We start from the raw sequence: 56405 nt of genomic DNA on the forward strand, positions 1-56405 counted from the left end.
GCGCAGGGTAGCCAGCAACTGGCGGGTGGCCTGAGCATCAACGCCAAGGCCTGTTCAACGGCGCGCAGTACTGCTGCCGGTAGCCCGGCGCAGCGCAACTGCCAGTATTCACCGGCGCTGGTGAACTGCAGTTGCACCGAGGCGCGTTCACAGCGCGCCTGCAGGGGGGCAAGGGCTTGTTCGAGCACGCGTTGCAGCTGTTGGCGCACAGGCGAGGGCACATGCCAGCGTAGGTAGAGCGCCGCGTATTGGCGGGCCGCAGGGAGCTGATCGCTGATCTTCAGTGCTGGCGGCAGAGGCTGTGCCGTGGCAGCGGGCAGCTCGGCCATCAGCAGTGGGTCGACCGGGGGTAGCTTCCATTGGCCGTGAGGGCTGCATGGCAGGCCTTCCAGCAGGCTGGCAAACGCCTGCAAACCCTGGGTATCCAGCTTGGCGAATGGCAGGCCCGTGCTATCCCGACGGGCCAGTTCCAGTGCGCTGGCATTACGTTCGCGGCTGAGCTGCAGCAGGCCGAATGGGTGATTCAACTGCTCGGGGTCGGCCTGGCGAATGAAGGTGAACCAGCCGTGCAGCAAGGCGGTGGCTTCGTCCGGGGCGGCGTTGGCAGTAAGTTCAAGGTCGAGGTGCCACAGCAGCTGCCCAGCGAATGCATACAGCGTTTCGGCTTTGAAACCTTGTAGCCAGCCACGCTCACGAAGCGCGCCCAGCCAGGTACCCGGGCGGCTGTCGTCGAGGCAGGTGATCAGCAGCTCCAGTGCCTGCTCGGCACCTCTCGGGAGGTGCTCGTGAATAAAGGCGAGGGCAGTATCCGTCACTGACAGGGGCGGCGGCAGCATTTGCAGCACGCGCTCGCCTGCAGTGAGCAGCCCGGCATGCTGTCGGCCAAGGTGTTCCAGTTCATCCAGCGTCTGCGGGCCACACAAACTCAGGGTGATCTGGCCGCCTTGGTAAAAGCGTTGGTGAAAGCTGCCAAGCGCTTGCTGGAAGGCCGGGTCCCGCAGGGCCAGGGTGTATCGGTTGCCAGCGTGAAAAGCGCCCAGCGGATGGCCGGGTGACGCTGACTGCAGCAAGGCGAACTGCTGCTGAGCCTGCGGGTTGCGCGACCAGGCGATGAACTCGGCGTGGATGACTTCGCGTTCGCGGCGTTGGCGCTCGATGCCCAGGTCCGGTTCTGCGAGCATCTGGCACAGGCGCTCCAGGCCCCCGCCCAAGGTGTTGGGCGGGACTTCAAAGAAGAAGTCGGTGGCACGTTCGCGGGTGCTGGCGTTGACTTGGCCACCGAGGGCCTGCACGTAGCGCATCAGGCCGTCGGCCAGCGGAAAGCGCGGGGTGCCGAGGAAGAACAGGTGTTCGAGGAAGTGCGCCAGGCCGGGCCATTTGGCGGGGGCATCGTGGCTGCCCGCGTGCACCCGCAGTGCGGCCGCCGAGCGCTTCAGGCGCGGGGCGTGGCGCAGGGTCAGCTGCAGGCCGTTGGCGAGGGTGAGGTGGCGGGTGGCGTCAGGCATGGGGGCTCCGGTTGCTGCGTTCCATGCTAACCCATTTGGTTGCAGGCCCGGCCTCTTCGCGGGTAAACCCGCTCCTACAGGATTGGCGTAGATCCCCAGACCACGCTGTACCTGTGTAGGAGCGGGTTTACCCGCGAATGGGCCGCAAAGCGGCCCCTGTCAGCCTTTACGCAAGTGCAACTCCTGGCGCAAATCGTCCAGATAAGGGAAGGCCAAGCGCCCCTGCACCACCCGCTCACGCTCAAGCTCCGCCAGCAACTGGCACTCATCCCGCCCGGCCATGGCCAGCAGGCTGCCATCCGGGCCGATGATGCTGCTCTGCCCGCAATACTGTATCTCGTCTTCCGCGCCGCAGTAGTTGGCATACACCAGGTAGCACTGGTTCTCCTGCGCCCGCGCCCGTACCGTCACCTGGCAGATGAAGTCGTAAGGGGTCATGTTCGCCGTCGGCACCAGGATCAGCTCGGCGCCATCCAGCGCCAGGCGCCGTGCATTCTCCGGGAACTCGATGTCGTAGCAGATCAGCAGGCCGACCTTCCAGCCGTCCAGTTCCACCACCGGGAAGTGGTCGAGGCCAGGGCTGAACATCGAACGGTCCAGCTCGCCGAACAAGTGGGTCTTGCGGTAGTTACTGAGGCTGCGGCCATGCGCATCGATCAACTGCACACTGTTGTAGATCGCCCCCTCATCACCGCGCTCCGGGTAGCCATAGACAATGGCAATGCGGTGTTCCTGGGCGATTTCCACCACCGCCATGGCCGAAGGGCCGTCGGCGGCCTCGGCCAGCCGTTCGACCTGGGCCAGGCCGATGTTGTAGCCGGTCAGGAACATTTCCGGGCACACCAGCAACCGGGCGCCGCGTTCAGCCGCCAGTTGCGCCTGCTGGCGCAGCCGTTGCAGGTTGCCGGGCACGTCCAGTGGTTTGGGTTCACCCTGGAACAGAGCAATGCGCATGGCGCCTCCTTGTGTCAGTCAGCCAGGGCGATCGGGCCGATTTCATCGAACACGTCGCCTGGGCCTGGGTTGTCTGCGTGGGTACGGCCACCGAAGTGGTTCATGATACCCCACACCGCATTCAGCGAGGTCTGCACCGCGCCTTCCACCCAGGCCGGGGTCCACGACACGTCGTCACCGGCGATAAAAATACCGCGCTGTTCGGCTGGCATGTCCTGCTGCATGAAATGCGCATACATGCGTTGGTTGTAGCGGTAGTGGCCTGGCAGGGCGCCTTTGAACGCTCCCAGGAAGTAAGGATCGGCTTCCCACGATACGGTGATCGGGTCGCCGATGATGTGCCCGGCAATATCGGTTTTCGGGTAGATCTTCTTCAACGCATCCAGGGCCAGCTGCACGCGCTTTTCCACCGGGTGCGGCAGCATCTTCAGTGCGTCGCTCATCCAGGAATAGGACAAGCAGACCACCCCGGGCTTGTCGTTGCCGTTGTCGAACAGGTAAGTGCCGCGGGTGAGGCGGTCAGTGAGGGTCATGCTCAGCAGGTCACGGCCGGTTTCCGGATCTTTGTCTTTCCAGAACGGGCGGTCGACCATGACGAAAGTCTTCGACGACTGCATGTAGCGGGTGCGGTCCAGTGCCATCCACATCTTCTGCGAGAACAGCGATTCTTCGCAGTCGATCTGGGTGGTCAGCAGCCAGGTCTGGCACGTGGCAAGCACGGCGCTGTAGTGCCGGGTGTCGCCCCAGTTGTCGGTCACTGCCAGGCGGCCGTCGGCAGCCCGGGCGATGCGCTTCACGCCACTGCGCGGCGCGCCGCCATGCATTGCGCTCAGCGATGTGCCTTCAGGCCAGTGTACGCAGCGCTCCGGTACATGGCGCCAGATGCCTTGCGGTACCTGCTCCACACCGCCCACCACCAAGTGCTGGTGATCGTCGCAGTTGGTCATTACCACACGGAAAATTTCCAGCATTGAGTTGGGGAAGTCCGAGTCCCAACCGCCGGTGCCAAAGCCGACCTGGCCGAACACTTCGCGGTGCTGGAAGCTCAGCTTGGCGAACGAGCGCGAGGTGGCGACGAAGTCGTAGAAAGTGCGGTCGTCCCACAGCGGGACCAGCTTGTTCCACAGTTCTTTCAAGCGTGGCACGTCACGGTCGCGGATGGCTTGCTGGATGTCGGCAAACTGGGCGCCACTTTCCAATGCGTCGGCCCAGGCGTCGGCCACTTCGTGGAACAACTGGGGCAGGTCGGTGGCTTTTTCGGCGTAGTAGGTCTGGCCTTCCAGGTCGATCACTGTACTGCCCGAAGCCGGGGTCAGCGGGTTGGGGAAGGGCTTGGTCTCCAGGCCCAGCTTATCCACGTAGTGGTAGAAGGCGGTGGACGACACCGGGAAGCGCATGCCACCCAGTTCGGCGACGATCCCGTCAGTGCCGTTGAAGGCTTGCGAACGCAGTCGGCCACCCAGCTTGGAGGCCTCGTACACCACCGGTTTGAGGCCCAGTTTCATCAACTCGTAGGCCGCCACCAGGCCGGCGATACCGGCACCCACAATGGCCACTTCTTCACCATGGCGCTCAGCAGGGATGCTGCCCAGGCCTGCCGGGTGTTCCAGCCAGTCGTCGAAGGCGAACGGGAAGTCCGGGCCAAAGATGGTGATCGGCTTTTTACCGTCGGCGGGGTGGCGGTTTTTTTTGTTCATGAAGTGACCTTGCCAGAGAGGCTGCGCGGGGAGCGGAGCCTGAGTATAGGAGATGCCTGGGGGACATTTTAGGGAGTGGGGTGTTCGTAATTAAGGTGCAGATTGTTGTCTTAATGTAGTTTTGTTCGTCGAAATTTTATTAGCAGCATACATTGAGACGAATCTGCACTGGCCCGTTGTAGGAGCGGGTTCACCCGCGAATGCGTCGGTAGATTCACAGCAGCATTCGCGGGTAAACCCGCTCCTACAACGGGCTGTGTAGCACTTGCAATCTGGGTGATCAGACAGTTCCTACACCCCTGCCTTGAATTAAAGAATTACCCTACGCCCGCTATAGCCTCGGTCTGGCATCGCGGGAATCATTTCACCTTTAACTTCACCGGGTCGCCGCAAATTCGGCGATCGGGCGTGAGAACCCGCTGATCTTTCTGGAGGCGCACTGCTATGGCAGCTGTGCGCGGGCAGGCTTTGCCTGGCCGGGTACGCGCCTCCAAGTTCGCCGGTTCTCACCTCGCGCATGGCTGCCACCCAATTCCCGTGAGAAGGATGCGATTGGCCGCCAGTCACCCCCTGTGATGTGGAGGCTATACCATGACCGACCGTTTACCCGACCAACCCGAAAAACTCAAACCCACCGCCGAAAAGCCCTTCTGCAACTGCGAGTCCAGCCACCCACCGCTCTTCGCCATCCGCCCCGGCATCGACGCTGCCGACGCCTTGGTCCACGCCTGCCTGCTGGCCCGCGGTCTCAACCAGATTGCCACTGACTACGCTCAACACCACGCCCCCGAGCGCAGCCGTGACATCGTCTGGTCAATGCAGCATTCCGCCGAAAGCCTTTCGGCGATCCTGGAGGGCCTGCTCGACGGCCAGGAAGCCTGACCGCCAGCCCGCTCAGAGTGGCTGCCCGCGGTCCACCTTGTTGCTGAGAATGATCGACGTGGTGGTCTTCTCCACCCCGTCGACACTGCCGATCTGGTCGAGCAGCTGGTCCAGCTGTTCGGGTGAGTCCGTACGCAGCCAGGCCACATAGTCGAACTCGCCGCTCACTGCGCACAATTGCTGCACCTGCCCCATGGCACTCAGGCGACGCACCACGTCTTTGCCGGAGCGCGGCTGCACCTTGATCCCCACATACGCCTGCAGCCCGCCGCCGATTACACTCTGGCCCAGGCGCACGCCATAGCCGGAGATGACCTTGTTCTTCTCCAGCCGCTCCAGGCGCGAGTTGACCGTGGTGCGGGCGATGCCCAGCTGGCGGGCGAGGGTGGCGACGCTTTCGCGGGCGTTGATCTGCAGCAGGGCGATCAGCTGGCGATCGATTTCATCCAGCGTGATGGAGCGGGAATCCGACATGGCGAGTCTCTACGGTTGGCCCGCTAGCCTAGCCAGCTAGTGCCGATCAGGGCAAGGCCAGTCACCCTGGCCCCTGCCGACGCGGTCCCTTGTAGGAGCGGCCTTGTGTCGCGAAAGGGCCGCAAAGCGGCCCCGGCAACCTTTGCGTCAACGCTGAAATCCTGGGGCTGCTCTGCAGCCCTTTCGCGACACAAGGCCGCTCCTACAACGACCGCGCTGGCCCGATGGCTTTGCGTTCGGCATGATAAAACGCTAGTCCAACGAGAACCCCAGTGTGAACCTCGACCACCTGCTCGAATGCTGGCGACTGGAAGTCTCCAACAAGAAAAGGCCCGGACGCAGCATCAGCCTGCTGTTCAACGTGCTGCGCCGTGCACGCAAGGACAACAAACTGCGTTTCCTCCTCACCTACCGCCTGGCCCAGTATCTCGACGCCCGCGGCGGCCTGGCCCGGCGCCACGCTCGGCGCATGCAGCAGCGCCTCAACCTCAAGTACGCCGTAGACATCGACATCGGCGCCCAGATCGCCCCCGGCCTGCGCATCGCCCATCTGCCGGGGGTTGTGATTACCCGGCACGTGAGCATCGGGCGCAATTTCTTCATCCGCCAGAATTGCTCGATCGGCATCAAGACCCTTGGTCTGGAAGATTACGCCCTGCGCATCGGCGACAACGTGAGCATAGGCGCCAACAGCTGCATCGTTGCCGACCGTATCGACATTGGTGATGACGTGGTGATTGGCGCGATGTCGCTGGTTACGCGAGATGTTCCGGCTGGGATGACCTTCTACAACCCGCGGAAGGTCGAGATGCGGCCGAGAGCGGGGTAGGGTCCGCTCACAGTATTCAACGATCTATCGCTGTCTTGATGTCGGTAGGCGAGGAGAGAAGCCTGCCTTGCAACAGAATCCTCATTGCGCAACACTAGCGGCAACAACTAACCCTCACGACCGGCGTGGCATGACCATCTGGTTGGAGGGGGAAAAAGCCGGCGTAAGCCGGTTTTTTTGATTCTGGAATGTGGCGACAGAAGTGAAAGCGTGAACAACTGGCACAAAAAAGCCGCGCAATCGCGCGGCTTTGTCGTATCTGGTGGGCCCACACGGACTCGAACCGTGGACCAAAGGATTATGAGTCCTCTGCTCTAACCAACTGAGCTATAGGCCCTCAGTAAGTGGCCGGATTATAACGAGGGTTTCGCACCTGTGCCATCTGAAAGATCCGATAGTGCTATGCGAAGAAACGTTGCGGCGAATTCCTCTGCCGGCAAGGGCAGGCTGACGATGTAGCCCTGGATCTGCTCACACCCTTCAGCCGCCAGAAAACGCTGCTGGGCCTGGTTTTCCACGCCCTCGGCAATGATGGTCAGTTGCATGCTGCGGCCCAGCGCAATGATCGCGCGGGCGATGGCGGCGTCGTGGGGATCGTCGGGCAGGCCGCGGATGAACGACTTGTCGATCTTGAGGATGTCCAGCGGCAGGCGCTTGAGGTAGCTGAGCGAGGAGTAGCCGGTGCCGAAGTCGTCGATGGCCAGCTGCACGCCCAGTTTTTTCAGCTGGTACAACACAGCCAGGGCTTCTTCGGCCTGGCTCATGATGAAGTTTTCGGTGATTTCCAGCTGCAGGTCGCCGGCCTTGAGTTGGTACTGCTTGAGCAGTTGCTCGATGCGCCGGGCCAGGCTCGGCTGGCGCAGCTGGGCGCCGGCGAGGTTGATCGACAGTGGGCCGAAGGGTTCGTAATGCTGCTTCCAGGTCTGCATCTGCCGGCAGGCCTGCTCCAGTACCCAGTCGCCGAGCTGGAGGATGGTGCCGTTCTCTTCGGCCAGGTGAATGAAGTGTTCGGGCGGTACCTCGCCAAAGGTCGGATGGCTCCAGCGGATCAACGCTTCGGCGCCGACCAGGCTTTGGGTCTTGAGGCTGAGCTTGGGCTGGAAGCACAGGCTCATTTCGTTACGTTCCACGGCGCGGCGCAGTTCATGCTCCAGGGCGATGCGCTCGCTGGCCTGCGCAGTGAGGTCGCGGGTGTAGGCTTCGACGCGGTTGCGGCCCTTGGCCTTGGAGCGGTACATGGCCGCGTCGGCGTTGCGGATCAGCGTGGCAACGTCGGTGCCGTCCTGTGGATAAAGGCTGATGCCAATGCTGGCGCTGGTGAAAAACTCATGTTCGCCTGCCTGGAACGGTGCATTGAAACAGGCCAGCAGCTTGTTGGCGATGCTACTGGCGTCGCTCGGCTTGTGCAGGCCGGGCAGCAAGATGATGAATTCGTCGCCGCCCAGGCGGGCCACGGTGTCGACGTCGCGTACCTGCTCTTTCAGGCGCTGGGCGATGCCTTTGAGCAGCAAATCGCCAACCGGGTGGCCAAGGCTGTCGTTGATGTGCTTGAAGCGGTCGAGGTCGAGGAACAGCACTGCACCCTGGCGGTTGGACACTTGAGCGCAGGTGAGCACCGCCTGCAGGCGGTTTTCGAACAGGGCGCGGTTGGGCAGGCCGGTCAGCGGGTCGTGGTGGGCCTGGTAGTCAAGCTTGGCCTGGGCGTGTTTAAGGCTGGAGATGTCGGCGAATACGGCGACAAAATGGGTGATTTCGCGCTCGCTGTTGCGCACTGCACTGATGGTCAGCCAGCCGGGGTACAACTCGCCGTTTTTGCGCTTGTTGTAGATCTCGCCCTGCCAGTGGCCTTCATCGGTCAGTTGGTGCCACATGGCGGCATAGAAGGCGCTGTCGTGCTGGCCAGAGGCGAGCAGGCGCGGGGTTTGGCCAAGGGCTTCGATTTCGCTGTAGCCGGTGATTTCGCTGAAGGCGCGGTTGACGGCACTGATGCGCTGGTCGATGTCGGTAATCAGCACGCCTTCGGCGGTGTTCTCGAACACGGTGGCGGCCAGCTGCAGTTTTTCCTGCATCAGGTGCCGCTCGGTGATGTCGCGGGCGATGGTCAGCATGCAGTCGACGCCGGTAATTGGCAGAGGACGGGCGGACAGCTCGCACAGGCGGATCTGCCCGTCGCTGCGGCGGATATGGCAAGTGAAGTCGCGCACGAAGCCTTCGCGGTTAAGCTGGTCGATCAGGCGCTTGCGCTCGTTGAGGTCGACCCAGATGCCCAGGTCCAGCGAGGTCTGGTCGATGGACGGGTTGAGGTCGTGGCCGGTGAGGCGGCAGAAGCCTTCGTTCACTTCCAACAGCAGGCCGTCGCTCTGGCGCGACAACAGCAGGCCGTCGGGCGAGGCATGGAAGGCTTTGGCGAATTTCTCTTCCGAGGTTTGCAGTTGCTGCTGGGTTTCCTTGAGCTGGTTGATGTCGCGTACCGCTACCACCAGCGCGGGGATGCCGTCGAGCTCGAAGGTTTCGGCTGAGGTCAGGCCGGTGAACAATTGCCCGTTGCTGCGGCGGAAGCTCATCTCCAGGTTGCGGATACCACCCTGGTGCAAGCGCTCAAGCACCAGCGGCCCGCTGCCTTCGTCGCCCCACAGGTTGAGCTCGGTGGCGGTGCGGCCAATGACTTGCTCCGGGGTCAGGCCGATCTGCTCTTCGAAGGCTTCGTTCACCTCCAGCAGGCAGCCGTCGCGGTGGCGGGCGATCAGCAAGATATCGGGGCACTGTTGGAACACCGAGGCAAACTTCTGCTCTGACAGGCGCAGGGCGTCCTCGGTGCGCTTGGTTTCGCTGATGTCGATCATCAACCCACGCATCACCGGCTGGTGCCCGTGTTCGATCATGCTGACGATGTTGCGTACCCAGAGTGGCTGGCCGTCGGCGCGGATTACCCGGTAATCCAGGCTGTGGTCGCGCCCAGCGGCGGCTTCGCTGTCACAGTAGGCCTGGGCCCAGAGGGCGTCCTCCGGGTGCAGGATGCTGCGCCAGAAGCCGGGCCTGAGCCAGTCGGTCAACGGGTAGCCCAGCAGGTCTTCGGCATGCGGTGACACGTAGCTGTAGGTGTAGTCGTTGGCGTCGGCCTCCCAGGCGATGGCTGACAGGCTTTCGACCAGGCCGCGGTAGTGGTATTCGCTGCTGCGCAGCTCCTGCTCCAGGGCGATGCGCCGGGAAATTTCCGAGCTGAGCCGGCGGTTGATGCGGATGACTGCGGCCAGCACGGCCATCAGCAACAGCACCGCTGGCAGGCCATACACCAGCAGGTCGGACCAGAACAGCCGCTGGTCGACCACATTGCCCACCCAGCGCTGCTGGATCTGGCTGACCTCGCTGCTGCTCATGTCGGCCATGACTTTGTCGAGAATGCCGACCAGTACCTGATTGTTGCGCGGGACGGCCATGGCCAGTTGGTATCGGTAGGGCGTTTCGCCGCTAACGTAGAGGCCGTCGAGCTTGAGCTGGCGCAGGCTCCAAATGCTGGACGCCAGGTCACCGACTACGGCGTCCACCTGGTCGGTAGCCAGCGCCTGCAGCGTTGAGCTGACATTGGGCAGGGCCACCAGGTTGAGGTCGGGATGGTGGGTGCGCAGCAATTCGTGCGGGGCGTAGTTTTCTACCACCGCGATTTTCAGGCCGTACAGGTCATCGAGGTTGCGCGGTTGTGCGCCGCCTTTATGGGCAAGGATAACGATGGGGAAGTCGAGGTATGGGCGAGTGAACGCCAGGTAGGCCTGGCGTTCGGGGGTCGACATGATGCCGGGTAGCAGGTCGATACGGTTTTCCCGCACCTGTGCCAGTACCTCGGTCCAGCTGCTGGGCTCGACCGGTTTCAGCGTTACGCCCAGGCGTTGCTGGATCGTGGCGATGTAATCGGCGGCCAATCCCTGGTAGCGGCCCTCTTGGTCGCGAAACTCGAACGGTGGCCAAGAGGCGTCTATGCCCAGGCTCAGCTGCGGGTGGGCAGCCAGCCAGGCTTTCTCTTCGTCTGTCAGGGTCAGGGCGCCGGCCGTTGCGTTCCACAACATCAGGAGCAGCAACAGGATGGCCGGCTTGAAGGACATGGCGGCCTCGCATTCAGGGGTCTGAAGTCGAGTGTAGACGTGCATTGCTGCAGGTGTGCAGTGGAAGGTGGGGTCTTTTGTCAGATACAACAGGGCCTTGCGCAAATTCGGGGTCGGCGGGGTGGATGGCACCGGCTTTGCCGGTGTTCGCGGCTGAAGCCGCTCCCACAGGGGATCGCGCATGCCGCCAGGCATGGGTGGGGCAGCAGGCAGAAAAGAAAAACCCCGGCCTGGGCCGGGGTTTTGTCATCACTCGTCGAGGAAGCTGCGCAAGTGCTCGCTGCGCGTCGGGTGGCGCAGTTTGCGCAACGCCTTCGCTTCGATCTGACGGATCCGCTCACGCGTTACGTCAAACTGCTTGCCCACCTCTTCGAGGGTATGGTCGGTGTTCATGTCGATACCGAAACGCATGCGCAGCACTTTGGCTTCGCGTGCGGTCAGCCCCGAGAGCACGTCGCGGGTGGCTTCTTTCAGGCTTTCGACCGTGGCCACGTCGATCGGGGACTGCATGGTCGAGTCCTCGATGAAGTCGCCCAGGTGCGAATCTTCGTCGTCACCGATCGGGGTTTCCATGGAGATCGGCTCTTTGGCGATCTTCAGTACCTTGCGGATTTTGTCCTCAGGCATTTCCATGCGCTCGCCCAGCTCTTCCGGGGTCGGTTCGCGACCCATTTCCTGCAGCATCTGCCGGGAAATACGGTTGAGCTTGTTGATCGTTTCGATCATGTGCACCGGAATACGGATGGTGCGTGCCTGGTCGGCGATCGAACGGGTAATCGCCTGACGGATCCACCAGGTGGCGTAGGTCGAGAACTTGTAGCCGCGACGGTATTCGAACTTGTCCACCGCTTTCATCAAGCCGATGTTGCCTTCCTGGATCAGGTCGAGGAACTGCAGGCCACGGTTGGTGTACTTCTTGGCGATGGAGATCACCAGACGCAGGTTCGCCTCGACCATTTCTTTCTTGGCGCGGCGGGCCTTGGCTTCACCAATCGACATGCGACGGTTGATTTCCTTGATCTCGGCAACGGTCAGGCCGGTTTCGGTCTCAAGGTCGATCAGCTTCTGCTGGCAAGCAACAATGGCAGCGTCCTTTTCACCCAGGGCAGCAGCCCACTTGGTGTTGCGCTTGGCCAGGTCACCGCTCCAGGTCTGGTCGGTTTCGTTGCTTGGGAACATGCGCAGGAAGTCGGCACGCGGCATGCGGGCGTCACGGACGCACAGTTGCATGATGGCGCGTTCTTGCTGGCGCAGGCGGCTCAGGGCATCGCGAACACGCTCGACCAGTACCTCGAACTGCTTCGGTACCAGCTTGATCGGCATGAACAGGTCAGCCAGGGCCTGCAGGGCCTCGACGCTTTCCTTATGGCCACGACCGTTCTTCTTCAGGACCTTGTTGGTGGCCTGAAGCTGGTCGTTGACCGCACCGAAACGCTGGGCTGCAACCACAGGGTCGGGACCGCTTTCGGCCTCTTCCTCGTCGTCACTGCCTTCGCTTTCTTCGTCGTCGTCGTCCGATTCTTCCTTGGCCGCAGGGGCCTTGGCACCCGGGACCGGTACTTCTTCGGTCGGTGCAGCGATGTTGTCATCAGGGTCGATGTAACCGCTGAGAACATCGGACAGACGGCCACCTTCGGTGGTGACGCGGTCATATTCGCCGAGAATGTAGTCGACAGTACCCGGGAAGTGGGCGATAGCGCCCATCACTTCACGGATGCCTTCCTCGATACGCTTGGCGATTTCGATCTCGCCTTCGCGGGTCAGCAGCTCGACAGTACCCATTTCGCGCATGTACATGCGCACCGGGTCGGTCGTGCGGCCGATATCGGTTTCAACTGCCGCCAACGCAGCAGCGGCTTCTTCGGCCGCGGCTTCGTCGGTGTCGGCTTCCGCCAACAGAAGGGCATCCGCATCCGGAGCACTCTCGAATACGTTGATCCCCATGTCGTTGATCATGCGGATGATGTCTTCCACCTGTTCCGGATCTGAAATATCCTCAGGCAGGTGGTCGTTGACCTCCGCGTAAGTCAGGTAGCCCTGCTCACGACCGCGGGTGATCAACTCTTTGATACGAGACTGCTGTTGCGCTTTTCCGGACATAACACCCTATCCACTGAAGGTCTTGGCGGGCAAAAAACAAGCCGAGGATTATACCCGAGCATGGGCCTCACGCGCCAGATGAGGTCGGCGTTTGTGCGGGAACATTCCGGCTCAGCAGGGCGAGGAGCTGGGTTTTTTCCTCGCTGGTCAATTCGCTTTGACGTGATTTCCTGAGCAGTTGTTCCAGGCTGCGCTCGCGTTGGCGGGCGGACAAGCTAGTTATAGTGTCGAAAAACTGTTGTTCAAGGTTGTCGGCCACGATCAGCCATTCCTTTTCTGCCAGGGCCCGTAGCAGGCGGCCCTGTTCGGTGCCATGCCAACGTGCGATCAACTGCATTGAGCTTAGCCCAGGATTTTTCTGTGCGGCTTCGATCAATGCCACCAACAGCTGGCTGTACAGGTGTTCTTCGTCGGCGAAGTGGCTGGCGTCTTCCACCTTGCCGGCCAGCAGCGGGTGGTGCAGCAGGGTGCGCAGGGCCGCCAGGGTAGGCGGTTCGACCGGTGCCGGCACCCGTGGCGGCGCTTCGTCGCGTTGCTGCCAGGGCTTGCCGCCCTTGCGGTTCTTGTCCCACGGCTTATCACTCCACGGCTTCTTGCCGCCGCCCTTGTTCGGCTTCCACGCCTGCTCCTGCTGCACCGGCGCAAAGTCGTGCTGCGGCATGTCGCCGTAGTCGGGGGTGTAGCTGGCCATGGCGTCGTAGTCGTAGCCCGGGTCGTAATCCGGCACGCTGCCGGCCGCTGGCGCCTGCTGCGCCAGTTGTTCGACCTGCTGTGGGTCGAGGCCAGTGATTTCTTTCAGGCGGTTGCGCATCAGTTGACGCAGGTTGGCGCCGGGGATCTTTTCGATCAACGGTGCGGCCAGGGTCGCCATGTGCGCCTTGCCTTCCAGCGAGCGCGGGTCGGCTTCGACGCCCAGTTGCTCGAAGAAATAGTCGGCCAGCGGTTGGGCGTGCTGGTTGATGCGGGCCATGAAGGCATCGGTGCCTTCGGCGCGCACCAGGCTGTCCGGGTCTTCGCCTTCGGGCAGGAACAGGAAGCGAGCGCGGCGGCCGTCCTGCAGGTTCGACAAGGTCGACTCCAGGGCACGCCAGGCCGCCTTGCGCCCGGCCTGGTCGCCGTCGAAGCAGAACAGCACGCTGGGCACCACGCGGAACAGGCGCTTGAGGTGCTCTTCGCTCGTGGCGGTGCCAAGCGTGGCCACGGCATTGCGCAGGCCTTGCTGGGCCAGGGCGATGACGTCCATGTAGCCCTCGACGACGATGATTTCGTCGAGGTTGCGGTTGTGCTTGCGCGCCTCGTACAGCCCGTACAGCTCCTGGCCCTTGTGGAACACCGGAGTTTCCGGGGAGTTCAGGTACTTGGGCTTGTCGTCGCCGAGCACTCGGCCACCGAAGGCGATGATGCGCCCGCGGCTGTCGCGGATCGGGAACATCACCCGGTCGCGGAAGCGGTCGTAGCGCTTGCCGCTTTCGGCGTTCTCGATCAGCAGGCCGGCATCGATCATCACCTTCTGCTGCAGGGTGTCGGCGCCCAGGTGCTTGAGCAGGTTGTCCCAGCCAGGCGGAGCAAAGCCCAGGCCGAAGTCACGGGCGATTTCCCCGGACAGGCCGCGGCCCTTGAGGTAGTCCACCGCCGCCTTGCGGGTCGGGTGGCTGCGCAGGGCCTGGCGGTAAAACTCCGAGGCGGCGTCCAGCAGCGGGTACAGCGGCGAGTCGGTAGGCTGGCGCGGCTTGTTGTCGCGGCGGCCTTGCTCGCGGGGCACTTCCATGCCGGCGGCGCGGGCCAGTTCCTCCACGGCCTGGGGGAAGTCCAGGTTGTCGTGGTCCATGACAAAGCCCAGGGCGTTGCCACCGGCGCCGCAGCCGAAGCAGTAGTAGAACTGCTTGTCGGGGCTGACCGTGAAGGAAGGGGTTTTTTCCTTGTGGAACGGGCAGCAGGCGGAGTAGTTCTTGCCGGTCTTTTTCAGCTGGACGCGCGAACTCACCACGTCGACGATGTCGAGGCGGTTGATCAGGTCGTCAATGAAGCTCTGGGGAATCAGCCCGGCCATGGCAGTCTCGTCATCTGGCAACTGGCAAGTCTAATCGCTCGCGTGCCGAATGGGGTGGGTGCCGCTAGAGGTAGTGCGAGGAAGTGTGTGCTCGTCGCCAGCCCCTAAGGGCCCGTCAGTCTGACGTGCACGTCTGGTCATACAGCAAGAAGGACCAGCTCTGACGTTTCAGGCAGGTTGCCCGTGTGCACGTCGCATGAAAGCGGGTGCCGGGCCTTGAGCTAGCTGCTCAAGTTTGAAGCGACCACTGCCATCGCCCGGCGGTTAGCCGGGCAGGGCAGAAGCTTTGCGTTGAACGCCTGTATTAGTACAGACGAACGGCGCGGCGCTGTTCGCGCTGAACTTTCTTGGCGTGACGCTTAACAGCTGCAGCTGCTTTGCGCTTACGCTCTGCGGTCGGCTTCTCGTAAAACTCGCGGCTACGAACTTCAGCCAGTACACCGGCTTTTTCGCAGGAGCGCTTGAAACGACGCAGAGCTACGTCGAAGGGTTCGTTCTCTTTAACTTTGACGGCTGGCATCCAGGGCTACCTTAATTCATTACCGGGGTAGACGTGCTCCTGGCAAAACAAAGGTGTGCTGGAGAACGTCGGTTTTCAAGGGTTGCGGATGTTAACCCTTAGCAAGCCGGAATGCAAAGCCTCTGATCGAAAACCGCTGGTCGGCATCCGACACGGGGACTATCATGCGCGGCTTCGAATTCAGCCCCCACAAGGGACGAACCCATGCTAGTACTGGGATTGGAAACATCCTGCGACGAAACTGGCGTCGCATTATACGACAGTGAACGCGGTCTGTTGGCCGACGCATTGTTCAGCCAGATCGACCTGCACCGCGTGTTTGGTGGCGTGGTGCCCGAGCTTGCCTCGCGTGACCACGTCAAGCGCATGCTGCCGCTCATCCGACAGGTGCTGGACGAGGCTGGCTGTGTTGCCACCGAAATCGACGCCATCGCCTACACCGCGGGCCCTGGGCTGGTCGGGGCATTGCTGGTAGGGGCTTCCTGCGCTCAGGCGCTGGCCTTTGCCTGGGACATTCCGGCGATTGGCGTGCACCACATGGAAGGCCACTTGCTGGCGCCTATGCTGGAAGAAAACCCGCCCGAGTTTCCGTTCGTCGCTTTGTTGGTTTCCGGCGGCCACACCCAGTTGGTTCGGGTTGATGGCATCGGCCAGTACGAGCTGCTGGGCGAGAGCCTGGATGACGCCGCCGGCGAGGCGTTCGACAAGACTGCCAAGCTGATTGGCCTGAATTACCCTGGCGGCCCGGAAATCGCGCGCTTGGCAGAGCAAGGCGTGCCTGGGCGCTTTGTATTCCCGCGGCCGATGACCGATCGCCCAGGCCTGGAATTCAGTTTCAGTGGCCTCAAGACCTTCGCCCTGAACACCTGGCAGCAGTGCAAGAATGCTGGCGACGACGGTGAGCAAACCCGTTGCGACGTGTCCCTGGCATTCCAGCAGGCGGTGGTGGAGACTTTGACCATCAAGTGCAAGCGCGCCCTCAAGCAGACTGGCCTCAAGCGCCTGGTCATTGCCGGCGGCGTGAGTGCCAACAAGGCGTTGCGCGCCTCGCTGGAAGACATGCTGGCTGGCATCAAGGGCAACGTGTACTACGCGCGCCCGCAGTTCTGCACCGACAACGGCGCGATGATCGCTTATGCCGGTTGCCAGCGCCTGTTGGCCGGGCAGCAGCAGGACCTGGCGATCAGCGTGCAGGCGCGCTGGCCGATGGAGCAGTTGCCGCCGCTGTAAGGGCCGCAGCTGCACGGTTTGACGGCAAGGTTCAGAAGTGGCGCTCGCGCCCGGCGAACAGGTCGCGCAGGTTGCTGCGGTGGCTCCACACGATCAATGCGGTAAGCACGGTGATCGGCAGCAGGGCTTCTGGCTCGCGCCAGGCCAGCAGTGGCAGGGTCAGCGGCGTGGCGATCAGTGCGGCCAGCGAGCTGGTGCGGGTGAGGTAGAAGATCAGCAGCCAGGCGCCAATGGCCAGCAGTGCGGCGGGGAAGTACAGGCCCATGAGCATGCCGGCGGCCGTCGCCACGCCCTTGCCGCCCTGGAAGCGGAAGTACAGCGGGAACAGATGGCCCAGCACCGCGCACACGCCAACCCAGGCCTGTTCGTGCAGGTCCAGCCCGGCAAGGCGGGCGAGCAATACTGGCAACAGGCCCTTGCACAGGTCGCCAAGCAGGGTCAGGATCGCCATCTTGCGGCCTGCCAGGCGTAGCATGTTGGTGGCGCCTGCATTGCCTGAACCGCTGGAACGCGGGTCCGGGCTGCCCGAAAGGCGGCTAAGGACAATGGCGAAGGACAGCGAGCCGAGCAGGTAGGCGAGCAACGCCAGTAACCAAAACATGCTAACTATTCCGGGCGAGGACGCCCCGATTCTAACGGCGCCAGTCGCCCTTGTCGTGCTGTGGAGAGAAGTGCTTGGACAGAGTGTTCATCGAAGGCCTGGAAGTCGATACCGTCATCGGTGCCTATGACTGGGAGCGGGATATTCGCCAGTGCTTGCGCCTGGACCTGAGCTTTGCCTGGGACAACCGTCCGGCAGCAGCAGGTGATGACCTGAACCTGGCGCTGGACTACGCCAGCGTGTCGGCGCGCATCCAGGCGTTTGCCGAGCAGGCCCGTTTCGAATTGGTGGAAACCTTTGCCGAGCGCCTGGTGGCAACCTTGATGGAAGAGTTCCATATCCCGTGGGTGCGGTTGAAGCTGACCAAGCCCGGCGCGGTACCGGCGGCCCGTGGCGGTGTAGGCGTGGAGATTGAGCGCGGATGTCTCTGAGCACGGTTTACCTGGGCCTTGGCAGCAACATCGACCGTGAGGCGCACCTGTGCGCCGGGCTTGATGCGTTGGCCGGCATCCTCACCGACATGCGCTGTTCGCCGGTTTTTGAAAGCCAGGCGGTGGGGATCAAGAGCGGGCCGTTCATCAATTTTGTGGTGACCGGGCAAACTGCGTTGCCGTTGATCGAGCTAGACCGCCGGCTGAAGTTCATCGAAGCCGAAAATGGCCGTTATGCGCCCGATCGCAAAGGGTTGCCGCTGGATATCGACGTGCTGATGTATGACGGCTTGCACGGCACCTTCGATGGGCTGGTGCTGCCGCGCGCCGAGATTTTGAAGAACGCCTTTGTACTGTGGCCGCTGTCGCTGCTGGCACCGGAGCTGGTGCATCCGGGGGTGGGCAAGAGCATGGCGCAGCTGTGGCAGGAAGCGCAGATCGACCAGGTGCTGGCCCCGGTGGCCTTTGAGTGGCGTGGGTTGCAGTTGACTCCAGCATAAGCCTGTACCGGCCCTTTCGCGGGTGTAGGAGCGGCCTTGTGTCGCGAAAGGGCTGCGAAGCAGCCCCAGAATATCAGCGCAGGTGCACAAATCGCCGGGGCTGCTTCGCAGCCCTTTCGCGACACAAGGCCGCTCCTACACCCGCAGGCCGGTAGCTCTAACCGCGCCGGTGAGTCTCAAGCGCTTTCAGCCGCTTCCCTTTGAGCGCTTCGCCCAAAGCCTGGCCGGTATGTCCAGCCTGCACCAACGGCTTCACATCCACCGCCCGCGCCGCCGCCGCTGCACCACGCAGATAGTCCGCCTGTGGATAACCCGCTTCACCCCTGCCCAGCGCAGCCATTGCGCAAGCGCTGAGGAAGTCCTCGAAGCGCTGCGGCCGCCGGTACACATCAAACTTTTGCAGCAGCTCCAGCAAGGCCGTAGCAGGCAAAGCCAGCGCTTGGTCAGCCTGCCTCAGGCACTCACCCGTCAGCAACGCCAGTTCCTGGCACTCGCGTGGCGCCTTGAGGCGCTGGTTGGCCGCCTTGATCGAGGCCGGGGGCAGGGTGTGCAGCAGGCAGGCCCAGCGCACGTGCAGGGGCTGTTCGTGCAGTGCGGCCTGCCCCAGCGCCGCCAGGGCCTGGGTGTCGTCATCGAGCTCAGGCAGCAGCTGTTGCAGGGCTCCACATGTACGCAGCACCTGGAAGAACACCTGCGGTTGCGCTTCCATCAACGCTCGTTCGATTTCCTTCCAGCTGCGTTCAGCGGTCAGTGCCTGCAACTCGCCCGAATCACTGATCTGACGCATCAGCTCCAGGGTCTCGGCGGCAACCCGAAAGCCCAGTGCCGCATAGCGGGCAGCAAAGCGCGCAACGCGCAAGACGCGCAGCGGATCTTCGGCGAACGCCGGGGAAACATGGCGTAGCAAGCGTTGATCGAGATCCTGCTTGCCATGGTACGGGTCATGTACCGTGCCGGCTTCGTCCTCGGCCATTGCATTGATGGTGAGGTCGCGGCGAATCAGGTCTTCTTCCAAGGTCACATCGGGGCTGGCGTGAAAGGTGAACCCGCCGTAACCACGCCCGCTCTTGCGCTCGGTACGCGCCAGCGCGTATTCCTCACCGGTTTTCGGGTGCAAAAAAACCGGGAAATCCGCCCCGACCGGGCGATAACCTTGGGCAAGCATTTCTTCGACGCTGGCGCCGACCACCAACCAGTCAATGTCGCTGACCGGGCGGCCGAGCAGGCGGTCGCGCACGGCGCCGCCAACTTTGTAGATGTGCATGTGCAGCTCTCCATAACTGCCGACAGGATAACCCGTCGGCAACCATGGCGTTGCGCTAGAGGTGGTGGATGACCGCCAGGTCCATGCGCCCGTACTCGGCACTTTCGCCGTGTTCGCCGCGGGGTGGCATGTGGTGGGTCTTCATCACTTGCTCGCCCTGGACGGTTTCCAGGTGGATATCGAACCCCCACAGGCGGTGCAGGTGCTTGAGCACTTCTTCGGTCGAGTCGCCCAGCGGTTTGCGGTTGTGCTGCTGGTGGCGCAGGGTCAGCGAGCGGTCGCCACGGCGGTCGACGCTCCAGATCTGCACGTTCGGTTCACGGTTGCCCAGGTTGTACTGGGCCGCCAGTTGCTCACGAATGACCCGGTAGCCGGCTTCGTCATGAATGGCGGGCACCAGCAGGTCATCACGCTGGTCATCATCGAGGATGCTGAACAGTTTGAGGTCGCGCATCACTTTGGGTGAAAGATACTGCAGGATAAAGCTCTCGTCCTTGAAGCTGCTCATGGCAAACTTGATGGTAGAAAGCCAGTCACTGCCGGCAATGTCGGGGAACCAGTGGCGATCCTCCTCGGTCGGGTTTTCGCAGATGCGGCGGATGTCGGTGTACATCGCAAAGCCCAGCGCGTAGGGGTTGATGCCGCTGTAGTACGGGCTGTCGAAGCCGGGCTGGAACACCACGCTGGTGTGCGACTGCAGAAACTCCATCATGAACCCTTCGGTGATCAGCCCCTCGTCGTACAGGTCGTTCATCAGGGTGTAGTGCCAGAAGGTTGCCCAGCCTTCGTTCATCACCTGGGTCTGGCGCTGCGGGTAGAAATACTGGGCGATCTTGCGCACGATGCGCACCACTTCGCGCTGCCAGGGTTCGAGCAGCGGGGCGTTTTTCTCAATGAAATACAGGATGTTTTCCTGCGGTTCGGCGGGGAAGCGCCCCTCATCGCGCTCACCCGCCTTGTCGGCGCTTCTGGGAATGGTCCGCCACAGGTCGTTGATCTGCCGCTGCAGGTGCTCTTCGCGCTCCTGTTGCCGACGCCGCTCCTCTTCGGCAGAAATCGGGTACGGCCGCTTGTAGCGGTCGACCCCGTAGTTCATCAAGGCATGGCAAGAGTCGATCAGGTCTTCTACGGCATCGATGCCGTGGCGCTCTTCGCACTGGGCGATATACTGCTTGGCGAACACCAGGTAGTCGATGATCGAACTGGCATCAGTCCAGGTGCGGAACAGGTAGTTGCCCTTGAAAAAGCTGTTATGCCCGTAGCAGGCATGGGCGATCACCAGTGCCTGCATGCACATGGTGTTTTCTTCCATCAGGTAGGCGATGCACGGGTCGGAATTGATCACGATCTCGTAGGCCAGGCCCATCTGGCCACGGCTGTACGACTTCTCGGTGCTGAGGAACTGCTTGCCGTAGGACCAGTGGTGGTAGCCCAGCGGCATGCCGACCGAGGCGTAGGCATCCATCATCTGCTCGGCGGTGATTACCTCGATCTGGTTGGGGTAGGTGTCCAGGGCGTAACGCTCGGCCAGGCGGCCGATTTCCCGGTCGTAGGTCTGGATCAGTTCGAACGTCCACTCGGACCCGGTGGAAATGGGTTGGCGTCTCTGTGCTCTGGCGGTCATGTGGCTAACCTGCGCTGGAAGAGTTCACGGAAGACCGGGTAGATGTCGCCGGCCGATACCAGCTGCTGTTGGGCGAACGTGTCGGGGTAGGCTTCGCCGATGCGTTCGTATTCATACCACAGCGCCTGGTGCTCACGGGGGGTGATCTCGACGTAAGTGTAGTACTGCACATGCGGCATGATCTGCTTGGACAGAATCTCACGGCAGATCGGCGAGTCATCGTTCCAGTTGTCGCCGTCGGAGGCCTGGGCGGCATAGATGTTCCAGTCGCTGGCCGGGTAGCGTTCAGCCATGATCTCCTGCATCAGCTTCAGTGCGCTGGAGACGATGGTGCCGCCGGTTTCCCGCGAGTAAAAGAACTCTTCTTCGTCAACTTCCCGGGCACTGGTGTGGTGGCGGATGAACACGACTTCGATGCGGTCGTAGTTACGCTTGAGGAACAGGTACAGCAGGATGAAGAAGCGCTTGGCAATGTCCTTGGTCGCCTGGGTCATCGAGCCGGAGACGTCCATCAGGCAGAACATCACCGCTTTCGAGCTTGGGTTGGGTTGCTTGACCAGCAGGTTGTACTTGAGGTCGAAGGTGTCGAGGAAGGGCAGGCGGTTGATGCGCGCCTTCAGGCGCTCTATTTCCTGCTCGACTTCCTGAATGTCGGTGAAGTTATCCGGCTCTTCGACTTTCAGCCGGGCCAGTTCTTTCTGCGCTTCGCGTAGCAGCGCGCGGCTGCTGCCGGTCAGGGCGATACGCCGGGCATGGGCCGAACGCAGGGTACGCACAATGTTGATGCGTGACGGGTTGCCTTCATTGGCGATACCGGCGCGTACTGTCTTGAAGGTGTCGGCACCGGTGAGGTGACGCTTGACCAGGTTGGGCAGTTCGAGGTCCTCGAACATGAATTCGAGGAACTCTTCCTGGGTGATCTGGAAGACGAACTCGTCCATGCCTTCGCCGGAGTTGCCGGCCTTGCCTCGGCCACCGCCACCCCCGCCGCCACCTTGCGGGCGGGGGATGTGTTCACCGGCGGTGAACTCCTTGTTGCCAGGGTGCACGATGGTCTGTTTGCCCCCGCGGCCATGGTGCAGCACCGGTTCGTCGATGTCGCGCCCGGGAATGCTGATCTGTTCGCCGTGTTCCATGTCCATGATGGAACGGCGGCTTACCGCCTCTTCGACGGCCTTCTTGATGTGTTCGCGGTACCGCCGCAGGAAGCGCTGGCGGTTGACCGTGCTCTTGTTCTTGCCGTTCAGGCGGCGGTCGATAACGTAGCTCATGGTCCCTCCGGTAGCTGGGAACAGCTGCAAGCCACAAGCTCTAAGCTCCAAGCGGTAAGCTTCAAGCTGCAAGTAAAAGCAGCCATCGCTGCCGCAGATGCTGGCGCCTGGCTTGGGCTAGGCGCCAAACAGCTTGTGGCTTGCAGCTTGTAGCTTGTCACTAGGCAGCTTGCCGCTTTATTGCGATTTCCTGACCCGCAGGTACCATTCCGAGAGCAGGCGCACCTGCTTGTCGGTATAACCACGCTCCACCATCCGGGTGACGAAGTCGTTGTGCTTCTTCTGGTCCTCTTTGCTGGCCTTGGCGTTGAAGCTGATGACCGGTAGCAGGTCTTCGGTGTTGGAGAACATTTTCTTCTCGATCACCACCCGCAGCTTTTCATAGCTGAGCCAGCTTGGGTTCTTGCCGTTGTTGTTGGCGCGTGCGCGCAGTACGAAGTTGACGATCTCGTTGCGGAAGTCTTTCGGGTTGCTGATGCCGGCCGGCTTCTCGATTTTCTCCAGCTCTTCGTTGAGGGCGATGCGGTTGAGGATCTCGCCGGTTTCCGGGTCGCGGTATTCCTGGTCCTGGATCCAGAAGTCCGCGTACAGCACATAACGGTCGAAGATGTTTTGCCCGTATTCGCTGTAGGACTCCAGGTAGGCTGTCTGGATTTCCTTGCCGATGAACTCGATGTAGCGCGGCGCCAGGTATTCCTTCAGGTAGCGCAGGTAGCGTTCACGCACTTCGGCCGGGAACTGTTCCTGTTCGATCTGCTGCTCCAGCACGTACAGCAGGTGCACCGGGTTGGCGGCGATTTCGTGTGGGTCGAAGTTGAACACCTTGGACAGGATCTTGAAGGCGAAGCGGGTCGACAGGCCATTCATGCCCTCGTCGACGCCGGCCGAGTCGCGGTATTCCTGGATCGACTTGGCCTTCGGATCGGTATCCTTGAGGTTTTCCCCGTCGTACACGCGCATCTTCGAATAGATGTTGGAGTTTTCAGGTTCCTTGAGCCGCGAAAGCACAGTGAACTGTGCCAGCATCTTGAGTGTGTCCGGCGCGCAATGGGCCTTGGACAGCGAACTGTTGACCAGCAGCTTGTCGTAGATCTTGATCTCATCGCTGACGCGCAGGCAGTACGGCACCTTGACGATGTAGATACGGTCGATGAACGCCTCGTTGTTCTTGTTGTTGCGGAAGGTGTGCCACTCCGATTCGTTGGAGTGGGCCAGCAGGATACCGGTATAGGGAATGGCCCCGAGGCCTTCGGTACTGTTGTAGTTGCCTTCCTGGGTGGCGGTGAGCAAGGGGTGCAGCACCTTGATCGGCGCCTTGAACATTTCGACGAATTCCATCAGGCCCTGGTTGGCCCGGCACAGCGCGCCCGAGTAGCTGTAAGCGTCGGCGTCGTTCTGTGGGAATTCTTCAAGTTTGCGGATATCGACTTTACCGACCAGGGCGGAGATGTCCTGGTTGTTCTCATCGCCGGGTTCGGTCTTGGCGATGGCGATCTGGTTGAGAATCGAGGGGTAGAGTTTTACCACCTTGAACTTGGAGATATCGCCGCCAAACTCTTGCAGGCGCTTGGTGGCCCATGGCGACATGATGGTGTTCAGGTAGCGCCGTGAGATCCCATACTCTTCCTCGAGAATGGCCCCATCTTCGGTGGCGTTGAACAAGCCCAAGGGCGATTCGAATACCGGTGAACCCTTGATGGCGTAGAACGGTACCTTTTCCATCAGTTGCTTGAGCTTTTCGGCCAGCGACGATTTACCGCCACCTACCGGACCCAGCAGGTAGAGGATCTGTTTCTTCTCTTCCAGGCCCTGGGCGGCGTGGCGGAAGTACGACACGATCTGGTCAATGCACTCTTCCATGCCATGGAAGTCGGCAAAGGCCGGATAGCGGCGAATAACCTTGTTGGAAAAAATGCGCGACAGCCTGGAGTTGGTAGAGGTGTCGATCAGCTCTGGCTCACCGATAGCCAGCAGCAGCCGCTCAGCCGCCGATGCGTAGGCACTGCGATCCTCTTTGCACAGCTCGAGGTACTCCTGCAGCGAGAGTTCTTCCTGGCGCGTGGACTCGAAACGGTTTTGGAAGTGGCTAAAAATACTCATGACGTCACCTCGCTCGATACGTGGAGACGACGCCGGATCAGTCAGCTGATGCTGGCATGCAACCGGGTTCGCCGATTGCTGTATACCCCCCAGAACACCTTGTAACGCTACCGATGACCCGCACGCCGGTGTACCGGCTCTCCCCTTTTTTGGATGGCCTGAGCTTAAGCGTAGTTGGTTATCCGCAAGGTCAAGGGGCGAGGTAGGCAGAAGTTACGAACGACCGTTCGTCAGATAAGCCGCAAGCCCGCACGGGGCGCGGGCTGCAGTAAAAATGAAAAAATTATTCGGCGCAGCCTTGGGCGGTCTCGGCCGGGTAGGTGGCGCGCCACAGTTCAAAGCCACCGTCGACGCTGTAGACGTCGGAGAAACCCTGGTTCACCAGGTAGGCGGCAGCACTCTGGCTGGAGTTGCCGTGGTAGCACACTACCAGGGTCGGGGCATCGAGGTCGGCATTGCGGATGAACTCGGCCACCGAATGGTTATCCAGATGCTGTGCGCCAGTGATATGGCCGGCCGCGAAGGCCTGCGGGTCGCGAATGTCGACGACTACCGCACCTTGCGCGCGCAGGGCCAGGGCCTGTTCGGGAGGGATGCGCTTGAATTCGCTCATGGCTACGGTTCTCTTCAGGGTTGATCAGCGTGGGTCAGGGTTGGTCGTTCAGTGTAGTGGGTTGAGCCGGCTGGCGAACGGTGCCGTCGTCGGCGCAGTCGCAGCGGTGGTATTCGCCGCTGTCGACGTTGTACAGGGTCATGGCGCCGCCCCACACGCAGCCGGTGTCCAGGGCGATGACGCCAGGTTCATCGGCACGGCCTTCAAGGGCGGCCCAGTGGCCGAAGATGATCTTCACGTGGCGTGAGCGGCGGTCCTTGTGGGCAAACCAGGGCTTGTAGCCTTTAGGGGCGGTGCCAAGGCCTTCCTTGCTCTTGAGGTCGAGCTTGCCCCCGGCAGTGCAGAAGCGCATTCGCGTGAAGTAGTTGGTGATGACCCGCAGGCGCTCAATGCCGGTAAGGTTCTTGCTCCACTTGTTCGGCTCGTTGCCGTACATGCCGTCGAGGTAGAGCTTCAGGCGCCCATCGTCGCGCAGCACTTGCTCCACTTCCTCTGCCAGCTTAAGCGCTTGCCCGAGCGTCCACTGCGGCGGAATGCCGGCGTGTGCCATGGCGATGCCCCTGGCTTCATCGTAATGCAGCAGCTTTTGCTGGCGCAGCCAGTCAAACAGCTGGTCGGCGTCCGGGGCTTCGATGATCTCGCGCAGGGTGTCGCTTTTTTTCAGGCGCTCGACGTTGTGCCAGGCGGCCAGCAGGTGCAGGTCGTGGTTGCCCAGCACACAGACCAGCGACTGGCGGATCGAGTACAGGAAGCGCAGGGTTTCCAGCGACTCGGGGCCGCGGTTGACCAGGTCACCGACCAGCCACAGGCGGTCGACGGCAGGGTTGAAGTTGACGCGTTCGAGCAGGCACTTGAGGGGCTGCAGGCAACCCTGCAGGTCACCGACGGCGTAGGTGGCCATCAGTGCAGTGCCCCGGGCACCGCCAGGCGGAACGGGGCGATCTCGGCATCGAAGCGTTTACCGTCTTCGGCAAACATCTGGTAGCTGCCCTGCATGGTGCCCACTCGGGTGCTGATGACCGCACCGCTGCTGTAGGTATGGCTCTGGCCCGGGTCGATGTTCGGCTGCTGGCCGACCACGCCGGCGCCACGCACTTCTTCGACCTCGCCGTCACCGTTGGTGATCAGCCAGTGGCGCGACAGCAGCTTGGCCTTGAGCGAGCCGTTGTTCTGCACGGTGATGGTATAGGCGAACGCGAAACGACTGTTTTCGGGGTCGGATTGTTCTTTGAGGAAGCGGGTCACGACGCTGACGTCGATCTGATAGCGGGGGTCGGACATGCAAGGGCCTTGGGCGAGCTGACGCAATAATGCAGTCTAGGCCATTGGCAGGGGGGAGGGCCAGCGGTGTAGGGCTTGGGGATATGTGTTGTCTGTGCCGGCCTCTTCGCGGGTAAACCCGCTCCTACAAAGGACCGCACAGGATGTAGGAGCGGGTTTACCCGCGAATAGGCCGGTTCAGGCTATATCAGGCGGACTGCTGATCAGCCAACTGGTCAGCCAGGCGCACAAACGCCGCCAGGTCCAGCTGTTCAGGGCGCAGGCTGCCATCCACGCCAGCGGCTTCGATGGCCGCGCTGTCGAGCAGGCCTTTCAGGGTGTTGCGCAAGGTCTTGCGGCGCTGGTTGAACGCTTCACGTACTACACGTTCCAGCAGCAGGTGGTCCTTGGCCGGGTACGGCAGCACTTCGTGCGGCACCAGGCGAACGATCGCCGAGTCCACTTTCGGCGGCGGGTTGAAAGCACCCGGGCCTACGTTGAACAGGTGTTCCACGCGGCAGTGGTACTGCACCATGATCGACAGACGCCCCCAGTCGCCACCGCCAGGGCCGGCAGCCATGCGCTCGACCACTTCCTTCTGCAGCATGAAGTGCATGTCGCGGATCAGCCCGGCATGGCTGAGGAGGTGGAAGATCAGCGGGGTGGAGATGTTGTAGGGCAGGTTGCCCACCACCTTGAGGCTGCGCGCTGGCACGCCCAGCTGGTTGAAGTCGAACTTCAGGGCGTCGCCTTGGTGCAGGCGGAAATTGCCGCGGTCAGCGAACTTGTGCTGCAGGATCGGCACCAGGTCTTTGTCCAGTTCCACCACGTCCAGCTGTGCACCGCTGCCCAGCAGGCCTTCGGTCAGGGCGCCCTGGCCCGGGCCGATTTCCAGCAGGTGTTCGCCGGCCTTGGCGTTGATGGCACGCAGGATGCGGTCGATGATGCCGGCGTCGTGCAGGAAGTTCTGGCCGAAGCGCTTGCGCGCCCGGTGTTGGTATTGCTCGTTCATGGTCGGTTCTCGGCCATCTGGTAGGCGGTTTCCAGCGCGACGCGCAGGCTGCCGGTGTCGACCTTGCCGCTGCCGGCCAGGTCCAGGGCGGTGCCGTGGTCAACCGAGGTACGGATGATCGGCAGGCCCAGGGTCACGTTCACTGCAGCGCCAAAGCCCTTGTACTTGAGTACGGGCAGGCCCTGGTCGTGGTACATCGCCAGCACTGCGTCGCAGTGCTCCAGATATTTGGGGGTAAACAGGGTATCGGCCGGCAGCGGCCCGCGCAGGTCCATGCCTTCGGTGCGCAGGCGGGCCAGGGTCGGCTCGATGATGTCGATTTCTTCGCGGCCCAGGTGGCCGCCTTCACCCGCGTGCGGGTTGAGGCCGCACACCAGGATGCGCGGTTTGGCAATGCCGAACTTGTCGCGCATGTCGGCATGCAGGATACGGGTAACGCGCTCGATGCGCTCGGCGGTGATGGCGTCGGCAATGTCACGCAGCGGCAGGTGCGTGGTCACCAGGGCCACGCGCAGGCCACGGGTGGCCAGCATCATCACCACTTGCGCGGTGTGGGTCAGTTCGGCAAGGAATTCAGTATGCCCGGAGAAGGCGATACCGCTTTCGTTGATCACGCCCTTGTGGACAGGGGCGGTGATCATCCCGGCGAAATGCCCGTCCAGGCAGCCTTGACCGGCGCGGGTCAGGGTTTCCAGCACGAACGCGGCGTTGGCCTTGTCCAGCTGGCCCGGCGTTACCGGGGCTGCCAAGGGGGTATCCCAGACGTACAGGCTACCCGCTGGCGCCGGCTGCTCGGGCCATTGGCCCGGGGCTACCGGCAACAGGTTGACGGCCAACCCCAGCTGCGTGGCCCGCTCGGCGAGCAGGTCACGGCTGGTGATGGCAATCAGGGGGTGGGGCTGGGCGTCTGCGGCGAGCAGCAGGCACAGGTCGGGGCCTATGCCGGCCGGCTCGCCGGGAGTAACGGCGAAGCGCAGGGGCTTCACTGGGCGGCCTGGTCAGCGCCAGGCAGCTTGATTTCAACGTAGGCTTCGTCGCGAATCTGGCGCAGCCAGGTTTGCAGCTCTTCGTCGTACTTGCGGTTACGCAGCACGCTCAGGGCCTGCTGTTCGCGCGCCTGCTCAGTGCTGTCGGTGGCACGGCGGCCCAGCACTTCCAATACGTGCCAGCCGTACTGGGTCTTGAACGGCTTGGTCACTTCGCCTTGCTGGGCGTTGGCCATCTGCTCGCGGAACTCCGGTACCAGGCTGTTTGGGTCTACCCAGTTGAGGTCGCCGCCGTTAAGCGCCGAACCCGGGTCTTCCGAGAAGCTCTTCGCCAGCTCGCCGAAGTCTTCGCCGTTCTTGATGCGGTCGTACAGGCGCTCGGCCAATTGCTCGGTGGCCGCTTCGCTGCGGATTTCGCTTGGCTTGATCAGGATGTGGCGCACGTGTACTTCGTCACGCAGCACGTTCTCGCTGCCACCGCGCTTCTCCTCAAGCTTGAGGATGATGAAGCCGTTGGGGATGCGGATCGGCTGGGTGATTTCACCAATCGGCATGCTGCTGAGCATCTTGGCGAAGTCGGGTGGCAGCTGGGCGGCTTTACGCCAGCCCATCTCGCCGCCTTCCAGGGCGTTCTCGCTGGCCGAGTTGGCAATCGCCATCTGGCCGAAGTCGGCACCTTGCTTGAGCTGCTGGTAGATATCGCCGACCTTGCGCGCAGCCTTCTGGATGTCGTCCGAGTTGGCCGCTTCCGGGGTCGGGATCAGGATGTTGGCCAGGCGGTACTCTTCCGACATCTGCATCTTGCCCATGTCGGAGTTGAGGAAGTTCTTCACTTCCTGCTCCGACACCTGGATGCGCTCGGCCACGCGTCGCTGGCGCACGCGGCTGATGATCATCTCGCGCTTGACCTGTTCGCGGGCGTCGTCGAACGACAGGCCGTCATGGGCCAGGGCGGCGCGGAACTGCTCCAGCGACATGCCATTGCGCTGGGCAATGGTGCCGATGGCCTGGTTCAGCTCTTCGTCGGTAATGCGGATGCCCGAGCGTTCGCCAATCTGCAGCTGCAGGTTCTCGACGATCAGGCGTTCCAGTACCTGCTGTTCCAGAGCGCCGGCAGGCGGCACGCCGCCGCCACGCTTGGCGATGGTTTGCTGCACTTCATGGACGCGCTGGTCCAGCTGGCTTTGCATGACCACGTCGTTATCGACGATGGCCACCACGCGATCAAGCGGTTGTACCGCGGCATGTACCGCGCCACTCAGCAAAGCAACGCCCAGCAGCACTGGGCGCAGTCGATCAATAAGCTTGGTCTTCACGTTCACGATAACCTTGAATGCCTTGGTCGAGGAAAGATTCGACCTTGTTGCCCACTACACCACCGAGACCTTTCAGGACGATCTGAAGGAAGACACCGTGGTCGCCTTTTTCGTTCTGTGGAAGGGCCTGGCTGAAATCGTCGTAGTCGATCCAGTAACGGTTGACCAGACGCAGCTTCCAGCAGCAGTTGTCGTATTCGAAACCACCCATGGCTTCCAGGGTGCGGTTGCGGTTGTAGTCATGCTGCCAACGGGCAATCACGCTCCACTGCGGCACGATCGGCCAGATGACCGAGAAGTCGTGCTGCTGGATCTTGTAGTAATCCTTGATGAAGTTCGGCTGCCCTTCAACGCCATAGTCGCCGCCGCCCACTTTCCAGGTACCGGTCGTGGAGTCGTACGAAATGGTGTCGTTGCGGTAGCGATAACCAAGGTTGACGATCTTGTTCGGGTTGTCTTCAGGCTGGTAGTGGAACATCGCGCTGCCCGAGCGGGTGCTGCGGCTGTCCGGGTCCCAGTTGAAGTCCGAATTGAAGCGCCAGTCGCGGTTGAAGAAGTAGGCGTACTTGAGTGCATACGGGGACACATCGGACTGCGCATCTTTGCGGTCACGATAGTCGATACCTGGCAGCTGAACCTTGCGGTCCTTGAAGTAGTAAGCCTGGCCGATGCTGAAGTTCTGGCGTTCGAAGCCGTTATCTTCGATCCAGCGGGTGGTCACGCCCAGCGACAGCTTGTTCTCGTCGCCGATGCGGTCGGTGCCGCTGAAGCGGTTGTCGTAGAACAGCGAGTCATAGTTGAACAGTGTCTCGCTCGAGTCGAACAGCGGGATGTCCTTCTGGTCCTTGTACGGGACATACAGGTAGAACAGGCGCGGCTCGAGGGTCTGCCGGTAATTGGTACCGAACATCGAGGTGTTGCGGTCGAAGTACAGGCCGCTGTCGACACTGAAGATCGGGACATCGCGGTCCAGCGTGCTGTTGTAGCTGCCATAGCCAGGCAGCGACGACTGCGCAATCGCTTCGGCCTTGCCCTTGCTGTCCAGATCCAGGTCGTAATGGGTGTAGGCGTACTTCAGCTTCGGCGTGACGTAGCCGTAGCTGGCCTGCATTGGCAGGCTGATCGACGGCGCCACATTCAGGCGTGTACCGTTGGCGCGGGCAATGCCGCTGACGTTCTCATCCAGGCGGCGACCTGCTGCCCCGGCCGAGAAGTCCGGGTTGCCGTCTTTGTCGCGGACAAAATCGTTTTTCAGGTCACGATCAAAACGAACCGCTTCGGTTTCGTAACCGAGGGTCAGGCCACCGGGCTGGAATGGCAGCGTACCATTGAGGGTCAACTGCGGCAGGCGGTCATACGGGGTGATCTGCGAGATGGTCGCCATCTCGTAGGCATGCACGTTCAGTCGGGCAGTGTAGCCTTCGCCACGATAGGTCAGCGCACCCTGCTGGTTCAGCAGGTCGCGGCTTTCCACGCCGATCTGGTCCGACTCCAGGTCCTGGAAGTAGAACGGGTCGCTGATGTCGGTGTAGTCCACCTCGGTCATCAGGCGCTCGTCCAGGCCACCCTTGTGCTGCCAGTTGACCATCCAGCGCTGTTCTTTGTAGTCAGTCTGGTCTTTGCGGTCGTCGTCCTTGTCGTTCAGGTACGCGCCGCCGAACTGGCCTTCGCTGGACTTGGTCAGGTAGCGGAATTCGCCTTCCATCAGCAAGCCGCGTTTGGTCATGTAGCGCGGGTACAACGTGGCATCGTAGTTCGGCGCCAGGTTGAAGTAGTACGGCGTGACCAGCATGAAGCCGGTGTCGCTGCTGGTGCTGAATGAAGGCGGCAGGAAGCCGGACTGGCGACGGTCGTCGATCGGGAAGTAGATGTACGGTGTGTAGAACACCGGGAAATCCTTGACCCGCAGGGTGACGTTGGTCGCCGTACCGAAGCCGGTGGCCGGGTTCAGGGTGATGTTGTTGCCCTTCAGCTGCCAGGCGTTGCTGCCCGGTTCGCAGGTGGTGTACGTACCGTCCTTGAGGCGGATGATGGCGTTTTCGCTACGCTTGGCGTACAGGGCGTTGCCGCGGATGTGCGACTTGTGCATCACGTATTCGGCGTTGTCGACCTGGGCTTCGCCCGTGTCGAGCTGGATTTCTGCCTGGTCACCAACCACCAGCGAGCCGTTGTCCCGGATCTTGACGTTGCCCTTGAGCTCGCCCCGGTTCTCGGCCTGGTACAGGTTGGCCTCGTCGGCTTCGGCCTGCATGCTGCCCTGGCGCATGACCACGTCACCGGCGAGGGTAGCGATCTGCTGCTCCTGCTGGTACTTGGACACCTTGGCGTTGATGTAGGTCGGCGACTCGTCTTTCGGCGTGGTGTCGGCCATGCCCGGGCGGGTCGGCTCGATGTAGGCGCCACCGCAATACGGGCCGGTTTCGGCCAGCTGCGCGGCCGTGAGCTTTTCACGCGGCACCCAGTCCAGGTGGCTGTAGTCTTCGCTGCGCGACTTCAGGCCGCGGCCCTTGGCCTCGGTGACCAGCATTGGCTTGTCCGCGGTTTCGCCTTCGCTGGCGGCCTCGGTGCCAGTGCTGGCAGCAGCACCCTCGTGTACCGGGCGTGGCGGCAGGTTGCCGACTGGGGCTTTGGGCTTGCAGTCCCAGCCACCGGCGGCGGACACTTGGCAGTCGAACTGCTCGGCTGCCACCACGTACGAGGTGGCCAGAGGTTGCAGGGCCAGCAGACCGCCGGTTACCAGCAACGGAAACTTTCTACGAAACGCGGGGGATTTCAATGCCATCTTATTAGTCCGGGCTTCCTGCGTGCCATCTGCCCGCGTGTGGGGCCGCACGCCTCTCGATGGTCTGAAAAAGATGCTGGATAATAAAGCATGACCCGCTTGACGGCTAGGGCCGTCGGAGACCCTTGTAATGCCTGAACACGATGTACGCCTGCAACAACTGACGGTCTGGCTCGCTGAGCAGCTCAAAGATCTTTTCCACAGCAACGCCTGGGGCGAAGTGCCCGAAGGCAGCCTGACCGCCGCCAGCAGTGATGCCAGCTTCCGCCGGTACTTCCGCTGGCAGGGTGCTGGCCACAGCTTCGTGGTCATGGATGCACCCCCGCCGCAGGAGAACTGCCGACCGTTCGTCGCCATTGATCAGCTGCTGGCCAGTGCCGGCGTGCATGTACCGTTGATTCACGCCCAGGACCTGGAACGCGGCTTCCTGCTGCTGGGCGACCTGGGTCACCAGACATACCTTGATATCATTGATGCCGACAACGCCGACGCGCTGTTTGCCGACGCCATCGAAGCGCTGCTGAACTTCCAGCGCCTGCCAATGGACGCCCAGTTGCCCAGCTATGACGACGCCCTGCTGCGGCGCGAGGTCGAGCTGTTCCCCGAGTGGTATGTGGGGCGTGAGCTTGGCCTGGCCCTCAACGACAGCCAGAAAGCCACCTGGCAGCGTGCCAGCCAACTGCTGATCGACAGCGCCCTGGCCCAGCCCAAGGTGCTGGTGCACCGCGACTACATGCCGCGCAACCTGATGCAGAGCAGCCCCAACCCCGGCGTACTGGACTTCCAGGATGCGGTGTACGGCCCTGTCACCTATGACATCACTTGCCTGTTCAAGGACGCCTTCGTCAGTTGGCCGCAGGCGCAGGTAGAAGGCTGGCTGCGCGACTACTGGCAGCAGGCGCAGGCTGCCGGCATCCCGGTGCACGCCGATTTCGAGGCCTTCCAGCGCGCCAGCGACCTGATGGGCGTGCAGCGCCACCTGAAGGTGATCGGCATCTTTGCCCGCATCTGCCACCGCGACGGCAAGCCGCGCTACCTGGGCGACGTGCCGCGTTTCTTCGCCTATATAGATGAAGTGATCGGTCGCCGGCCCGAATTGGCGGAGCTGGGTGCGCTGATTGCCGAGTTGCAGGCCGGAGCGCGTGCATGAAGGCAATGATCCTGGCTGCAGGTAAAGGCGAGCGCATGCGCCCGCTGACCCTGCACACCCCTAAACCGTTAGTCCCGGTCGCCGGCCAGCCGCTGATCGAATATCACCTGCGCGCGCTGGCGGCAGCGGGCATTACCGAGGTGGTAATCAACCATGCCTGGCTCGGCCAGCAGATCGAAGACTACCTGGGGGATGGCAGCCGCTTTGGCCTGAGCATCCGCTACTCGCCGGAGGGCGAGCCGCTGGAAACCGGCGGCGGTATCTTCAAGGCCCTGCCACTGCTGGGCGATGAGCCCTTCCTGCTGGTGAACGGCGATGTCTGGACCGACTACGATTTCGCGCGCCTGAAGGCCCCCCGGCAAGTCCTTGCCCACCTGGTGCTGGTCGATAACCCTGGCCATCATGGCCGAGGCGATTTCCGCTTGGACAGCGAGCAGGTAGTCGATGGCGATGATGCGCCCGGCACACTGACCTTCAGTGGTATTTCGGTGCTGCACCCGGCGCTGTTCGAAGGTTGCCAGGCCGGTGCCTTCAAGCTGGCACCTCTGTTGCGACAGGCCATGGCGGCCGGCAAGGTCTCTGGCGAGCACTACCGTGGGCACTGGGTAGATGTCGGCACGCTCGAGCGCCTGGCCGAGGCCGAGCGCCTGATTGGCGAGCGCGCCTGACATGTGGTGGCCAGGCACACTGATTGGCGCCGGCGCCGGCTTTGCCGTGGCCAGCATTCCGGGCGCCTTGCTAGGTGTGTTGCTCGGGCAGGCCCTTGACCGCCGTTTGCGCCTGGAAGGCTGGGAAGACATGCGCGAACGCCTGGGCGGGCGCCCGGCCATGCGCGATGACGAATTGCTGTTCGTGATGCTCGGGCGCCTGGCCAAGTGCGATGGCCGGGTGGCCGAGCAGCATATCCAGCAGGCGCGCCAGGAAATGGTACGCCTGGACCTGGCCGAGCCGGCACGGTTGCGCGCGATCAATGCGTTCAACCGCGGCAAGGCCGGCAAGGACCGGCTTGGCGGCCACCTGCGGCGTATCCGCCAGCAACCGCATGCGGCCGAAGGCACCTTGCGCGCCTGTTGGCGCATGGTTTGGGCTGACGGCAAGATGGGCAACAAGGAACGTGAACTGCTGCTGGACTGGGGTAGCAAGCTGGGCATGAGCCGGCGCCAGGTGCAGGCCATGTCACTGGAGTACGAGCCGCGCAAGGTCGTAAGGCCGGAAGGGGCGGCCATGACCTATGCGGCGGCGTTGCGCTTGCTGGCGGTCGAGGCGGACACCGAGGTCGACAAGGTCAAGCAGGCCTATCGCCGGTTGGTCAGCCGGCATCACCCGGACAAACTGGCGGGTACCGGCGCCACGGAGGCACAGGTGCGTGAGGCAACCGAGCGTACGCGTGAGTTGCACCAGGCCTATGCCATGATCCGCAAGCGGCGGGGCCTTTGATGGCCTCATCCTCGGGGGATCTTCGCAGTCCTTGAAGTCTGCGCGGTACCTGTAGGAGCGGCCTTGTGTCGCGATGGGCCGCAAAGCGGCCCCGGCAATTGGTGCATCCGTGCTGAAGTCCAGGGGCTGCTTTGCAGCCCATCGCGACACAAGGCCGCCCTACAGGTACGGCGTATCCCTCAGCCTTTGCGCGAACCTGTGGGATCAGCTCTGCGGGCTCATCCACCCCCGCACCCGGCGGAACAACTGCTCCTGCTCGGCCGCCTTGTTGCCTGGCATGGCAATCAACGACAACTGCCGATACTGGCTGTCCTTCTGCCGCTTGCTGGCCTGCAGGCGCAACCCGGCCGCACTGCGGTCAGCACTGCGGGTGGCGTAGTAGATGTCGGCTGTCGGCACCTTCAAGGTCGGCGCCAGGCTTTCCAGGTCATGCTCCACCCGTGCCGGCGTCTGCGCCGCCACCATCACCAGTTTGTGCACTTGCGGCGGTTGCCTTTCGCTCAGGTAGCGGGCTGCCCAGTACGCGCCGCTGCCGTGGCCAATCAGCACGATGCTGCGGGCGTTGTGCTGCTGGGCAAACGCCACGGCGGCATCCAGGCGGGCGAAAATGCGCTCGGCATCGGCAGCGTCGCTCTGTTCGCTGGCCAGTTCGGCGTCGGTGCTCTCAGCCGTGTCGGCATCGGCCGCAGTGGCCTGGGCGACGTTGGCATTGGCGTCGGCGGGTACATCCTTGACCGGCGCGCTTTCACCCTTGGGCTTTTCCGGCTCGGCAGCGGGCTTGGCCTCGACCCGTGCCTGCGGGCTGTCGGCAAGCAGGTCGGGCAAGCTGATGCTCAGGCTGTGCCAGCCTGCATCGGGGAATTTCTGCCGCAGCGGGCCGACGGCGTTCGGCCAGTCGGCCGTTTCACCGGCACCGGGGACGATGATCACCGCCCCTTGCGGATCACTGTCGTTGGCAGGTTTCCACAGCGCCAGGAAGCTGTCGGCACCCGCCTGCAGGGTTTGCTGCTCGGCCTTGGGGACCAGCCGTTCAAGTGCCTGGGCATCTTCCTGGCTGCGTTCCAGTAGCGGCGGCCGCGGCGCTTCGGCAGCAGGCGCCACGGTGGCAGCAGGTGGTTTTTCGGCATCGGCGGCCACGGCACCGAGTGGAAGAATCGAGGCCAGGCAGCACATTGCCAGCGTCGTGCGATAAAGTGTGGACATGAGTCAATCCAAGGCCAGAATGATACCGGCAGCCTAATAGTATTTGCCCGTGACGGCCATGCTGCATGGCCGCCCTTGCCAAGACGAGCGTGTAAATGAAGCGAGTGCGTCGCCTGTTGGTTATCGGCTGCTTGTGGCTGCCCTTGATGGCAATTGCCCGGCCTGAGACGCCGCCCGCCGTTGCGCTGGAGCCTGCCCAGCAGCAATGGCTGGACACGCACCGTAGCCTGCGCGTCGGCCTGGTATTGCAGGCACCGTATGCCCAGTTCGACCGGCGCCTGCAGCAACTGTACGGGGCCAACGTGGAGTTGGTGAGCAGCTTGGCCCAGGTGCTGCGCCTGGACCTTACCTGGCGCAACTTCAATGACCAGGCCAGCCTTGAACATGCCCTGCAGAGCGGTGAAGTCGACTTTGCTCCAGGCCTTACCCAGACCCCGGCCAGCCTGCGCCTGTGGCTGTTCAGTGACCCGTACATGCGCGTGCCGCAACTGGTGGTGGGGCCGCGTACCGGGGCCATGGCCGTGGAGCTGGAAGGGCTGGATGCCGAGCAGCGGGTAGCCGTACGCATGCCCAGCCAACTGGCAGACTACCTGCGCGGCAACTATGGCAGCCTCAACCTGCAGGGCGTGCCCAACGAACGCGAGGCCTTGCAGTTGGTGGTAGGTGGCCAGGCCAGTTTCGCGGTGCTGGATGAAGCGCAGCTCAGTCGCCTGTCGCGAGAGAGCGAGTTCGGCGAGCTGGCCGTGGTGGGTGATATCGGCCTGCCGCAGCTGCTGCGCATCGGTTCGCGGCGCGACTGGCCGCTGCTGGCCGACGTACTTGAGCGAGGCTTGCAGGCGTTGCCCGCCAAAGAGCTGGAGCAACTGCACCAGCGTTGGTTGCAGCCCAAGTACCCGCGTTTGAGCGAGTCGCCTGGCTTCTGGCAGAACCTGGCCTTGCTGTTGGGCATGCTGCTGTTGTGCGCGCTGGCCACCCTGGTGTGGCAACGCCGGCAACAGCGTCAGCTGGAGCGCAGCCTGCTGGCCACGCGGGAAAGCCTGGTGGAGCGCCAGGTGGGTGAAGAGGCGCTGCGCCTGAGCCAGTTCGCGATCGACCAGAGCACGGTGGGTATCCTTTGGGTCAACTGGGACAGCCATGTGCGTTACGCCAACCACGCTGCCGAACGCATGCTCGGTTATGCCGAGGGCGAGCTGCTGGAACGGCCGTTCAGCGACTTCGAGCCAAGCCTGAACATGGACCGCTGGCTTGAACTGTGGAAGGGCGCACGTACCGGGACGGGGGGTGTCGGCCAGTTCGAAACCCAGTGCCGGCGCGCCGACCGCAGCCTGCTGCCGGTGGAGCTGTCGCTGAGCTTTCTGCGCTTTCGCGACTCCGAGTACCTGGTGGTCTACCTGGCCGATGTGACTGAGCGCCACCGCGCCCTGGCAGCGCTGCGCGAAAGCGAGGCACGGCTCAAGGGCATTGCCGGAAACGTGCCGGGGCTGGTGTTTCGCCTGGAGCGCGACCCGGCCGAGGGCGACCTGGAGTTTCCCTACATCAGCGAGGGTAGCGAAGCCTTGGTGGGTTATGCGCCCAGTGAGATCCAGCACCCAGAGATGGGCCTGCGCAACCTGGTGCACCCCGAAGACCGCGCCGACTACCACCGGGTGCAGGACCTGGCCCTGGCCAGCGATCAGGACTGGTCATGGCAGGGGCGCATCCTCACCCGCCAGGGCGAACAGCGCTGGGCCGACATCAAGGCCAGTACCCGGCGCCTGGGCAACGGCCAGGTGGTGTGGGACGGCGTAGTGTGGGACATCACCCAGGGCAAGCGGGCCGAGTTGGCGTTGGCCAGGTCCCAGGAGCAGCTGCGTGAGCTGTCGGCCCACCTGGAGAGCGTGCGCGAGGAAGAAAAAGCCCGTATCGCCCGGGAAGTGCATGATGAACTGGGGCAGATGCTGACCGTGCTCAAGCTGGAAGTGTCGATGTGCGAGCTGGCCTTCGCCGAGCTGGACCCGGGCCTGAACGAGCGCCTGACCAGCATGAAGCGCCTGATCGCCCAGCTGTTCCAGTTGGTGCGCGACGTGGCGACTGCCCTGCGCCCACCCATTCTTGATGCCGGGATTGCCTCGGCCATCGAGTGGCAGGCGCGACGCTTTGAAGCGCGCACGCAAATCCCCTGCCTGGTGCAAGTACCGGATAATCTGCCAGCATTGAGCGACGCCAAGGCTACCGGCTTGTTCCGCATCCTGCAGGAAGCGCTGACCAACGTGATGCGCCACGCCCAGGCGCACAGCGTGGAAATCGAGTTGTTGCATGAAGGCGGGCGTTTGCGCATGACGGTCAGCGATGATGGCCAGGGTTTCTGCCGCGAGCAGACCCGGCCCACCTCGTTTGGCCTGGTGGGGGTGCGCGAGCGGGTGTTGATGCTGGGCGGCAGCATGGCGCTGGACAGTCAACCGGGCGAAGGCACCAGCCTGAGCGTGGCCATTCCGTTGGAGTAGGAGAGCAAGCGTGATTCGAGTGCTGGTGGCCGAAGACCACACCATTGTCCGTGAAGGCATCAAGCAGTTGATCGGCCTGGCCAAGGACATGCAGGTGGCAGGGGAGGCCGGTAATGGCGAGCAGTTGCTCGAAACCCTGCGCCATACGCCGTGCGAGGTGGTCCTGCTGGATATCTCGATGCCGGGCGTGAGCGGGCTGGAAGCGATCCCGCGGATTCGCGCGCTGCACGATGCGCCGGCGATCCTGATGCTGTCGATGCACGATGAGGCGCAGATGGCGGCGCGGGCACTGAAGGCTGGCGCGGCGGGCTACGCGACCAAGGACAGTGACCCGGCGTTGCTGCTGACGGCGATTCGCCGGGTGGCCGGCGGTGGGCGCTATATCGACCCGGCGCTGGCCGACCGCATGGTGTTCGAAGTGGGCCTGACCGAGTCACGGCCATTGCATACGCTGTTGTCAGAGCGGGAATTCTCGGTGTTCGAGCGCCTGGCCCAGGGCGCCAATGTCAACGACATCGCCCAGCAGCTGGCGCTGTCGAGCAAGACCATCAGCACCCACAAGGCGCGCCTGATGCAGAAGCTGAAAGTGAACTCGTTGGCGGAACTGGTGAAGTACGCGATGGAGCACAAGTTGGTCTGATTGCGACATACCCACCCGCGGCCACACCGCCCGTTGTAGGAGCGGGTTTACCCGCGAAAGGGCCTGGCCTGCCATGTGCAGTGCCTGAACCGGCCCTTTCGCGGGTGAACCCGCTCCTACAACGGGCGGTGCAGGGCAGAGGAGTAGCATCCCAATCCCGCCATCCTTGTAGGGCAATCCCTACAGCAAATCTTCCATCCGGATGATGGCATTCTCTCAGCACCCCCGATTTTCGGGCGCTTGCGGCTCTTCTACTCTTTTGCCTACGCAGTCATCCAACAAGAAGGTGCAGGCATGAGCGAGGCGAAGTCGAACGCTGCAACCAGCGAAACGCTGGTCAGCTTCCGTGGTGTGCAGAAGAGCTACGACGGCGAGTCGCTGATCGTCAAAGACCTCAACCTGGACATCCGCAAGGGCGAATTCCTCACCCTGCTTGGCCCGTCCGGCTCGGGCAAGACCACCAGCCTGATGATGCTGGCCGGTTTCGAAACCCCCACCGCAGGGGAGATCCAGCTGGCCGGGCGCTCGATCAACAACGTGCCGCCGCACAAGCGCGACATCGGCATGGTGTTCCAGAATTACGCGCTGTTCCCGCACATGACCGTGGCCGAAAACCTGGCCTTCCCGCTGAGCGTGCGTAACCTGAGCAAGACCGACATCAGCGAGCGGGTCAAGCGCGTACTGAACATGGTGCAGCTCGATGCCTTCGCCAAGCGCTACCCGGGCCAGCTGTCGGGTGGCCAGCAACAGCGGGTAGCGCTGGCCCGGGCATTGGTGTTCGAGCCGCAGCTGGTGCTGATGGACGAACCGCTGGGCGCACTGGACAAGCAGTTGCGTGAACACATGCAGATGGAAATCAAGCACATCCACCAGCGCCTGGGCGTGACCGTGGTGTACGTGACCCACGACCAGGGCGAAGCGCTGACCATGTCCGACCGCGTGGCGGTGTTCCACCAGGGCGAAATCCAGCAGATCGCCGACCCGCGCACGCTGTACGAAGAGCCCTGCAATACCTTCGTCGCCAACTTCATCGGCGAGAACAACCGCATCAACGGCACCCTGCTGGCCAGCGATGGCAAGCGCTGCCAAGTGCAGTTGCCGCGCGGCGAGCGGGTCGAGGCGCTGGCCGTGAATGTCGGCCAGGCCGGCGAGCCGGTCACCCTGTCGATCCGCCCCGAGCGTGTGCGCCTGAACGGCCACAGCGAAAGCTGCGTCAACCGCTTCTCGGGCCGGGTGGCCGAATTCATTTACCTGGGCGACCACGTGCGGGTGCGCCTGGAGGTTTGCGGCAAGGGCGACTTCTTCGTGAAACAGCCGATTGCCGAGCTCGACCCGGCCCTGGCCGTGGGCGATGTGGTACCGCTGGGCTGGGAGGTGGAGCACGCCCGCGCGCTCGATCCGATTGCCGAAGCCCATTGATGGATTGCTTCACCAACCCTGTACTGTGGAGAGAATAATAATGCGCAAGCAGTTGAAACTGACCGCCCTGGCCCTGGGGCTGTTCGCCGCCGGCCAGGCCATGGCCGCAGACCTCACCGTGATTTCGTTCGGCGGCGCCAACAAGGCTGCTCAGGTCAAGGCGTTCTACGAGCCATGGGAGAAGGCGGGTAATGGCAAGATTGTCGCCGGTGAGTACAACGGCGAAATGGCCAAGGTCAAGGCAATGGTCGACACCAAGAGCGTGTCGTGGAACCTGGTCGAGGTTGAGTCCCCAGAGCTGGCGCGCGGTTGCGATGAGGGCATGTTCGAAGAGCTCGACCCGGCTCTGTTTGGCAACGAGGCCGACTACGTGCCGGGTGCCATTCAGCCTTGCGGCGTAGGCTTCTTCGTCTGGTCCACGGTCATGGCCTACAACGCCGACAAGCTCAAGACCGCACCTACCAGCTGGGCCGATTTCTGGGACACCAAGCAGTTCCCAGGCAAGCGTGGCCTGCGCAAAGGCGCCAAGTACACCATGGAATTCGCACTGATGGCCGATGGCGTTGCGCCCAAGGACGTCTACAAAGTGCTGGCGACCAAGGACGGCCAGGACCGTGCCTTCAAGAAGCTCGATGAACTCAAGCCCAGCATCCAGTGGTGGGAAGCCGGCGCACAGCCGCCGCAGTTCCTGGCTTCGGGTGACGTGGTCATGAGCTCTGCCTACAACGGCCGTATTGCCGCAGTGCAGAAAGAGAGCAACCTCAAGGTGGTGTGGAACGGCGGCATCTACGACTTTGATGCCTGGGCGATCCCTAAAGGCGCCAAGAACGTCGAAGAGGCGAAGAAGTTCATCGCCTACAGCGTCAAACCCGAGCAGCAGAAGATCTACTCCGAGAACATCGCCTACGGTCCGGCCAACGCCAAGGCCGTGAGCCTGCTGTCGGATGAAGTGAAAAAGGACATGCCGACCACGCCTGAGAACATCGCCAACCAGGTGCAGATCGACGTGGCCTTCTGGGCCGACAACAGCGAGCAGCTGGAGCAACGCTTCAACGCCTGGGCGGCGAAGAAGTAAACGACCAGCGCAAGGGGCCGTTTTGCGGCCCCCATTTCAGTTCGTATCGCGGAGTTCGCCATGGCCATTGCAGTGCCCCTCAACGAAGGCGCCGGTCCAAGTCTCAAGCAGCGCCTCAAGCATGCCGAGCGGGTCAACCGCTGGAAGGCCCAGGCGTTGATCGCGCCGCTGGCGCTGTTCCTGTTGCTGGTGTTCCTGGTGCCGATCGCGGCCCTGTTGTACAAGAGCGTCGGCAACCCGGAAGTGGTCGGCGGCCTGCCGCGTACGGTCGAGGTCATCACCCAGTGGGATGGCAAGAGCCTGCCGGGCGAGGATGTGTACAAGGCGCTGAGCCAGGACCTGGCCGAATCGCGCAAGAACCAGACCCTCGGCGACCTTTCCAAACGCTTGAACATGGAACTGGCCGGCTACCGCAGCTTGTTGACCAAGACAGCTCGGGCCCTGCCGTTCAAGGCTGAACCTGCCTCCTATAAAGACGCCTTGCAGGCCGTCGACGAGCGCTGGGGCGACCCGGCCTACTGGCAGGCGATTCGCCGCAATACCAGTACGGTGACTTCGTTCTACCTGCTGGCCTCTGTAGACCACCGTATCGATGACCTTGGCGAGCTGGCCAAGGCCACCCCGGACCAGGCCATTTACCTGGACATCTTTGCCCGTACCCTGTGGATGGGGGTGGTGATTACCGCCATCTGCCTGGTGCTGGCCTACCCGCTGGCCTACCTGCTGGCCAACTTGCCGACCCGGCAGAGCAACCTGTTGATGATCCTGGTACTGCTGCCGTTCTGGACCTCGATTCTGGTGCGGGTGGCGGCGTGGATCGTATTGCTGCAGTCGGGCGGGCTGATCAACAGCGCATTGATGGCCATGGGCATCATCGACCAACCGCTGGAACTGGTGTTCAACCGCACCGGCGTGTACATCTCGATGGTGCACATTCTGCTGCCGTTCATGATCCTGCCGCTGTACAGCGTGATGAAGGGCATTTCGCCCAGCTACATGCGTGCGGCGATCTCGCTGGGCTGCCACCCGTTCGCCAGCTTCTGGCGGGTGTACTTCCCGCAGACCTACGCCGGGGTTGGCGCCGGTTGCCTGCTGGTGTTCATCCTGGCCATCGGCTACTACATCACCCCGGCACTGCTGGGCAGCCCGAACGACCAGATGGTCAGCTACTTCGTGGCCTTCTATACCAACACCAGCATCAACTGGGGCATGGCCACCGCGCTGGGCGGGCTGTTGCTGCTGGCGACCGTGCTGCTGTACCTGATCTATAGCTGGCTGGTCGGCGCCAGCCGCCTGCGCCTGAGCTGAGGAGCCTTGTCATGCTGAGCCCTTACATGTCACCCGTGGAGCGGGTCTGGTTCTACAGCCTGCGCATTCTTTGCGGCTTGATCCTGCTGTTCCTCATCTTGCCGGTGCTGGTGATCGTGCCGCTGTCGTTCAACAGTGGCAGTTTCCTGGTGTACCCGCTGCAGGGCTTTTCCCTGCAGTGGTACCAGGACTTCTTCGGCTCGGCCGAGTGGATGCGGGCGCTGAAGAACAGCATCATCGTCGCCCCGGCGGCCACGGTGCTGGCCATGGTGTTTGGCACCCTGGCGGCCATCGGCCTGACCCGTGGCGATTTCCCTGGCAAGTCGCTGGTGATGGCGCTGGTGATCTCGCCGATGGTGGTACCGGTGGTGATCATCGGCGTGGCCAGTTACCTGTTCTTTGCCCCGCTGGGCATGGGCAACAGCTTCACCTCGCTGATACTGGTGCATGCGGTGCTGGGCGTGCCGTTTGTCATCATTACCGTGTCGGCAACGCTGCAGGGCTTCAACTACAACCTGGTGCGTGCAGCAGCCAGCCTGGGCGCCTCACCGCTGCTGACCTTCCGCCGGGTGACCCTGCCGCTGATTGCCCCTGGGGTGATTTCCGGGGCGCTGTTCGCCTTTGCCACCTCGTTCGACGAGGTGGTGGTGACACTGTTCCTCGCCGGGCCGGAGCAGGCGACCCTGCCACGGCAGATGTTCAGCGGTATTCGCGAGAACCTGAGCCCGACCATTGCGGCGGCGGCGACCTTGCTGATTGCCTTCTCGGTGATCTTGCTGCTGACCCTGGAGTGGTTGCGGGGGCGTAGCGAGAAGTTGAGAACCCAGCAGCCGGCCTGAGGGTGGGTTGGCTGTGCTGGCCACTTCGCGGCTAAAGCCGCTCCTACATTGACCGCGCAGTATTCATGCCGTGCGCAAATCGTTGTAGGAGCGGCTTTAGCCGCGAAAGGGTCGGCACAGGTAATAACAACTGGTCGACACCCTTTGATACCAATCAGCCCTCATCCCATTCCCTGAGTTACAATGCGCGCCACCGTGATTCTGCCAACAGGTGCGCCATGCAGCCCTACGCTATTGCCCCCTCCATTCTCTCTGCCGATTTCGCCCGCCTGGGCGAGGATGTCGACAAGGTATTGGCCGCGGGTGCCGACATCGTCCACTTCGATGTCATGGATAACCACTACGTCCCCAACCTGACCATCGGCCCGATGGTGTGCACCGCCCTGCGCAAGTACGGCGTCACCGCGCCAATCGACGTTCACCTGATGGTAAGCCCGGTCGACCGCATCATCGGCGACTTCATCGAAGCGGGCGCGACCTACATCACCTTCCACCCGGAAGCCTCGCAGCACGTCGACCGTTCACTGCAACTGATCAAGGACGGCGGCTGCAAGGCCGGCCTGGTGTTCAACCCGGCCACCAGCCTGGACGCGCTGAAGTACGTGATGGACAAGGTCGACATGGTGCTGCTGATGAGCGTCAACCCAGGCTTCGGCGGGCAAAAGTTCATCCCCGGCACCCTCGACAAGCTGCGCGAAGCGCGCGCGCTGATCGACGCCAGCGGCCGTGATATCCGCCTGGAAATCGACGGTGGCGTCAACGTCAACAACATCCGCGAAATCGCTGCCGCTGGCGCCGACACCTTCGTGGCCGGCTCGGCGATCTTCAACGCCCCGGACTACCAGGAAGTGATCGCCAAGATGCGCGCTGAACTGGCCCAGGCCCGCCCATGAGTGGCTTCGAGCAGCTGTTCCCGGGGACGCTGCCCAGGCTGGTGATGTTCGATCTGGACGGTACCCTGATCGATTCCGTGCCAGACCTGGCCGCCGCCGTGGACCGCATGCTGCTCGAACTGGGGCGCCCGCCTGCTGGCCTGGAGGCGGTGCGCGACTGGGTTGGCAACGGCGCCCAGGTGCTGGTGCGCCGTGCCCTGGCCGGCGGCATCGAGCATGAAGCCGTGGATGATGCGCTGGCCGAACAGGGCCTGGCGCTGTTCATGGACGCCTATGCCGAAAGCCATGAGCTCACCGTGGTCTACCCCGGTGTGAAAGACACCCTGCGCTGGCTGCAGAAGCAGGGCGTGGAAATGGCGCTGATCACCAACAAGCCCGAGCGTTTCGTCGCCCCCTTGCTGGACCAGATGAAGATTGGCCGCTACTTCCGCTGGATCATCGGCGGTGACACGCTGCCGCAGAAAAAGCCTGACCCTGCAGCCCTGCTGTTTGTCATGCAAATGGCCGGCGTTACCCCGCAGCAGTCGCTGTTCGTCGGCGACTCGCGCAGTGATGTGCTGGCGGCCAAGGCGGCCGGCGTGCAGTGCGTAGGTCTTACCTACGGCTACAACCATGGTCGGCCGATCAACGACGAATCCCCCAGCCTGGTGATCGACGACCTGCGCGCATTGCTGCCCGGTTGCGCAGACCCGGCCACTGGGATAACGTTGGCGGACCTTCAAGCCTCACAAGACAGAGAGTCCACCGTGGCGGTTACTGGCAAATTCTGGATGAAAGTCATCAAGGCCCTGGCCCGTTGGCGTTGGCGCGCCTGACTTCAGCCTGCCGGCGCGTGCCGGCCCGTCCGTTTGCCTGACCTATTGCTGCTTGCCACGAGGCTACTCATGAACCGCGAAGAATTCCTGCGCCTGGCTGCTGCCGGCTATAACCGCATTCCCCTGGCCTGTGAAACCCTGGCCGACTTCGATACGCCGCTGTCGATCTACCTGAAACTGGCTGACCAACCCAACTCGTACTTGCTCGAATCGGTGCAGGGCGGCGAGAAGTGGGGCCGTTACTCGATGATCGGCCTGCCGTCGCGCACCGTGATGCGTGTGCACGGCTACCACGTCAGCATTTTGCAGGATGGCGTCGAGGTGGAAAGCCATGATGTCGAAGACCCGCTGGCGTTCGTCGAAACCTTCAAGGACCGCTACAAGGTCGCCGATATCCCCGGTTTGCCGCGCTTCAACGGCGGCTTGGTCGGTTACTTCGGCTACGACTGCGTGCGTTATGTGGAAAAGCGCCTGGGGGCCTGCCCCAACCCGGACCCGCTGGGCGTGCCGGATATTCTGCTGATGGTGTCCGATGCGGTGGTGGTGTTCGACAACCTGGCGGGCAAGATGCACGCTATCGTGTTGGTCGACCCGGCTGAAGAGCAGGCGTTCGAACAGGGCCAGGCACGGCTGCAAGGCCTGCTGGAAACCCTGCGTCAGCCGATCACACCGCGCCGTGGCCTGGACCTGAGCGGCCCGATGGCTGCAGAGCCGGCATTCCGCTCAAGCTTTACCCAGGAAGATTACGAGCGCGCAGTCGATACCGTGAAGGAATACATCCTGGCGGGCGACTGCATGCAGGTGGTGCCTTCGCAGCGCATGTCGATCGACTTCAAGGCCGCGCCCATCGACCTGTACCGTGCACTGCGTTGCTTCAACCCGACACCGTACATGTACTTCTTCAACTTTGGCGACTTCCACGTGGTCGGCAGCTCGCCCGAGGTGCTGGTACGTGTCGAGGACAACCTGGTCACCGTGCGCCCGATTGCCGGTACTCGCCCACGCGGTGCGACCGAAGAGGCCGACCGCGCGCTGGAAGACGACCTGCTGTCGGATGATAAAGAGATCGCTGAGCACCTGATGCTGATCGACTTGGGGCGCAACGATGTGGGCCGGGTGTCCTCGACCGGCAGCGTGCGCCTGACCGAGAAGATGGTGATCGAGCGTTATTCAAACGTCATGCACATTGTCTCCAACGTCACCGGCCAACTGCGTGAAGGGCTGACGGCGATGGATGCACTGCGGGCGATCTTGCCGGCCGGTACGCTTTCGGGTGCGCCGAAGATTCGCGCGATGGAGATCATCGACGAGCTGGAGCCGGTCAAGCGTGGGGTATACGGCGGTGCCGTGGGTTACTTTGCCTGGAACGGCAACATGGATACCGCGATTGCCATCCGCACTGCAGTGATCAAGGATGGCGAGCTGCATGTGCAGGCGGGGGGCGGCATTGTCGCCGACTCGGTGCCGGCGCTGGAGTGGGAAGAAACCATCAACAAGCGTCGGGCGATGTTCCGTGCGGTGGCGTTGGCTGAGCAGACTTTCGCCAAATAGACCGTTTGGGGCTGCTGCGCAGCCCATTCGCGGCGGTTCGGCGCCCCGATGAACCCGCTCCTACACTTATTGCGCAAGCCTCGGCCTTACGCGGTCTATGTAGGAGCGGGTTTACCCGCGAAGGGCCGCAAAGCGGCCCCAACAACTTAGAAGTCCACACTAACCCCCAGGCTAACCCCCTGCTGCGTCAGCTCATCACTCTTGCGCCAGTTGTAGTTCCCACGCAAATGCACCCCCGCCACCACCTCATGGCTAACCCCCAGGCTGGCTCGGGTCAGGTCGCTATGCGGCGTATAGCCAGTCAAGGTGAAGTCATTCGCCGCCAAGCTGGTCAGGTGCATCGTCACATCCTGCTGGTCATCCTCGAACTCATGCTCCTGCGCCACCTCGGCAAACAGCCGGGTACTCGGCAGCACCTGTACGCTGCCCAGCAGCCCCACGCCCAAGCGTCGTGACGTGCGCTGCTGGTCATCGAAGCCCAGCGCTGTCGAGCGCCCGCTCTTTTCGTCATAGCCGTCCACCTTCACCCGCGCATAGTCGGCGCTGATGAACGGCGCCAACTGCCAATTACTGCTGTCCGCCGCCAGGTTGTAGCCCAACCGCGCGGACATCGCCCAGGCCTCACCATTGGTGTCACCCTTTTCGCTGCGGTCGTTCACGCCAAGGGCGAAGGTACGTTTGAGGTCGTTGTAGTCCAAGTGGCCGGCAGTCAGTGCCGCATCGGCCCACCAGCGATCCTGGCGGTACTGGGCGAAGCCGCTGGCCAGGTAGCTGTCGAGCTTGTAGTCCGAGTCCTGTGCGCCGGCTTCCAGCTTCTGCCGGTACACCCCGCCGGCCAGGCCCAGGCGCCAGGCGTCGTTCAGGCGGTAGCTGCCACCCACGGTCAGGTTGTAGCCGCGGCCATCGCCGCTGGCCGCGCTGCGCTGGCCGTCGAAGTCCAGGTCCTGGGCGCCGCTGGCGACAAAGGCTTGCCACTGGCCAACTGCCTGCCAGGGTGTCTGCCACTGGTTGCGCAATTCATCCTGGTGGGCGCGCAGGCTGGCGTGGGCCATTTCTGGCAGCAGGGTCAGCTCCCACGGGGCGGAAAGGATCGAGTAGCCGTAATCGGCGATCAGTTGCTGGCCCGCGATGGTCGGGTGCACCGAGTCGTTGAACAGCAGCTTGGTCGGGTCGGGCGTGGCGCCGTTGATGCCGTACACCGGGTTTTCCACGCAGCCTTCGCCGCTGTAGCAAGTGCCGACCAGGTTTTGCCCGGTGGCCAGGCCGAACTGGCTGGGGCTGGCCAATGCCTCGCTCAGCAGCACCGGGATGTTCAGCGGGATGATCTCGGCATCTATCTGCCCCAACTGGCTGAGCAGCGACTGGTTGAAGGCCGCTGATAGCAATGAGAGCGGGTTTTGTTGTGGTGTGCCGCTGAAGTTTGGTGTCTGGCCGAGATCGGGCAACAGCCAGACCATGATGTAGCGTGCGCCACCTTGTTGCAGGGCCTGGGCGCTGGCGGCCAGGCGGGCACCGGCAGCCACCGCGTCGGCCGGGCTGTTGACCAGGCCTTGCAGGAAGTCGTTGCCGCCGCCGGTGAGGTAGTACAGTGCATTGGGATCGGCGCGCAGGCCGTTGGCCAGGTAGCCGGGCTTTTCTCGCAGTACCAGCCCGGCACCTTCGCGCCCAGGCGGGATCACGGTTTTGGACGTGCTGGTGATCGAATCGAGGATCTGCTGGGTGGTGTAGCCGCCGACTGCCCAGTTGTCGCCGTCGGGGATCCCCAGCGCCGGGTTTATGGGGGAGGTGGAAGGGCCAAGGGCTGTCGGGTCTACCCCCAGCCGCCCGCCGAGGATCATCGGCGACACTGGGGCATAGTTGCCATCGGCATCACGGTTGGTGAAGCGTGCGCCTCCAAACTGCCCGGCATCGCTGAGGCTGTCGCCAAACACGATCATGCTGGAGTAGGGCGAAGGTGCAGCGAAAGCCTGGCTGCAGGCGAATGCCAAGGAGGCTAGGGTAAAGCGCAATAACGGGGCTTTTCGCATCGGGGAACATCCTTTTCTTTGTTTTTATCAAGACAACCCGATCGACCTTAGCAAATCGAGGGGCATCGCTCCCAAGTCCATTCGTTTCCCCGTGTTTACGGGCATATTGCGCCCGCCGCCCCGGTAGGCTACTGTGCCGGGACGTATGAGCGAGACCTATCCTGTGTTGATCGTCAGTAAACTCTTGATGCGCGTAATCAAGGCCCACGCCCGTTGGCGTTGGCGCGCCTGACTTTATCCCCTGCCGGCCCGTCCGGCCCGCCCCCGTTTGCCTTCCTGTCTACCGCCCTTTATAGGCCAAGCTGCGCCTGCGGCCGGAGCAAGAAGGTTCGAATCCTGAAGTCAGTAGATTCAAGAGGTTTAATACGATGTTACTGATGATCGACAATTACGACTCATTCACTTACAACGTCGTGCAGTACCTCGGCGAGCTGGGTGCCGAGGTCAAGGTCATTCGCAATGACGAAATGACCATCGCCCAGATCGAAGCCCTCAACCCCGAGCGCATCGTCGTATCTCCAGGCCCATGCACGCCGAGCGAGGCGGGCGTATCCATCGAGGCCATCCTGCATTTCGCCGGCAAGCTGCCGATTCTTGGCGTTTGCCTGGGGCATCAGTCCATCGGCCAGGCCTTTGGCGGTGACGTGGTGCGTGCCCGCCAGGTGATGCACGGCAAGACCAGCCCGGTCCACCACCGTGACCTGGGCGTGTTCGCCGGCCTCAACAACCCGCTTACGGTAACCCGCTACCACTCGCTGGTGGTCAAGCGCGAAACCTTGCCTGAGTGCCTGGAAGTGACTGCCTGGACCGCTCATGCTGACGGTTCGGTCGACGAGATCATGGGCCTGCGCCACAAGACACTGAATATCGAGGGGGTGCAGTTCCACCCCGAATCGATCCTGACCGAGCAGGGCCACGAGCTGTTCGCCAATTTCCTCAAGCAGACCGGCGGCCGCCGCTAAGGATCGCACATGGATATCAAGAGCGCGTTGAGCCGTATCGTCGGCCAGCTGGACCTTTCCACCGAAGAAATGCGGGATGTCATGCGCCAGATCATGACTGGCCAGTGCAGCGAGGCGCAGATCGGCGCCTTCCTCATGGGCATGCGCATGAAAAGCGAGAGCATCGATGAAATTGTCGGTGCGGTGTCGGTGATGCGCGAGCTGGCCGACAAGGTTGAGCTGCAGAGCCTCGATGGCGTGGTCGATATCGTCGGTACCGGCGGTGATGGCGCCAACATCTTCAACGTTTCCACGGCGTCGTCGTTCGTCCTCGCGGCAGCGGGGTGCACCGTGGCCAAGCACGGCAACCGCGCCGTGTCGGGCAAGAGCGGCAGTGCCGATTTGCTGGAAGCTGCCGGCATCTACTTGAACCTGACGCCGGTCCAGGTTGCCCGTTGCATCGACAGCCTGGGTATCGGCTTCATGTTCGCGCAAAGCCACCATTCGGCCATGAAGCATGCCGCCGGCCCGCGTCGCGACCTGGGCCTGCGTACCTTGTTCAACATGCTCGGCCCGCTTACGAATCCGGCCGGAGTGAAGCACCAGGTGGTCGGCGTGTTCGCCCAGGCCCTGTGCCGCCCGCTGGCCGAGGTACTGCAGCGCCTGGGCAGCAAGCATGTGCTGGTGGTGCACTCGAAGGACGGCCTGGACGAGTTCAGCCTGGCCGCGCCCACCTTTGTTGCCGAGCTGAAGAACGACGAAATCACTGAATACTGGGTAGAGCCGGAAGACCTCGGCATGAAAAGCCAGAGCCTGCATGGCCTGGCCGTCGAGAATCCGCAGGCGTCGCTGGAGCTGATCCGCGATGCGCTGGGCCGGCGCAAGACCGAAAACGGCCAGAAGGCTGCGGAAATGATCGTGCTCAACGCGGGCGCGGCACTGTATGCCGCCGACCATGCTATGACCCTGGCCCAAGGTGTGGAGCTGGCACACGACGTGTTGCACACCGGGCTGGCCTGGGAGAAGTTGCAGGAACTGGGTGCCTTTACTGCAGTATTCAAGGTGGAGAACGAAGCATGAGTGTGCCGACGGTGCTGGAAAGGATCATTGCCCGCAAGTTCCAGGAAGTGGCCGAGCGCAGTGCGCGGGTCAGCCTTGCTGAGCTGGAGCGTCTGGCCAAGGCCGCTGATGCGCCGCGAGGCTTCGCCAATGCCTTGATCGAGCAGGCCAAGCGCAAGCAGCCTGCGGTGATTGCCGAAATCAAGAAGGCTTCGCCAAGCAAGGGCGTGATCCGTGAAGACTTCGTGCCGGCGGAAATCGCCGTCAGCTACGAGAAGGGCGGTGCTACCTGCCTGTCGGTGCTGACCGATGTGGATTACTTCCAAGGGGCCGATGAGTACTTGCAACAGGCTCGCGCGGCGGTTTCGCTGCCGGTGATCCGCAAGGACTTCATGGTCGACCCGTACCAGATCGTCGAGGCCCGGGCCTTGGGTGCGGACTGCGTGTTGTTGATTGTGTCAGCGCTGGATGACGTGAAGATGGCCGAACTGGCCGCCACTGCCAAGGACGTCGGTCTCGATGTACTGGTAGAAGTGCACGATGGCGATGAGCTGGAGCGCGCACTGAAAACCCTGGATACGCCGCTGGTGGGCGTGAACAACCGCAACCTGCACACCTTTGAAGTCAGCCTGGAAACCACCCTTGACCTGCTGCCGCGCATACCGCGTGATCGCTTGGCGATTACCGAGAGTGGCATCTTGAACCGGGCCGATGTTGAGTTGATGGCGATCAACGAGGTTTACTCGTTCTTGGTCGGTGAGGCGTTCATGCGCGCCGAGCAACCTGGGCTGGAGCTGCAGCGGCTGTTCTTCCCGGATCAGGTGAAGAAGACTGTTCAGCAACTGGACTGAGCAAAACCAAGCCGGCGTTGTTGCCGGCTTTTTTGTATGCCTGGAATGGCCTATTCGCGGGTGAACCCGCTCCTACATGGGTATGCGTACCGTTGTAGGAGCGGGCTCACCGATGCGTCGGACCGCCGCGAATAGGCCCTTTAGAACAACATCAAAGGTGGATCAATGACCGATCAACCCCTGGCCCTGACCGTCGAACAAGGCCTGCACGCCGAACAGGAACTGCTGGCTGCCGTCTGCCGCGGCGAACGCGAAAGTGGCGTGCTGTTCTGGCGCCCCACCGACCATGCCTTGGTCATGCCCCGGCGCATGAGCCGGCTGGACAACTTTGAAGCCGCCTGTGCAGAGCTGGCCATTGCCGGTTGGCCAGTGCTGCTGCGTGAAACCGGCGGTGAGCCGGTGCCGCAATCGCATGCCACTGTAAATGTTGCGCTGGTCTACGCCGCACCTCGCAGCGAAGGTGACCACGGCCGTATCGAGAACGCCTACGAACGCCTGTGCCTGCCGTTGTGCGATGTACTGCGCGAGTGGGGCGGGGTGGCGTCGGTGGGGGAAATCGACGGTGCCTTCTGCGATGGCCGCTACAACGTCAACCTTAACGGTCGCAAGCTGGTCGGTACTGCCCAGCGCTGGCGTCAAGGCCTGGGTAGCAAGCGCCCGGTGGTTCTGGTGCACGGTGCACTGCTGCTGGATAACGAGCGAGATTCAATGGTGGCAGCAGTCAATCGTTTCAACGAGTGCTGCGAGCTTGAGCAACGTTGCCGCGCCGATGCGCACATTGCCTTGCACGAAGTGGCGCCTGCGGCGCCCTGGTTCGAGCGCCTGTCCCAGGCCTATGCCAAGGTATTGGCTGAGCTGCCCAAGGACTAGCGGGTACCGTAGACCACCATGGTCTTGCCCTTGACCTGTACCAGGCTGCGCTCTTCAAGATCCTTGAGGACGCGGCCGACCATTTCCCGCGAGCAACCGACGATACGGCCGATTTCCTGACGGGTAATCTTGATCTGCATGCCATCGGGATGGGTCATGGCGTCGGGCTGTTTGCACAACTCCAGCAGGCACCGGGCAACCCGCCCGGTTACGTCGAAGAAGGCCAGGTCACCGACCTTGCGCGTGGTGTTGCGCAGGCGCTGGGCCATCTGGCTGCCCAGTGCGTAAAGAATGTCAGGGTCCTGGCGCGCCAGTTCGCGAAATTTCTCATAGCTGATTTCAGCTACTTCGCACTCCGTCTTGGCGCGCACCCAGGCACTGCGCTGCTGTTCCCCGTCGATCGGCTCGAACAGGCCCAGCTCGCCGAAGAAATCGCCATTGTTGAGATAGGCAATGATCATTTCACGGCCATCGTCGTCTTCGATGAGGATGGTTACCGAACCCTTGATGATGAACGACAGTGTCTCGGCCCGGTCGCCGGCGCAGATGATGTTGCTTTTGGCGGTGTAGCGGCGGCGCTGGCAATGCACCAGCAGCTTGTCGATGTTCTTGATCTTGGCGGGTAGGGCGGAGGCAACCATCACGAAATCCTGTTCGATACGAGGCATAGGCTTTTTTTAGAGGTTGGCTGGCGGCAAGCGCCAGTCATTTGGCGCCAGCTTATCAGACGTCACCGGATGTTTCGGCACTAAACCAACACCTCTCGTACTTTTCCCACAGCCGCACAAGGTCTAAGCTGACACCCTTTTCCGAAAATCAGGAGTCCAGGTAGATGAAGGCACGAATCCAGTGGGCCGGTGAGGCAATGTTCCTCGGCGAATCGGGGAGCGGCCATGTCGTCGTGATGGACGGCCCGCCCGAGGCCGGCGGCCGCAACCTGGGTGTGCGCCCGATGGAAATGCTGCTGCTGGGCCTGGGTGGCTGCAGCAGCTTTGACGTGGTCAGCATCCTGAAGAAGTCGCGCCAGGCGGTGGAGAGCTGTGAGGCGTTCCTGGAAGCCGAGCGCGCCAGCGAAGACCCGAAGGTGTTTACCAAGATCCACATGAACTTCGTGGTGAAGGGGCGTGGGCTGAAAGAAGCGCAGGTCAAGCGTGCGGTGGAGCTGTCGGCGGAAAAGTATTGCTCGGCGTCGATCATGCTTGAGCGTGCCGGGGTTGAGATTACCCACGGCTATGAAATTGTAGAGCTGGGTTAAAGCCTGGTTTTTTTGGGGCCGCAAAGCGGCCCCGGCGATCTTCAGTCACGCAGTGCTGGAAGAGCCTCCCTCAACCATTGCGGCATTGCGCTTCTAAGCGCCTCACTCAACCGCTCCCGCCGCTTCTGGTAAACCAACCCCAACCAGATAACCCCCAACCCGATCAAGGTCACCACCATCGGGAACAACAGCGACTCGGCAAACACGTCGTACGACAGGTACCCCAGGTAAGCCGCCACCCCCAGCGCCCCGAACACCATGAACACCGGCCGGCGCAGCAGCACCGCCATGCCCATCAGCGCAATGTTGATCAGGCAATACAGGGCCTTGCCCAACTCGCTGCCGTTGTCCACAAGCGTCAAGCCGCCCCAGAACGCCGCCAGCCCGGCCAGGTACCCCCAATGGGCGTAGTCCTCGCGCGTGCGGCCGTCCACCACCAGGAATACCACCAACATCCCCAGCCCGAACCACAGCGATACTTCACGGCGCTGTTCCCAGCTGAACGGCGAACCGAAGAACCATTCGCTCAGGTCCATCGACATGAACCACAGCGCCACGGCGATGGGCATGACGATGAACGGGTAGGGGATAAGCCGCAGCATCAGCAAACCGGCCAGTACTGTCGCCAGTTCCATCACCAGCCAGCCGCTCTGCACGTAGGTGTAGTAATGGTGGTATTTTGCCTGCGTGTCGTGCACAGGCCACCAGCCAACCAGCCGTTCGATGGCGAATACGGCCAGTGCCACGATGCTGACCGCGACCGCTGCCAGCACCCCGGCAGCGACGGGCTGGCCGCGGCGCTGCAGTTTCAGGGCAAACAAGGTGATCAGCAGGATGTACAGGCTGGCAATGACCAGCAGTGCGCCGTCGCCGATGCTCATCCAGGCCTCGGTGAGCAACCAGCCCATGGCCGCCATGATCAGCATGGCGCCAAAGTAGAAGGCAACATGGGCCAGCTGGAAGCTGCTGCGTGCTGCCGGTTGCTGGCGCAGGAAGGCCAGCAGGGCCTGGTCCTGGCCCTGCTGGAGAACGCCGGCTTGCACGGCGCGCGCCAGGTCCTTGGCGTCGAATCGATCCGTCATGGGGGTGCCTTCAGATACGGTAGGTGCTCTTGGTCATGACCTTGGCCAGCAAGCTCATGCCAAACCGGACAGGGGCAGGGAAGCGGTAGCCACCGGCCTCCAGGGCAGACTCGGCGTGTTGCTCTTCGTCGATGCGCATCTGCTCGAGAATGGCCCGGGACTTTTCGTCTTCGTGCGGGATCTGCTCCAGGTGTTCGTCGAGGTGTTTGCACACCTGGTGCTCGGTGGCGGCGACGAAGCCTAGGCTGACCTTGTCGCTGACCAGCCCGGCGAGTGCACCGATGCCGAACGACATGCCATAGAACAGCGGGTTGAGCACACTCGGGTGGCTGTTCAGCTGGCGAATGCGCTGCTCGCACCAGGCCAAGTGGTCGATTTCTTCCTCGGCGGCATGCTCCATGGCCTTGCGCACTGCGGGCAGCTTGGCGGTCAGGGCCTGGCCCTGGTACAGCGCCTGGGCGCAGACTTCACCGGTATGGTTGATGCGCATAAGCCCGGCAATATGGCGGGACTGCTCTTCGTCCAGGTCGGCGTCTGGCTGGATAATGGCCGGCGATGGCCGGGCGGGTTGGCCGCTGAAGGGCAGCAAGGTGCGCATGGCGGTATCGGCCTGCAGCAACAAGCGGTCGAGCGGCGAGTAGTGACGTTCGGTAGCCATCGGGCACCTCCGCAAGAATGTGCCCGACAGTTTACCGCAATAGCGGCGGGGTCGCTTGCCGTGGATCAGCCCGGTGGCCAGTTCATCTGGCGCTGGCCAAGCACGTGCATATGGATGTGGTAGACGGTCTGGCCGCCTTTCGGGTTGCAGTTCATGACCACGCGGAAGCCTTCCTCGCAGCCTTGCTCGACAGCCAGGCGCTGGGCGGTGAACAGGATGTGGCCAGCCAGGGCCTTGTCCTCTTCGGTCAGGTCATTGAGCGTACGGATGTGCTTTTTCGGGATGACCAGAAAATGTACCGGCGCTGCGGGTGCAATGTCCTTGAAGGCCAGGATCTGGTCGTCTTCGTAGATGATATCCGCCGGGATTTCCCGGTTGATGATTTTGAGGAATAGATCGTCCACAGCACTTGCTCCATGGTGAGGGTCGGGCCGAGTGTACTCAGCCGAGCGTTGCTCGCCCAGTGGCTATTCCATGCCGACCGGGCAATAGCGGCGGTGAATGGCCCCGGCCAGCTTGCGCAGCAGCCAGCGCGGCAGCAGGCGCGGCGCAAATGCCAGCCAGCGGTTGCGCCGGCCGGGCATGATCAGTGCGCGGTTCTTGTTCAGCGCGCGTACGGTGTACAGCGCCACTTCCTCTGGGCTGAGGCAGCGCGGCTTGCCCTCCAGGCGGGCAATGCGCCGGCGTGCAGAGCGCACCGGGCCCGGGCACAGTACCGAGACCTTGATGCCGGCGGGCTTGAGCTCTTCGC

49 protein-coding genes and 1 tRNA gene (2 of these 50 cut by a window edge) are annotated in these 56405 nt (G+C 62.6%); 22 read left to right on the forward strand and 28 right to left on the reverse strand.

The genetic code is table 11. The features are described 5' to 3' along the window. The 3 genes from pqqF to ACIP02_RS12890 all read right to left on the reverse strand — a co-directional run. Positions 1–1505: the 5' portion of a pyrroloquinoline quinone biosynthesis protein PqqF gene (gene pqqF, locus ACIP02_RS12880; RefSeq protein WP_400616995.1), read on the reverse strand. Its footprint begins 796 nt before the window's first position; only the first 1505 of its 2301 coding nucleotides appear in the window; its start codon is at positions 1503–1505; its stop codon lies beyond the left edge, outside the window. A gap of 159 nt (positions 1506–1664) precedes the next feature. After that, entirely contained in the window at positions 1665–2459 is a 795-nt protein-coding gene (locus ACIP02_RS12885) for a carbon-nitrogen hydrolase family protein (RefSeq protein WP_400616998.1), read from the reverse strand. A gap of 14 nt (positions 2460–2473) precedes the next feature. Beyond that, on the reverse strand, positions 2474–4156 hold the full coding sequence (locus ACIP02_RS12890; RefSeq protein ID WP_400617001.1) for a flavin monoamine oxidase family protein: 1683 nt from the start codon (positions 4154–4156) through the stop codon (positions 2474–2476). 591 nt (positions 4157–4747) lie between these two features. On the opposite strand from ACIP02_RS12890, the gene ACIP02_RS12895 reads away from it, so the two are divergent. Beyond that, a complete protein-coding gene (locus ACIP02_RS12895) occupies positions 4748–5038 on the forward strand; it encodes a hypothetical protein (RefSeq protein ID WP_201206334.1) in 291 nt (96 codons plus the stop codon). A gap of 12 nt (positions 5039–5050) precedes the next feature. Here the strand turns inward: ACIP02_RS12895 and ACIP02_RS12900 are convergent, their stop codons facing one another. Then, entirely contained in the window at positions 5051–5512 is a 462-nt protein-coding gene (locus ACIP02_RS12900) for an Lrp/AsnC family transcriptional regulator (protein WP_400617005.1), read from the reverse strand. 274 nt (positions 5513–5786) lie between these two features. Between ACIP02_RS12900 and ACIP02_RS12905 the strand changes: the two genes are divergently transcribed. After that, positions 5787–6341: a serine acetyltransferase gene (locus ACIP02_RS12905; protein ID WP_400617008.1), complete on the forward strand. Its 555-nt coding sequence runs from the start codon at positions 5787–5789 to the stop codon at positions 6339–6341. A 260-nt stretch (positions 6342–6601) separates the two neighbouring features. Here ACIP02_RS12905 and ACIP02_RS12910 read toward each other — a convergent pair. From ACIP02_RS12910 to rpsU, 5 genes are all read right to left on the reverse strand, one after another. After that, positions 6602–6678, reverse strand: a tRNA-Ile gene (locus tag ACIP02_RS12910). Positions 6679–6694: 16 nt separating this feature from the next. Further along, positions 6695–10438, reverse strand: coding sequence for an EAL domain-containing protein (locus tag ACIP02_RS12915; protein ID WP_400617011.1), 3744 nt, complete (start codon positions 10436–10438; stop codon positions 6695–6697). Positions 10439–10687: 249 nt separating this feature from the next. Then, positions 10688–12538, reverse strand: a complete 1851-nt coding sequence (gene rpoD / locus ACIP02_RS12920; protein ID WP_400617013.1) for an RNA polymerase sigma factor RpoD — start codon at positions 12536–12538, stop codon at positions 10688–10690. 67 nt (positions 12539–12605) lie between these two features. After that, positions 12606–14588 carry a DNA primase gene (gene dnaG / locus ACIP02_RS12925; RefSeq protein WP_400617015.1) on the reverse strand — a complete coding sequence of 661 codons (1983 nt, stop codon included), beginning with the start codon at positions 14586–14588 and terminating at the stop codon, positions 12606–12608. Positions 14589–14892: 304 nt separating this feature from the next. Continuing rightward, entirely contained in the window at positions 14893–15108 is a 216-nt protein-coding gene (gene rpsU / locus ACIP02_RS12930; protein ID WP_003255575.1) for a 30S ribosomal protein S21, read from the reverse strand. A 204-nt stretch (positions 15109–15312) separates the two neighbouring features. Between rpsU and tsaD the strand changes: the two genes are divergently transcribed. Next, positions 15313–16338 (forward strand): tRNA (adenosine(37)-N6)-threonylcarbamoyltransferase complex transferase subunit TsaD, encoded by a 1026-nt coding sequence (tsaD, locus tag ACIP02_RS12935; protein WP_400617017.1) that lies wholly within the window; start codon positions 15313–15315, stop codon positions 16336–16338. A 31-nt stretch (positions 16339–16369) separates the two neighbouring features. Here the strand turns inward: tsaD and plsY are convergent, their stop codons facing one another. Continuing rightward, positions 16370–16939 carry a glycerol-3-phosphate 1-O-acyltransferase PlsY gene (plsY, locus tag ACIP02_RS12940; RefSeq protein ID WP_400617019.1) on the reverse strand — a complete coding sequence of 190 codons (570 nt, stop codon included), beginning with the start codon at positions 16937–16939 and terminating at the stop codon, positions 16370–16372. 74 nt (positions 16940–17013) lie between these two features. On the opposite strand from plsY, the gene folB reads away from it, so the two are divergent. Both folB and folK read left to right on the forward strand, forming a co-directional pair. After that, complete coding sequence (gene folB, locus ACIP02_RS12945) at positions 17014–17370, forward strand: dihydroneopterin aldolase (protein ID WP_004375185.1); 357 nt, start codon at positions 17014–17016, stop codon at positions 17368–17370. Further along, positions 17361–17870: a 2-amino-4-hydroxy-6-hydroxymethyldihydropteridine diphosphokinase gene (folK, locus tag ACIP02_RS12950; protein WP_400617023.1), complete on the forward strand. Its 510-nt coding sequence runs from the start codon at positions 17361–17363 to the stop codon at positions 17868–17870. The genes folB and folK overlap by 10 nt, the downstream gene beginning before the upstream one ends. Positions 17871–18027: 157 nt before the next feature. On the opposite strand, the gene ACIP02_RS12955 is transcribed toward folK, so the two are convergent. The 11 genes from ACIP02_RS12955 to ACIP02_RS13005 all read right to left on the reverse strand — a co-directional run bounded on the left by ACIP02_RS12955 (position 18028) and on the right by ACIP02_RS13005 (position 32098). After that, on the reverse strand, positions 18028–19134 hold the full coding sequence (locus ACIP02_RS12955; RefSeq protein WP_400617026.1) for a multifunctional CCA addition/repair protein: 1107 nt from the start codon (positions 19132–19134) through the stop codon (positions 18028–18030). Positions 19135–19189: 55 nt separating this feature from the next. Continuing rightward, on the reverse strand, positions 19190–20758 hold the full coding sequence (locus ACIP02_RS12960; RefSeq protein ID WP_400617029.1) for a SpoVR family protein: 1569 nt from the start codon (positions 20756–20758) through the stop codon (positions 19190–19192). Continuing rightward, entirely contained in the window at positions 20755–22029 is a 1275-nt protein-coding gene (locus ACIP02_RS12965; RefSeq protein WP_201202344.1) for a YeaH/YhbH family protein, read from the reverse strand. Before ACIP02_RS12965 ends, ACIP02_RS12960 begins: the two co-directional genes overlap by 4 nt. Positions 22030–22206: 177 nt before the next feature. Further along, positions 22207–24129, reverse strand: a complete 1923-nt coding sequence (locus ACIP02_RS12970) for a PrkA family serine protein kinase (protein WP_400617031.1) — start codon at positions 24127–24129, stop codon at positions 22207–22209. 283 nt (positions 24130–24412) lie between these two features. Continuing rightward, complete coding sequence (glpE, locus tag ACIP02_RS12975) at positions 24413–24742, reverse strand: thiosulfate sulfurtransferase GlpE (protein WP_400617033.1); 330 nt, start codon at positions 24740–24742, stop codon at positions 24413–24415. 34 nt (positions 24743–24776) lie between these two features. After that, positions 24777–25643, reverse strand: coding sequence for a symmetrical bis(5'-nucleosyl)-tetraphosphatase (locus ACIP02_RS12980; RefSeq protein WP_400617035.1), 867 nt, complete (start codon positions 25641–25643; stop codon positions 24777–24779). Continuing rightward, on the reverse strand, positions 25643–26023 hold the full coding sequence (apaG, locus tag ACIP02_RS12985; protein ID WP_400617038.1) for a Co2+/Mg2+ efflux protein ApaG: 381 nt from the start codon (positions 26021–26023) through the stop codon (positions 25643–25645). The genes ACIP02_RS12980 and apaG overlap by 1 nt, the downstream gene beginning before the upstream one ends. 187 nt (positions 26024–26210) lie before the next feature. After that, a complete protein-coding gene (rsmA, locus tag ACIP02_RS12990; RefSeq protein WP_400617040.1) occupies positions 26211–27014 on the reverse strand; it encodes a 16S rRNA (adenine(1518)-N(6)/adenine(1519)-N(6))-dimethyltransferase RsmA in 804 nt (267 codons plus the stop codon). Then, entirely contained in the window at positions 27011–28000 is a 990-nt protein-coding gene (pdxA, locus tag ACIP02_RS12995) for a 4-hydroxythreonine-4-phosphate dehydrogenase PdxA (RefSeq protein ID WP_400617042.1), read from the reverse strand. The genes rsmA and pdxA overlap by 4 nt, the downstream gene beginning before the upstream one ends. Continuing rightward, a complete protein-coding gene (gene surA, locus ACIP02_RS13000) occupies positions 27997–29316 on the reverse strand; it encodes a peptidylprolyl isomerase SurA (RefSeq protein WP_400617044.1) in 1320 nt (439 codons plus the stop codon). Before surA ends, pdxA begins: the two co-directional genes overlap by 4 nt. After that, complete coding sequence (locus tag ACIP02_RS13005; protein WP_400617046.1) at positions 29297–32098, reverse strand: LPS-assembly protein LptD; 2802 nt, start codon at positions 32096–32098, stop codon at positions 29297–29299. The genes surA and ACIP02_RS13005 overlap by 20 nt, the downstream gene beginning before the upstream one ends. 130 nt (positions 32099–32228) lie before the next feature. On the opposite strand from ACIP02_RS13005, the gene ACIP02_RS13010 reads away from it, so the two are divergent. The 3 genes from ACIP02_RS13010 to ACIP02_RS13020 are packed head-to-tail and all read left to right on the forward strand — an operon-like array spanning position 32229 to position 34685. Next, complete coding sequence (locus tag ACIP02_RS13010; protein ID WP_400617048.1) at positions 32229–33248, forward strand: aminoglycoside phosphotransferase family protein; 1020 nt, start codon at positions 32229–32231, stop codon at positions 33246–33248. Further along, positions 33245–33916: an N-acetylmuramate alpha-1-phosphate uridylyltransferase MurU gene (gene murU / locus ACIP02_RS13015; protein ID WP_400617050.1), complete on the forward strand. Its 672-nt coding sequence runs from the start codon at positions 33245–33247 to the stop codon at positions 33914–33916. The genes ACIP02_RS13010 and murU overlap by 4 nt, the downstream gene beginning before the upstream one ends. A 1-nt stretch (position 33917) precedes the next feature. Continuing rightward, entirely contained in the window at positions 33918–34685 is a 768-nt protein-coding gene (locus tag ACIP02_RS13020; protein ID WP_400617052.1) for a TerB family tellurite resistance protein, read from the forward strand. Positions 34686–34889: 204 nt separating this feature from the next. Here the strand turns inward: ACIP02_RS13020 and ACIP02_RS13025 are convergent, their stop codons facing one another. Next, positions 34890–35888, reverse strand: coding sequence for an alpha/beta hydrolase family protein (locus ACIP02_RS13025; protein ID WP_400617054.1), 999 nt, complete (start codon positions 35886–35888; stop codon positions 34890–34892). 95 nt (positions 35889–35983) lie between these two features. Between ACIP02_RS13025 and ACIP02_RS13030 the strand changes: the two genes are divergently transcribed. From ACIP02_RS13030 to trpE, 9 genes are all read left to right on the forward strand, one after another. Further along, positions 35984–38371 (forward strand): PAS domain S-box protein, encoded by a 2388-nt coding sequence (locus ACIP02_RS13030; RefSeq protein WP_400617056.1) that lies wholly within the window; start codon positions 35984–35986, stop codon positions 38369–38371. Positions 38372–38381: 10 nt separating this feature from the next. After that, entirely contained in the window at positions 38382–39011 is a 630-nt protein-coding gene (locus tag ACIP02_RS13035; RefSeq protein WP_400617059.1) for a response regulator, read from the forward strand. 294 nt (positions 39012–39305) lie between these two features. After that, the gene (locus tag ACIP02_RS13040; protein WP_110747263.1) at positions 39306–40430 is read left to right on the forward strand and encodes an ABC transporter ATP-binding protein; all 1125 of its coding nucleotides are present in this window, start codon (positions 39306–39308) and stop codon (positions 40428–40430) included. Between the two features lie 40 nt (positions 40431–40470). After that, complete coding sequence (locus ACIP02_RS13045) at positions 40471–41505, forward strand: ABC transporter substrate-binding protein (RefSeq protein WP_400617062.1); 1035 nt, start codon at positions 40471–40473, stop codon at positions 41503–41505. A gap of 60 nt (positions 41506–41565) precedes the next feature. Next, the gene (locus ACIP02_RS13050; RefSeq protein WP_400617064.1) at positions 41566–42813 is read left to right on the forward strand and encodes an ABC transporter permease; all 1248 of its coding nucleotides are present in this window, start codon (positions 41566–41568) and stop codon (positions 42811–42813) included. 11 nt (positions 42814–42824) lie between these two features. Continuing rightward, entirely contained in the window at positions 42825–43652 is an 828-nt protein-coding gene (locus ACIP02_RS13055; RefSeq protein ID WP_016715782.1) for an ABC transporter permease, read from the forward strand. Positions 43653–43870: 218 nt separating this feature from the next. After that, positions 43871–44545, forward strand: a complete 675-nt coding sequence (rpe, locus tag ACIP02_RS13060; RefSeq protein ID WP_043202780.1) for a ribulose-phosphate 3-epimerase — start codon at positions 43871–43873, stop codon at positions 44543–44545. Continuing rightward, positions 44542–45360 (forward strand): phosphoglycolate phosphatase, encoded by an 819-nt coding sequence (locus ACIP02_RS13065; RefSeq protein WP_400617067.1) that lies wholly within the window; start codon positions 44542–44544, stop codon positions 45358–45360. The genes rpe and ACIP02_RS13065 overlap by 4 nt, the downstream gene beginning before the upstream one ends. A 69-nt stretch (positions 45361–45429) precedes the next feature. Continuing rightward, positions 45430–46911: an anthranilate synthase component I gene (gene trpE, locus ACIP02_RS13070; protein WP_400617069.1), complete on the forward strand. Its 1482-nt coding sequence runs from the start codon at positions 45430–45432 to the stop codon at positions 46909–46911. A 146-nt stretch (positions 46912–47057) separates the two neighbouring features. Here the strand turns inward: trpE and estP are convergent, their stop codons facing one another. Further along, positions 47058–48938 (reverse strand): esterase EstP, encoded by a 1881-nt coding sequence (gene estP / locus ACIP02_RS13075; RefSeq protein WP_400617071.1) that lies wholly within the window; start codon positions 48936–48938, stop codon positions 47058–47060. 368 nt (positions 48939–49306) lie between these two features. Here estP and ACIP02_RS13080 point away from each other — a divergent pair, with 368 nt between their 5' ends. The 4 genes from ACIP02_RS13080 (at position 49307) to ACIP02_RS13095 (ending at position 52659) form a co-directional block, all read left to right on the forward strand. Continuing rightward, positions 49307–49900: an aminodeoxychorismate/anthranilate synthase component II gene (locus tag ACIP02_RS13080; protein WP_003259809.1), complete on the forward strand. Its 594-nt coding sequence runs from the start codon at positions 49307–49309 to the stop codon at positions 49898–49900. A 9-nt stretch (positions 49901–49909) separates the two neighbouring features. Beyond that, entirely contained in the window at positions 49910–50959 is a 1050-nt protein-coding gene (trpD, locus tag ACIP02_RS13085; RefSeq protein WP_201202273.1) for an anthranilate phosphoribosyltransferase, read from the forward strand. Beyond that, entirely contained in the window at positions 50956–51789 is an 834-nt protein-coding gene (gene trpC / locus ACIP02_RS13090) for an indole-3-glycerol phosphate synthase TrpC (protein ID WP_201202271.1), read from the forward strand. The genes trpD and trpC overlap by 4 nt, the downstream gene beginning before the upstream one ends. 165 nt (positions 51790–51954) lie before the next feature. After that, positions 51955–52659: a biotin/lipoate A/B protein ligase family protein gene (locus ACIP02_RS13095; protein ID WP_400617074.1), complete on the forward strand. Its 705-nt coding sequence runs from the start codon at positions 51955–51957 to the stop codon at positions 52657–52659. On the opposite strand, the gene crp is transcribed toward ACIP02_RS13095, so the two are convergent. Next, the gene (crp, locus tag ACIP02_RS13100) at positions 52656–53300 is read right to left on the reverse strand and encodes a cAMP-activated global transcriptional regulator CRP (protein WP_400617076.1); all 645 of its coding nucleotides are present in this window, start codon (positions 53298–53300) and stop codon (positions 52656–52658) included. The two genes, ACIP02_RS13095 and crp, sit on opposite strands and share 4 nt — an antisense overlap. A gap of 191 nt (positions 53301–53491) precedes the next feature. On the opposite strand from crp, the gene ACIP02_RS13105 reads away from it, so the two are divergent. Beyond that, the gene (locus tag ACIP02_RS13105; RefSeq protein ID WP_004376171.1) at positions 53492–53914 is read left to right on the forward strand and encodes an OsmC family protein; all 423 of its coding nucleotides are present in this window, start codon (positions 53492–53494) and stop codon (positions 53912–53914) included. Positions 53915–53955: 41 nt separating this feature from the next. Here ACIP02_RS13105 and ACIP02_RS13110 read toward each other — a convergent pair whose 3' ends face one another. The 4 genes from ACIP02_RS13110 to ACIP02_RS13125 form a co-directional block, all read right to left on the reverse strand. After that, the gene (locus ACIP02_RS13110) at positions 53956–54996 is read right to left on the reverse strand and encodes a DUF2157 domain-containing protein (protein ID WP_400617079.1); all 1041 of its coding nucleotides are present in this window, start codon (positions 54994–54996) and stop codon (positions 53956–53958) included. Between the two features lie 10 nt (positions 54997–55006). Next, the gene (coq7, locus tag ACIP02_RS13115) at positions 55007–55654 is read right to left on the reverse strand and encodes a 2-polyprenyl-3-methyl-6-methoxy-1,4-benzoquinone monooxygenase (RefSeq protein WP_400617081.1); all 648 of its coding nucleotides are present in this window, start codon (positions 55652–55654) and stop codon (positions 55007–55009) included. A 65-nt stretch (positions 55655–55719) separates the two neighbouring features. Then, positions 55720–56058, reverse strand: coding sequence for a histidine triad nucleotide-binding protein (locus ACIP02_RS13120; RefSeq protein ID WP_003255518.1), 339 nt, complete (start codon positions 56056–56058; stop codon positions 55720–55722). Between the two features lie 63 nt (positions 56059–56121). Continuing rightward, positions 56122–56405, reverse strand: the final stretch of a protein-coding gene (locus ACIP02_RS13125; RefSeq protein WP_400617083.1) for an SDR family NAD(P)-dependent oxidoreductase. 499 nt of this gene lie beyond the right edge of the window; 284 of the gene's 783 nt are visible here — the last part of the coding sequence; the start codon falls outside the window, past its right edge; the stop codon is at positions 56122–56124.

Origin of the sequence: Pseudomonas sp. NPDC089408 (assembly GCF_044749445.1) — a bacterium.
Classification (GTDB): domain Bacteria; phylum Pseudomonadota; class Gammaproteobacteria; order Pseudomonadales; family Pseudomonadaceae; genus Aquipseudomonas.

Excerpts from the sequence above, each read along its gene's own strand:
- ACIP02_RS12885 (WP_400616998.1), bottom strand. The coding sequence starts at position 2,459 with ATGCGCATTGCTCTGTTCCAGGGTGAACCCAAACCACTGGACGTGCCC.
- ACIP02_RS12890 (WP_400617001.1), bottom strand. The coding sequence starts at position 4,156 with ATGAACAAAAAAAACCGCCACCCCGCCGACGGTAAAAAGCCGATCACC.
- ACIP02_RS12895 (WP_201206334.1), top strand. The coding sequence starts at position 4,748 with ATGACCGACCGTTTACCCGACCAACCCGAAAAACTCAAACCCACCGCC.
- ACIP02_RS12900 (WP_400617005.1), bottom strand. The coding sequence starts at position 5,512 with ATGTCGGATTCCCGCTCCATCACGCTGGATGAAATCGATCGCCAGCTG.
- ACIP02_RS12915 (WP_400617011.1), bottom strand. The coding sequence starts at position 10,438 with ATGTCCTTCAAGCCGGCCATCCTGTTGCTGCTCCTGATGTTGTGGAAC.
- rpoD (WP_400617013.1), bottom strand. The coding sequence starts at position 12,538 with ATGTCCGGAAAAGCGCAACAGCAGTCTCGTATCAAAGAGTTGATCACC.
- dnaG (WP_400617015.1), bottom strand. The coding sequence starts at position 14,588 with ATGGCCGGGCTGATTCCCCAGAGCTTCATTGACGACCTGATCAACCGC.
- rpsU (WP_003255575.1), bottom strand. The coding sequence starts at position 15,108 with ATGCCAGCCGTCAAAGTTAAAGAGAACGAACCCTTCGACGTAGCTCTG.
- tsaD (WP_400617017.1), top strand. The coding sequence starts at position 15,313 with ATGCTAGTACTGGGATTGGAAACATCCTGCGACGAAACTGGCGTCGCA.
- plsY (WP_400617019.1), bottom strand. The coding sequence starts at position 16,939 with ATGTTTTGGTTACTGGCGTTGCTCGCCTACCTGCTCGGCTCGCTGTCC.
- folK (WP_400617023.1), top strand. The coding sequence starts at position 17,361 with ATGTCTCTGAGCACGGTTTACCTGGGCCTTGGCAGCAACATCGACCGT.
- ACIP02_RS12955 (WP_400617026.1), bottom strand. The coding sequence starts at position 19,134 with ATGCACATCTACAAAGTTGGCGGCGCCGTGCGCGACCGCCTGCTCGGC.
- ACIP02_RS12960 (WP_400617029.1), bottom strand. The coding sequence starts at position 20,758 with ATGACCGCCAGAGCACAGAGACGCCAACCCATTTCCACCGGGTCCGAG.
- ACIP02_RS12965 (WP_201202344.1), bottom strand. The coding sequence starts at position 22,029 with ATGAGCTACGTTATCGACCGCCGCCTGAACGGCAAGAACAAGAGCACG.
- ACIP02_RS12970 (WP_400617031.1), bottom strand. The coding sequence starts at position 24,129 with ATGAGTATTTTTAGCCACTTCCAAAACCGTTTCGAGTCCACGCGCCAG.
- glpE (WP_400617033.1), bottom strand. The coding sequence starts at position 24,742 with ATGAGCGAATTCAAGCGCATCCCTCCCGAACAGGCCCTGGCCCTGCGC.
- ACIP02_RS12980 (WP_400617035.1), bottom strand. The coding sequence starts at position 25,643 with ATGGCCACCTACGCCGTCGGTGACCTGCAGGGTTGCCTGCAGCCCCTC.
- apaG (WP_400617038.1), bottom strand. The coding sequence starts at position 26,023 with ATGTCCGACCCCCGCTATCAGATCGACGTCAGCGTCGTGACCCGCTTC.
- rsmA (WP_400617040.1), bottom strand. The coding sequence starts at position 27,014 with ATGAACGAGCAATACCAACACCGGGCGCGCAAGCGCTTCGGCCAGAAC.
- ACIP02_RS13005 (WP_400617046.1), bottom strand. The coding sequence starts at position 32,098 with ATGGCATTGAAATCCCCCGCGTTTCGTAGAAAGTTTCCGTTGCTGGTA.
- ACIP02_RS13010 (WP_400617048.1), top strand. The coding sequence starts at position 32,229 with ATGCCTGAACACGATGTACGCCTGCAACAACTGACGGTCTGGCTCGCT.
- murU (WP_400617050.1), top strand. The coding sequence starts at position 33,245 with ATGAAGGCAATGATCCTGGCTGCAGGTAAAGGCGAGCGCATGCGCCCG.
- ACIP02_RS13020 (WP_400617052.1), top strand. The coding sequence starts at position 33,918 with ATGTGGTGGCCAGGCACACTGATTGGCGCCGGCGCCGGCTTTGCCGTG.
- ACIP02_RS13025 (WP_400617054.1), bottom strand. The coding sequence starts at position 35,888 with ATGTCCACACTTTATCGCACGACGCTGGCAATGTGCTGCCTGGCCTCG.
- ACIP02_RS13030 (WP_400617056.1), top strand. The coding sequence starts at position 35,984 with ATGAAGCGAGTGCGTCGCCTGTTGGTTATCGGCTGCTTGTGGCTGCCC.
- ACIP02_RS13040 (WP_110747263.1), top strand. The coding sequence starts at position 39,306 with ATGAGCGAGGCGAAGTCGAACGCTGCAACCAGCGAAACGCTGGTCAGC.
- ACIP02_RS13045 (WP_400617062.1), top strand. The coding sequence starts at position 40,471 with ATGCGCAAGCAGTTGAAACTGACCGCCCTGGCCCTGGGGCTGTTCGCC.
- ACIP02_RS13050 (WP_400617064.1), top strand. The coding sequence starts at position 41,566 with ATGGCCATTGCAGTGCCCCTCAACGAAGGCGCCGGTCCAAGTCTCAAG.
- ACIP02_RS13055 (WP_016715782.1), top strand. The coding sequence starts at position 42,825 with ATGCTGAGCCCTTACATGTCACCCGTGGAGCGGGTCTGGTTCTACAGC.
- rpe (WP_043202780.1), top strand. The coding sequence starts at position 43,871 with ATGCAGCCCTACGCTATTGCCCCCTCCATTCTCTCTGCCGATTTCGCC.
- ACIP02_RS13065 (WP_400617067.1), top strand. The coding sequence starts at position 44,542 with ATGAGTGGCTTCGAGCAGCTGTTCCCGGGGACGCTGCCCAGGCTGGTG.
- trpE (WP_400617069.1), top strand. The coding sequence starts at position 45,430 with ATGAACCGCGAAGAATTCCTGCGCCTGGCTGCTGCCGGCTATAACCGC.
- estP (WP_400617071.1), bottom strand. The coding sequence starts at position 48,938 with ATGCGAAAAGCCCCGTTATTGCGCTTTACCCTAGCCTCCTTGGCATTC.
- ACIP02_RS13080 (WP_003259809.1), top strand. The coding sequence starts at position 49,307 with ATGTTACTGATGATCGACAATTACGACTCATTCACTTACAACGTCGTG.
- trpD (WP_201202273.1), top strand. The coding sequence starts at position 49,910 with ATGGATATCAAGAGCGCGTTGAGCCGTATCGTCGGCCAGCTGGACCTT.
- trpC (WP_201202271.1), top strand. The coding sequence starts at position 50,956 with ATGAGTGTGCCGACGGTGCTGGAAAGGATCATTGCCCGCAAGTTCCAG.
- ACIP02_RS13095 (WP_400617074.1), top strand. The coding sequence starts at position 51,955 with ATGACCGATCAACCCCTGGCCCTGACCGTCGAACAAGGCCTGCACGCC.
- crp (WP_400617076.1), bottom strand. The coding sequence starts at position 53,300 with ATGGTTGCCTCCGCCCTACCCGCCAAGATCAAGAACATCGACAAGCTG.
- ACIP02_RS13105 (WP_004376171.1), top strand. The coding sequence starts at position 53,492 with ATGAAGGCACGAATCCAGTGGGCCGGTGAGGCAATGTTCCTCGGCGAA.
- ACIP02_RS13110 (WP_400617079.1), bottom strand. The coding sequence starts at position 54,996 with ATGACGGATCGATTCGACGCCAAGGACCTGGCGCGCGCCGTGCAAGCC.
- coq7 (WP_400617081.1), bottom strand. The coding sequence starts at position 55,654 with ATGGCTACCGAACGTCACTACTCGCCGCTCGACCGCTTGTTGCTGCAG.